General features: G+C 73.1%; 52 protein-coding genes and 4 pseudogenes. 36 read left to right on the top strand and 20 right to left on the bottom strand.

Features of this window, described 5'->3' with window-relative positions; all coding sequences use genetic code 11:
- The first annotated feature begins 359 nt into the window (after nucleotides 1-359).
- Both GV126_RS28685 and GV126_RS28680 read left to right on the top strand, forming a co-directional pair.
- The gene (locus tag GV126_RS28685) at nucleotides 360-833 is read left to right on the top strand and encodes a DUF5709 domain-containing protein (RefSeq protein WP_159672173.1); all 474 of its coding nucleotides are present in this window, start codon (nucleotides 360-362) and stop codon (nucleotides 831-833) included.
- 69 nt (nucleotides 834-902) lie between these two features.
- A complete protein-coding gene (locus GV126_RS28680) occupies nucleotides 903-1,187 on the top strand; it encodes a type B 50S ribosomal protein L31 (RefSeq protein WP_159672171.1) in 285 nt (94 codons plus the stop codon).
- Between the two features lie 20 nt (nucleotides 1,188-1,207).
- On the opposite strand, the gene GV126_RS28675 is transcribed toward GV126_RS28680, so the two are convergent.
- Nucleotides 1,208-2,002, bottom strand: a complete 795-nt coding sequence (locus GV126_RS28675; RefSeq protein WP_159672169.1) for a metal-dependent hydrolase — start codon at nucleotides 2,000-2,002, stop codon at nucleotides 1,208-1,210.
- A 145-nt stretch (nucleotides 2,003-2,147) separates the two neighbouring features.
- On the opposite strand from GV126_RS28675, the gene GV126_RS28670 reads away from it, so the two are divergent.
- Complete coding sequence (locus GV126_RS28670; RefSeq protein WP_201299886.1) at nucleotides 2,148-4,661, top strand: DEAD/DEAH box helicase; 2,514 nt, start codon at nucleotides 2,148-2,150, stop codon at nucleotides 4,659-4,661.
- An 82-nt stretch (nucleotides 4,662-4,743) separates the two neighbouring features.
- Complete coding sequence (locus GV126_RS28665; RefSeq protein ID WP_159672168.1) at nucleotides 4,744-5,610, top strand: acyl-CoA thioesterase; 867 nt, start codon at nucleotides 4,744-4,746, stop codon at nucleotides 5,608-5,610.
- Between the two features lie 75 nt (nucleotides 5,611-5,685).
- On the opposite strand, the gene GV126_RS28660 is transcribed toward GV126_RS28665, so the two are convergent.
- Both GV126_RS28660 and GV126_RS28655 read right to left on the bottom strand, forming a co-directional pair.
- Nucleotides 5,686-6,651, bottom strand: a complete 966-nt coding sequence (locus tag GV126_RS28660; RefSeq protein ID WP_185946853.1) for a DUF6397 family protein — start codon at nucleotides 6,649-6,651, stop codon at nucleotides 5,686-5,688.
- A gap of 123 nt (nucleotides 6,652-6,774) precedes the next feature.
- Nucleotides 6,775-7,188 carry a roadblock/LC7 domain-containing protein gene (locus GV126_RS28655; RefSeq protein ID WP_159672166.1) on the bottom strand — a complete coding sequence of 138 codons (414 nt, stop codon included), beginning with the start codon at nucleotides 7,186-7,188 and terminating at the stop codon, nucleotides 6,775-6,777.
- Between the two features lie 95 nt (nucleotides 7,189-7,283).
- On the opposite strand from GV126_RS28655, the gene GV126_RS28650 reads away from it, so the two are divergent.
- Nucleotides 7,284-7,712, top strand: a complete 429-nt coding sequence (locus GV126_RS28650) for a PPOX class F420-dependent oxidoreductase (protein WP_159672164.1) — start codon at nucleotides 7,284-7,286, stop codon at nucleotides 7,710-7,712.
- A gap of 46 nt (nucleotides 7,713-7,758) precedes the next feature.
- Nucleotides 7,759-8,358, top strand: a complete 600-nt coding sequence (locus GV126_RS28645; RefSeq protein WP_159672162.1) for a class I SAM-dependent methyltransferase — start codon at nucleotides 7,759-7,761, stop codon at nucleotides 8,356-8,358.
- A gap of 68 nt (nucleotides 8,359-8,426) precedes the next feature.
- Here GV126_RS28645 and GV126_RS28640 read toward each other — a convergent pair whose 3' ends face one another.
- Nucleotides 8,427-9,341, bottom strand: coding sequence for an oxygenase MpaB family protein (locus GV126_RS28640; RefSeq protein ID WP_236570144.1), 915 nt, complete (start codon nucleotides 9,339-9,341; stop codon nucleotides 8,427-8,429).
- Between the two features lie 236 nt (nucleotides 9,342-9,577).
- Between GV126_RS28640 and GV126_RS28635 the strand changes: the two genes are divergently transcribed.
- Both GV126_RS28635 and GV126_RS28630 read left to right on the top strand, forming a co-directional pair.
- Nucleotides 9,578-10,480 carry a hypothetical protein gene (locus GV126_RS28635; protein WP_159674206.1) on the top strand — a complete coding sequence of 301 codons (903 nt, stop codon included), beginning with the start codon at nucleotides 9,578-9,580 and terminating at the stop codon, nucleotides 10,478-10,480.
- A gap of 180 nt (nucleotides 10,481-10,660) precedes the next feature.
- Nucleotides 10,661-12,034 (top strand): tannase/feruloyl esterase family alpha/beta hydrolase, encoded by a 1,374-nt coding sequence (locus tag GV126_RS28630; protein ID WP_159672160.1) that lies wholly within the window; start codon nucleotides 10,661-10,663, stop codon nucleotides 12,032-12,034.
- Nucleotides 12,035-12,053: 19 nt separating this feature from the next.
- Here GV126_RS28630 and GV126_RS28625 read toward each other — a convergent pair whose 3' ends face one another.
- Nucleotides 12,054-12,236 (bottom strand): tail-anchor membrane protein, encoded by a 183-nt coding sequence (locus tag GV126_RS28625; RefSeq protein WP_073943599.1) that lies wholly within the window; start codon nucleotides 12,234-12,236, stop codon nucleotides 12,054-12,056.
- Nucleotides 12,237-12,536: 300 nt separating this feature from the next.
- On the bottom strand, nucleotides 12,537-13,613 hold the full coding sequence (locus GV126_RS28620; RefSeq protein ID WP_159672158.1) for a fatty acid desaturase family protein: 1,077 nt from the start codon (nucleotides 13,611-13,613) through the stop codon (nucleotides 12,537-12,539).
- Between the two features lie 277 nt (nucleotides 13,614-13,890).
- Here GV126_RS28620 and GV126_RS28615 point away from each other — a divergent pair.
- Nucleotides 13,891-14,502, top strand: a pseudogene (locus tag GV126_RS28615) (esterase-like activity of phytase family protein); the annotation flags it as partial.
- Nucleotides 14,503-14,521: 19 nt separating this feature from the next.
- On the opposite strand, the gene GV126_RS28610 reads toward GV126_RS28615, so the two are convergent.
- Entirely contained in the window at nucleotides 14,522-16,135 is a 1,614-nt protein-coding gene (locus GV126_RS28610; RefSeq protein WP_159672156.1) for a recombinase family protein, read from the bottom strand.
- Between the two features lie 14 nt (nucleotides 16,136-16,149).
- Nucleotides 16,150-16,461: a hypothetical protein gene (locus GV126_RS28605; RefSeq protein WP_159672153.1), complete on the bottom strand. Its 312-nt coding sequence runs from the start codon at nucleotides 16,459-16,461 to the stop codon at nucleotides 16,150-16,152.
- Nucleotides 16,462-16,518: 57 nt separating this feature from the next.
- Between GV126_RS28605 and GV126_RS28600 the strand changes: the two genes are divergently transcribed.
- Nucleotides 16,519-16,851 carry a hypothetical protein gene (locus GV126_RS28600; RefSeq protein WP_159672151.1) on the top strand — a complete coding sequence of 111 codons (333 nt, stop codon included), beginning with the start codon at nucleotides 16,519-16,521 and terminating at the stop codon, nucleotides 16,849-16,851.
- Nucleotides 16,848-17,543 carry a collagen-like protein gene (locus GV126_RS28595; protein WP_159672149.1) on the top strand — a complete coding sequence of 232 codons (696 nt, stop codon included), beginning with the start codon at nucleotides 16,848-16,850 and terminating at the stop codon, nucleotides 17,541-17,543. Before GV126_RS28600 ends, GV126_RS28595 begins: the two co-directional genes overlap by 4 nt.
- Before the next feature lie 57 nt (nucleotides 17,544-17,600).
- Here the strand turns inward: GV126_RS28595 and GV126_RS28590 are convergent, their stop codons facing one another.
- Nucleotides 17,601-18,980: an NsdA family TPR-like regulatory protein gene (locus GV126_RS28590; protein WP_185946848.1), complete on the bottom strand. Its 1,380-nt coding sequence runs from the start codon at nucleotides 18,978-18,980 to the stop codon at nucleotides 17,601-17,603.
- Nucleotides 18,981-19,005: 25 nt separating this feature from the next.
- Nucleotides 19,006-19,452 carry a hypothetical protein gene (locus tag GV126_RS28585; protein WP_159672147.1) on the bottom strand — a complete coding sequence of 149 codons (447 nt, stop codon included), beginning with the start codon at nucleotides 19,450-19,452 and terminating at the stop codon, nucleotides 19,006-19,008.
- 76 nt (nucleotides 19,453-19,528) lie between these two features.
- Here GV126_RS28585 and GV126_RS28580 point away from each other — a divergent pair, with 76 nt between their 5' ends.
- The 6 genes and pseudogenes from GV126_RS28580 to GV126_RS28555 form a co-directional block, all read left to right on the top strand.
- Nucleotides 19,529-19,795: a hypothetical protein gene (locus GV126_RS28580; protein ID WP_159672145.1), complete on the top strand. Its 267-nt coding sequence runs from the start codon at nucleotides 19,529-19,531 to the stop codon at nucleotides 19,793-19,795.
- Entirely contained in the window at nucleotides 19,792-20,127 is a 336-nt protein-coding gene (locus GV126_RS28575) for a DUF6415 family natural product biosynthesis protein (protein WP_159672143.1), read from the top strand. Before GV126_RS28580 ends, GV126_RS28575 begins: the two co-directional genes overlap by 4 nt.
- Nucleotides 20,124-20,855 carry a hypothetical protein gene (locus GV126_RS28570; RefSeq protein ID WP_159672141.1) on the top strand — a complete coding sequence of 244 codons (732 nt, stop codon included), beginning with the start codon at nucleotides 20,124-20,126 and terminating at the stop codon, nucleotides 20,853-20,855. Before GV126_RS28575 ends, GV126_RS28570 begins: the two co-directional genes overlap by 4 nt.
- A 73-nt stretch (nucleotides 20,856-20,928) precedes the next feature.
- A complete protein-coding gene (locus GV126_RS28565; RefSeq protein ID WP_159672139.1) occupies nucleotides 20,929-22,038 on the top strand; it encodes a hypothetical protein in 1,110 nt (369 codons plus the stop codon).
- Nucleotides 22,035-22,394, top strand: a complete 360-nt coding sequence (locus GV126_RS28560; RefSeq protein ID WP_159672137.1) for an ASCH domain-containing protein — start codon at nucleotides 22,035-22,037, stop codon at nucleotides 22,392-22,394. Before GV126_RS28565 ends, GV126_RS28560 begins: the two co-directional genes overlap by 4 nt.
- A 259-nt stretch (nucleotides 22,395-22,653) precedes the next feature.
- Nucleotides 22,654-23,430: pseudogene (locus GV126_RS28555) on the top strand (esterase-like activity of phytase family protein); the annotation flags it as partial.
- 53 nt (nucleotides 23,431-23,483) lie between these two features.
- Here GV126_RS28555 and xylA read toward each other — a convergent pair.
- Nucleotides 23,484-24,650 (bottom strand): xylose isomerase, encoded by a 1,167-nt coding sequence (gene xylA / locus GV126_RS28550; RefSeq protein ID WP_159672135.1) that lies wholly within the window; start codon nucleotides 24,648-24,650, stop codon nucleotides 23,484-23,486.
- A gap of 180 nt (nucleotides 24,651-24,830) precedes the next feature.
- Between xylA and xylB the strand changes: the two genes are divergently transcribed.
- The 5 genes from xylB to GV126_RS28525 all read left to right on the top strand — a co-directional run bounded on the left by xylB (nucleotide 24,831) and on the right by GV126_RS28525 (nucleotide 32,546).
- Nucleotides 24,831-26,279, top strand: coding sequence for a xylulokinase (gene xylB / locus GV126_RS28545; protein WP_159672133.1), 1,449 nt, complete (start codon nucleotides 24,831-24,833; stop codon nucleotides 26,277-26,279).
- Between the two features lie 107 nt (nucleotides 26,280-26,386).
- Entirely contained in the window at nucleotides 26,387-27,595 is a 1,209-nt protein-coding gene (locus tag GV126_RS28540) for an ROK family transcriptional regulator (protein WP_159672131.1), read from the top strand.
- 528 nt (nucleotides 27,596-28,123) lie between these two features.
- Nucleotides 28,124-28,723, top strand: coding sequence for an N-acetylmuramoyl-L-alanine amidase (locus GV126_RS28535; RefSeq protein ID WP_159672129.1), 600 nt, complete (start codon nucleotides 28,124-28,126; stop codon nucleotides 28,721-28,723).
- 227 nt (nucleotides 28,724-28,950) lie between these two features.
- Nucleotides 28,951-31,032, top strand: a complete 2,082-nt coding sequence (locus tag GV126_RS28530) for a SpoIIE family protein phosphatase (RefSeq protein ID WP_159672127.1) — start codon at nucleotides 28,951-28,953, stop codon at nucleotides 31,030-31,032.
- Between the two features lie 320 nt (nucleotides 31,033-31,352).
- Nucleotides 31,353-32,546 carry a phosphodiester glycosidase family protein gene (locus GV126_RS28525; protein ID WP_236570143.1) on the top strand — a complete coding sequence of 398 codons (1,194 nt, stop codon included), beginning with the start codon at nucleotides 31,353-31,355 and terminating at the stop codon, nucleotides 32,544-32,546.
- Nucleotides 32,547-32,754: 208 nt separating this feature from the next.
- On the opposite strand, the gene GV126_RS28520 is transcribed toward GV126_RS28525, so the two are convergent.
- The 5 genes from GV126_RS28520 to GV126_RS28500 form a co-directional block, all read right to left on the bottom strand.
- Nucleotides 32,755-32,949: a hypothetical protein gene (locus GV126_RS28520; protein WP_159672125.1), complete on the bottom strand. Its 195-nt coding sequence runs from the start codon at nucleotides 32,947-32,949 to the stop codon at nucleotides 32,755-32,757.
- 146 nt (nucleotides 32,950-33,095) lie between these two features.
- A complete protein-coding gene (locus GV126_RS28515; protein ID WP_159672123.1) occupies nucleotides 33,096-34,250 on the bottom strand; it encodes an acyl-CoA dehydrogenase family protein in 1,155 nt (384 codons plus the stop codon).
- On the bottom strand, nucleotides 34,247-35,440 hold the full coding sequence (locus GV126_RS28510) for an acyl-CoA dehydrogenase (RefSeq protein WP_159672121.1): 1,194 nt from the start codon (nucleotides 35,438-35,440) through the stop codon (nucleotides 34,247-34,249). The genes GV126_RS28515 and GV126_RS28510 overlap by 4 nt, the downstream gene beginning before the upstream one ends.
- Entirely contained in the window at nucleotides 35,437-36,414 is a 978-nt protein-coding gene (locus GV126_RS28505) for an NADPH:quinone oxidoreductase family protein (RefSeq protein WP_159672120.1), read from the bottom strand. Before GV126_RS28505 ends, GV126_RS28510 begins: the two co-directional genes overlap by 4 nt.
- A gap of 85 nt (nucleotides 36,415-36,499) precedes the next feature.
- Nucleotides 36,500-37,084, bottom strand: coding sequence for a helix-turn-helix domain-containing protein (locus GV126_RS28500; protein WP_159672118.1), 585 nt, complete (start codon nucleotides 37,082-37,084; stop codon nucleotides 36,500-36,502).
- Between the two features lie 78 nt (nucleotides 37,085-37,162).
- On the opposite strand from GV126_RS28500, the gene GV126_RS28495 reads away from it, so the two are divergent.
- The 8 genes and pseudogenes from GV126_RS28495 (at nucleotide 37,163) to GV126_RS28460 (ending at nucleotide 45,824) form a co-directional block, all read left to right on the top strand.
- Nucleotides 37,163-38,170 (top strand): NAD(P)/FAD-dependent oxidoreductase, encoded by a 1,008-nt coding sequence (locus GV126_RS28495; RefSeq protein WP_159672117.1) that lies wholly within the window; start codon nucleotides 37,163-37,165, stop codon nucleotides 38,168-38,170.
- A gap of 319 nt (nucleotides 38,171-38,489) precedes the next feature.
- Nucleotides 38,490-40,028, top strand: coding sequence for an ATP-dependent DNA ligase (locus tag GV126_RS28490; RefSeq protein WP_159672115.1), 1,539 nt, complete (start codon nucleotides 38,490-38,492; stop codon nucleotides 40,026-40,028).
- Nucleotides 40,025-40,552, top strand: a complete 528-nt coding sequence (locus tag GV126_RS28485; protein ID WP_236570142.1) for an NUDIX hydrolase — start codon at nucleotides 40,025-40,027, stop codon at nucleotides 40,550-40,552. Before GV126_RS28490 ends, GV126_RS28485 begins: the two co-directional genes overlap by 4 nt.
- Before the next feature lie 74 nt (nucleotides 40,553-40,626).
- Nucleotides 40,627-42,012, top strand: a complete 1,386-nt coding sequence (locus tag GV126_RS28480) for an NADP-dependent succinic semialdehyde dehydrogenase (RefSeq protein WP_159672114.1) — start codon at nucleotides 40,627-40,629, stop codon at nucleotides 42,010-42,012.
- A gap of 25 nt (nucleotides 42,013-42,037) precedes the next feature.
- On the top strand, nucleotides 42,038-42,277 hold the full coding sequence (locus GV126_RS28475) for a DUF6213 family protein (protein ID WP_028423261.1): 240 nt from the start codon (nucleotides 42,038-42,040) through the stop codon (nucleotides 42,275-42,277).
- Between the two features lie 573 nt (nucleotides 42,278-42,850).
- A pseudogene (locus GV126_RS28470) lies at nucleotides 42,851-43,918 on the top strand (type III polyketide synthase); the annotation flags it as partial.
- Nucleotides 43,915-45,249, top strand: coding sequence for a cytochrome P450 (locus tag GV126_RS28465; RefSeq protein ID WP_419796009.1), 1,335 nt, complete (start codon nucleotides 43,915-43,917; stop codon nucleotides 45,247-45,249). The pseudogene GV126_RS28470 and the gene GV126_RS28465, both read left to right, overlap by 4 nt.
- A 5-nt stretch (nucleotides 45,250-45,254) precedes the next feature.
- On the top strand, nucleotides 45,255-45,824 hold the full coding sequence (locus tag GV126_RS28460; protein ID WP_159672111.1) for a cupin domain-containing protein: 570 nt from the start codon (nucleotides 45,255-45,257) through the stop codon (nucleotides 45,822-45,824).
- A gap of 81 nt (nucleotides 45,825-45,905) precedes the next feature.
- On the opposite strand, the gene GV126_RS28455 is transcribed toward GV126_RS28460, so the two are convergent.
- Entirely contained in the window at nucleotides 45,906-47,132 is a 1,227-nt protein-coding gene (locus GV126_RS28455; protein WP_159672109.1) for an acyl-CoA dehydrogenase family protein, read from the bottom strand.
- Between the two features lie 179 nt (nucleotides 47,133-47,311).
- Between GV126_RS28455 and GV126_RS28450 the strand changes: the two genes are divergently transcribed.
- Complete coding sequence (locus tag GV126_RS28450; RefSeq protein WP_159672107.1) at nucleotides 47,312-47,968, top strand: TetR/AcrR family transcriptional regulator; 657 nt, start codon at nucleotides 47,312-47,314, stop codon at nucleotides 47,966-47,968.
- Nucleotides 47,969-48,032: 64 nt separating this feature from the next.
- Here the strand turns inward: GV126_RS28450 and def are convergent, their stop codons facing one another.
- Nucleotides 48,033-48,578 (bottom strand): peptide deformylase, encoded by a 546-nt coding sequence (def, locus tag GV126_RS28445; RefSeq protein WP_159672106.1) that lies wholly within the window; start codon nucleotides 48,576-48,578, stop codon nucleotides 48,033-48,035.
- A gap of 156 nt (nucleotides 48,579-48,734) precedes the next feature.
- Here def and GV126_RS28440 point away from each other — a divergent pair, with 156 nt between their 5' ends.
- From GV126_RS28440 to GV126_RS28420, 5 genes are all read left to right on the top strand, one after another.
- On the top strand, nucleotides 48,735-49,973 hold the full coding sequence (locus GV126_RS28440; RefSeq protein WP_159672105.1) for a MurT ligase domain-containing protein: 1,239 nt from the start codon (nucleotides 48,735-48,737) through the stop codon (nucleotides 49,971-49,973).
- A 21-nt stretch (nucleotides 49,974-49,994) separates the two neighbouring features.
- Nucleotides 49,995-50,723 carry a type 1 glutamine amidotransferase gene (locus GV126_RS28435; RefSeq protein WP_028423253.1) on the top strand — a complete coding sequence of 243 codons (729 nt, stop codon included), beginning with the start codon at nucleotides 49,995-49,997 and terminating at the stop codon, nucleotides 50,721-50,723.
- A gap of 285 nt (nucleotides 50,724-51,008) precedes the next feature.
- Entirely contained in the window at nucleotides 51,009-52,034 is a 1,026-nt protein-coding gene (locus GV126_RS28430) for a 6-phosphofructokinase (protein WP_159672104.1), read from the top strand.
- A 135-nt stretch (nucleotides 52,035-52,169) separates the two neighbouring features.
- Entirely contained in the window at nucleotides 52,170-53,120 is a 951-nt protein-coding gene (locus tag GV126_RS28425; RefSeq protein ID WP_159672103.1) for a cytochrome c oxidase assembly protein, read from the top strand.
- A 133-nt stretch (nucleotides 53,121-53,253) separates the two neighbouring features.
- Entirely contained in the window at nucleotides 53,254-53,433 is a 180-nt protein-coding gene (locus GV126_RS28420; protein ID WP_028423250.1) for a hypothetical protein, read from the top strand.
- A gap of 6 nt (nucleotides 53,434-53,439) precedes the next feature.
- Here the strand turns inward: GV126_RS28420 and GV126_RS28415 are convergent, their stop codons facing one another.
- Both GV126_RS28415 and GV126_RS28410 read right to left on the bottom strand, forming a co-directional pair.
- Nucleotides 53,440-54,654, bottom strand: a complete 1,215-nt coding sequence (locus GV126_RS28415; protein WP_159672102.1) for a sensor histidine kinase — start codon at nucleotides 54,652-54,654, stop codon at nucleotides 53,440-53,442.
- Nucleotides 54,651-55,550: pseudogene (locus tag GV126_RS28410) on the bottom strand (sodium:solute symporter family transporter); the annotation flags it as partial. The pseudogene GV126_RS28410 and the gene GV126_RS28415, both read right to left, overlap by 4 nt.
- Nucleotides 55,551-55,763: the final 213 nt, after the last annotated feature.

Here is a 55,763-nt window from a genome sequence, read left to right as displayed (position 1 = left end):
GGGCCGTGAGGGCGGGGGCGGGGCGGGGGCGCAGCGGCGGGCGGGGCGGCCACGCGGCGCGGGCCGCGGCGGCGGGCGCCGGCGCGGCGCTGGGGCGCGCGGGGCGCGGCGGGGGCGGGGGGGGGGGGGGGGGGGGGGGGGGCGACCGCCCGGGGCGGGGGGGGGGCGGGGGGGCGGGGCCGCCCGCCGCCGTGCCGTTGCGCGGTGCCGAACAGGGGTGGAAATCTGGAAAGCGGCAGTGGCACGGGGAGCGCCCGGGAACCGTCCGGTGCACACCGGGTGAAAGCCCTGCCCCGCGCACCACGGTCGGCCACCGACCGTGGTGAGAACGGAACCGTCCCCACCACCTGGAGGTATCCGTGGACAGCGCCGACGGCTGGGGAGACGACGTCTACCAGCCCGATCCGGACTCCGAGATCAAGGAAGACACAGGAGTGCTGGACTCGGAGGACACCCTTGAGTACGACGGCGTCGAAGATCCCCTCGACCGTGGCTGGTCCCCTCCCGAGCGGCCCTGGGCCGTGGAGCACACCGGTGTGACCGCCGCCGAGCGCCGACGGGGCGAGACCCTGGAGCAGCGGCTGTCCGAGGAGCTGCCCGACCTGGCGGCCCCGGACGGCGACGGTATCGGCGACTGCACCGGCACGGACGGGGAACTCCTGGACAACGAGGTGGGCGCCGCCCGCTCCGGCCGGCTCGTCGCACCCGACGAGGGCGCGCACGAGGACGAGGAGAGCGCGCTGGTCGCCTCGGACGTCGGCATCGACGGTGCGGCGGCCTCCGCCGAAGAGGCGGCGATGCACGTCGTGGACGAGGACGGCCTGCGCGGCTGACGTGGCCGTCCGTGCGCCACCGGCCCCGCCTCGCCCGTCCGGCCTGCCTCCCACGTACGAGGAGCACTCATGCAGCAGGACAAGCACCCCGGCTACCACCCCGTGGTCTTCCGCGACCGGGCCGCCGGCTACGCCTTCCTCACCCGGTCCACGGCCACCAGTGACCAGACCATCGACTGGGACGATGGGCAGACCTACCCGGTCGTGGACGTGGAGATCTCCTCGGAGAGCCATCCCTTCTACACCGGCAAGGCGCGCACGGTGGACTCCGAGGGGCGCATCGCCCGGTTCGAGCGCCGCTTCGGCACCCGCGGTCAGGGCAGGCAGGGTTCCGGAGCGGACGCGCCGGCCTGACGCCGGGCCGGGCGGCTCGCTCAGATGACGTTGAGCGCGGCCGCGCAGCCCACCCCGCCGAGCACCATGAACGCCGGCATCAGCACCTTCAGCTCGACCCAGCTGCCGGCGCGGAACCGCATCGCCTTCGGCGGACCGACCGGGTACCAGCGCTTGCGGCCCACGGGTATCGGCCACAGGATCGGGCAGCCGGAGACGGTCAGCGCGTCCCCGATGTCGTGCACCAGCGCGCCCAGGACGATCGGCAGCCCCAGCCACAGGTACTCCTGGCCCGGGGCCGTGAACAGCCAGTTCGATCCGTTGCCGGGCTGGTCGAGGATGCCGGCGAGTATCCAGGCGCTCGTCGCGGCCAGCAGCCACACCAGGACGTCGCTGCTGGAGCCGCGGGCCGCTCGCCACAGCAGGCCCTCGATGGCCAGCACCATGTGGACGAAAAGGATCGCCAGCACCGCCCAGCGCCCGCCGGTGATCGCCAGGAGGGAGGTGCCGGCGCCGATCAGCACCGCCCACAGCCAGGTGTGCGTCAGTGTGCGGTGGCCGCCGGAACGGCGTGGGTCGCCCTTCTTGCGCGTGGCCTTGTAGACGGCGTAGGAGAGTTTGTCGACGATCTCGCACAGTCCGTGCGAGATCGGTCCGAAGGCCCGGGAGATCGTGGCGGCCTTGTGGTCCAGGTCCGGGGCGAGCGCGGCGCCGGCGCAGATCAGCGCGCCGCACAGCAGGACCGGCCAGGGCATCGGATGCCCCGCTGCCGCCGTGGCGGCTCCCACCCCCAGCCAGGCCGCCGCGCCGGACAGTGAGTGTGCTGGTCCCATCATGGCCGTCTTCCGCCCCATTTCCTGTCCGCCGCCGTCCCGTTGACCCGGTCCGCCGATGCTCCCTCGGCGACACAGCGTAGCGGTCGTGATCTTCGCTCCGGCAGCCGATTCCCGCCCGGGCCGGGCGGCCAGGCAAGATGGGTGCGTGACCCTCATCGATCAGCTGCCGCCGACCGCCGACCCCGACGCCCTGTACGAGGCCTTCGACTCGTGGGCCCAGGAACGGGGTCTCACGCTCTACCCGCACCAGGAAGAGGCCCTGATCGAGGTCGTCTCCGGCGCGAACGTGATCGTGTCGACGCCCACCGGCTCCGGCAAGAGCATGATCGCCGCCGGCGCGCACTTCGCGGCCCTGGCCCGGGACGAGGTCACCTTCTACACGGCTCCGATCAAGGCACTGGTATCGGAGAAGTTCTTCGAGCTGTGCAAGCTGTTCGGCACGGAGAACGTCGGCATGCTCACCGGTGACGCCTCCGTCAACGCCGACGCGCCCGTCATCTGCTGCACCGCCGAGGTGCTGGCGTCCATCGCGCTGCGCGACGGCAAGCACGCCGACGTCGGCCAGGTCGTCATGGACGAGTTCCACTTCTACGCCGAGCCGGACCGCGGCTGGGCCTGGCAGATCCCGCTGCTGGAACTGCCGCAGGCGCAGTTCGTCCTGATGTCGGCCACGCTCGGCGACGTCTCCTTCTTCGAGAAGGACCTCACCCGCCGCACGGGCCGTCCCACGGCGGTGGTCCGCTCGGCGACCCGTCCGGTGCCGCTGTCCTACGAGTACCGGCGCACCCCGCTGACCGAGACGCTCACCGACCTGCTGCAGAGCCGGCAGGCGCCCGTGTACATCGTGCACTTCACCCAGGCGCAGGCCGCGGAGCGCGCGCAGGCGCTGATGAGCATCAACATGTGCTCGCGCGAGGAGAAGGAGCGGATCGCCGAGCTGATCGGCAACTTCCGCTTCACGACCCGCTTCGGCCGCACCCTCTCCCGCTACGTCCGCCACGGCATCGGCGTCCATCACGCCGGCATGCTGCCCAAGTACCGGCGGCTGGTGGAGAAGCTCGCGCAGGCGGGTCTGCTGAAGGTGATCTGCGGCACGGACACGCTCGGCGTCGGTGTCAACGTCCCGATCCGCACGGTGCTGTTCACGGCGTTGACCAAGTACGACGGCAGCCGGGTGCGCACCCTGCGGGCCCGGGAGTTCCACCAGATCGCCGGCCGGGCCGGGCGTGCGGGGTTCGACACGGAGGGGTTCGTCGTCGCGCAGGCCCCCGAGCACGTCATCGAGAACGAGAAGGCGCTCGCGAAGGCCGGTGACGACCCGAAGAAGCGCCGCAAGGTGGTCCGCAAGAAGGCGCCGGAGGGCTTCGTCGGCTGGACGGACAACACCTTCGACAAGCTCATCGCCTCCGAGCCGGAACCGCTGACGTCCCGCTTCCGTGTGACGCACGCGATGCTGCTGTCGGTGATCGCCCGTCCCGGCAATGCCTTCGAGGCGATGCGGCACCTGCTGGAGGACAACCACGAGCCGCGCAAGCAGCAGCTGCGGCACATCCGGCGGGCGATCGCCATCTACCGCTCGCTCTTGGACGGCGGCATCGTCGAGAAGCTCGACGAACCCGACGCCGAGGGCCGGATCGTCCGCCTCACGGTCGATCTCCAGCAGGACTTCGCGCTCAACCAGCCGCTGTCCACGTTCGCGCTGGCCGCGTTCGAACTGCTGGACCCCGAGTCGCCGTCCTACGCGCTGGACATGGTCTCCGTCGTGGAGTCCACGCTCGACGACCCGCGGCAGATCCTCGTCGCCCAGCAGAACAAGGCCCGCGGGGAGGCCGTTGCCGCGATGAAGGCGGACGGCGTCGAGTACGAGGAGCGCATGGAGCGCCTCCAGGACGTCACCTACCCCAAGCCGCTGGAGGAGCTGCTCTTCCACGCGTACAACACCTACCGCAAGAGCCATCCGTGGGTCGGTGACCATCCGCTGTCGCCGAAGTCCGTGGTCCGCGACATGTACGAGCGGGCGCTGTCGTTCACGGAGCTGGTCTCCTTCTACGAGCTGGCCCGCACCGAGGGGATCGTGCTGCGCTACCTGGCCAGCGCCTACAAGGCCCTGGAGCACACCGTCCCGGACGACCTGAAGTCCGAGGATTTGCAGGACCTGATCGCCTGGCTGGGCGAGACGGTGCGGCAGGTCGACTCCAGTCTGCTGGACGAGTGGGAGCAGCTGGCCAACCCGGAGGTGATGACCGCCGAGGAGGCCCAGGAGAAGGCCGATCAGGTCAAGCCGGTCACGGCCAACGCCCGCGCCTTCCGCGTCCTGGTGCGCAACGCCATGTTCCGCCGCGTCGAGCTGGCCGCCCTCGACCAGATCGAGGAACTGGGCGAGATGGACGCCGAGTCCGGCTGGGACGCCGAGGCGTGGGGCGAGGCGATGGACAGGTACTGGGAGGAGTACGACGACCTCGGCACCGGCCCCGACGCCCGCGGCCCCAAGCTGCTGGTGATCCAGGAGGAGCCGCAGAACGGGCTGTGGCGGGTGCGGCAGATCTTCGACGATCCCAACGGCGACCACGACTGGGGCATCAGCGCCGAGATCGACCTGGCCGCCTCCGACGCCGAGGGCCGGGCGGTCGTCCGGGTCACCGACGTCGGCCAGTTGTGAGCGTCGTCCGCCCGGCAGCGGAAGCGCAGCCGCAGTCCCTGACCAGCTACCGTCCTTGTGCGACCACAGGAGAACGCCACTCATGACGAACCCGGCCGAACGGCTCGTCGACCTGCTCGACCTGGAGCAGATCGAGGTCAACATATTCCGCGGTCGCAGCCCGCACGAGTCGCTGCAGCGGGTCTTCGGGGGCCAGGTGGCGGGCCAGGCGCTGGTCGCCGCCGGCCGCACCACCGACGGCGAGCGCCCGGTCCACTCCCTGCACGCGTACTTCCTGCGGCCCGGCCGGCCGGGGGTTCCGATCGTGTACCAGGTCGAGCGGGTGCGCGACGGGCGGTCCTTCCCGACCCGCCGGGTCACCGCCGTGCAGCAGGGCCGCACGATCTTCACGCTGACCGCCTCCTTCCACAAGCCTGAACAGGGGAGTTTCGAACACCAGCTGCCTCCGGCCCGCGAGGTCCCGGATCCCGAGTCGCTGCCGACCGTGGGCGACGAGGTCCGCGAGCACTTGGGGGCGCTGCCCGATCAGCTGGAGCGCATGGCCCGGCGCCAGCCCTTCGACATCCGGTACGTCGACCGGCTGCGCTGGAGTCCGGAGGAGATCAAGGAGGCCGAGCCGCGCAGTGCGGTGTGGATGCGTGCCGTCGGACCGCTCGGCGACGACCCGCTGGTGCACACCTGCGCGCTGACCTACGCCAGCGACATGACGCTGCTCGACGCGGTGCGCCTGCCGGTCGAGCCACTGTGGGGGCCGCGAGGCTTCGACATGGCGTCGCTGGACCACGCCATGTGGTTCCACCGGCCGTTCCGGGCGGACGAGTGGTTCCTGTACGACCAGGAGTCCCCGATCGCGACCGGTGGCCGGGGCCTGGCCCGCGGACGGATCTACGACCGGGAGGGCCGCCTGCTCGTGTCGGTCGTTCAGGAGGGCCTGTTCCGCGCCGTGTAGACGTCGCTCGCCGGGGGCCATGGTCCACCGGAGCGCCTGGGCGGGTTCCGGCCGGGGTCGGCCGCCCGCCGCGGCTCAGTCCCCTCTGCCGAAAAGCCGGCTCAGCAGGATGTGTGTGCGCCCGGCGGGGGCGGGGTGTTCACACTCCCGCGGCGTCGGCCGTCCCCGGTGCCCGGCGAGGCGCGGGTGCGGTTCCCGCGTGTGGCGTCGACCGGAGTGCGGGGGTGCGGGCCTGGGCGCCGGCCGGTGGATCCGCGCCTCCTGCACGGTGCGCGCCAGGTCGGCACGGAGCCAGTCGATCTCGTCGGCGTCCTGCGCCGTCGCGATCCGCTCCGCGAGGTGGGCGGCGGGCGAGCCCGGGGCGCCGTGGGCGGGCGGCGGCTGCCGGAAGCCGTTGAGATGAGCCCGTTCGTAGGGGTCGGTGACGATCTCCGACACCTGGATCGGATCGAGCAGCGAGGCCACGCAGGCCGCTCGTTCCCACGGATCGTCGGCCTGGCGCAACAGGAAGCCCAGGTAACGTCCACGCCAGTTGCGGGGACGCAGGTCCACACCCGCCTCCAGCTGGTCCCGCAGTCCCGGGGGCAAAGGCCGCTTCAGCAGCGCGGCGTTCTCCCGGCTGTCGGCGAACTGCCGCAGTTCGCAGGCCAGATAGCGCCAGACGACGGCCCGGTACCGGTTCAGGTAGTACGCCACCGGCACCACCAGCCCCAGCCGGGCCAGGCGGGTGAACCTGGCCGGGGTCACGCCCATGATCTCCGCGCCCTCCCGAGTGCCCACGCTGGTGACCCGCTCCCGCAGTTCCTGCGGGAAACCCTCCTGGTGCCGCAGACGTTCGATCTCGGCTCGGGCGACGCAGCGGCCTTCTCCGCCCTCGTCGCGCCGGGTGCGGACAAGACCGAGGTGGACGGCCAGGTCGAACTCGGCTCGCTTGAGGCCCAGTTCGCGGGCGGCCCGCGTCGGGCTGACGGCCGTTCGGTTCTGTCGCCGGGCCGGTGCGACCGCGGGCTTCGGCTCGTGGGTGATCGTGTTGCCGGACATGTTCGCGCCCCCGTGGCATCCGTGGCTCGCGCCGGCTGCGCTCGCCTGCGAAGAACGTTAGATGCCGCCGGCGATCTCCGCTTGAGCCTGTGGATAACTCCACGGCAGTCGCGAATCAGCAGGTCATGGGTGTCTCGGCGGAGTCGGGCCGGGCTGGCGGGCGGTCAGGTCGAGGTGCTCGCCGAGCCGGTTCACCAGCAGGGTCATCTCGTAGGCGATCTGGCCCATGTCGGCCTCGGAGCCGCTCAGGACGCACAGGCAACTGCCCGCGCCCGCGGCCGTGACGAAGAGCAGGGCGTCGTCGAACTCGACGATCGTCTGGCGTACCGAGCCCGCGCCGAAGTGGATGCCCGATCCCTTGGCGAGGCTGTGCAGTCCGGAGGAGACGGCCGCGAGATGCTCGGCGTCCTCCCGCCGCAGGCCCGTGCTCGCGCCCGTGACCAGCCCGTCGCTGGACAGCACCAGGGCGTGCCGTACGTGTGCCACCCGCTCGGTCAGGTCGTCCAGCAGCCGGCCGAGTGTCTGGTTCTGCGCCATGTCGCGGCCTCCCCCTGTCGCGTGTCCCCCCCTTGGCCGGAGGATCCCCCGCAAGCCTTCACCACGGCGGCGGCCCCGGCAAGCAGGATGGGGGCATGGCACAGAAGATGACCGACGAGGAATGGCGGGCGTTCGTCTCCGAGGGCACCCGCACCGGAAAGCTGGCCACGGTCCGGGCCGACGACAGCCCGCACGTCGCCCCGATCTGGTTTCTGCTCGACGGGGACGACCTGGTGTTCAACACCGGCAAGGAGACGGTGAAGGGGCGCAATCTGGCCCGTGACGGCCGCGTCGCCCTGTGCGTGGACGACGACCGGCCGCCGTACTCCTTCGTGGTGCTGCACGGCCGCGCCCGGCTGTCGGAGGACCTGGAGGAGCTGCGGCACTGGGCCACGCGGATCGGCGCCCGCTACATGGGCGAGGAGCGCGCCGAGGAGTTCGGGGCCCGCAACGGCGTCCCGGGGGAGCTCCTGGGACGGGTCCCGATCGACAAGGTGGTGGCGGTGCGCGACCTGGCGGAGTGAGGACGGGGCGGCGCGCGCGGTCGTCTGTGTGCGCCATGATGCGGGAATGAGCGAGGAGCACACACACGTCCAGGAGTTCTTCACCGCCCGCGCCGCCGACTGGGACAGCAGGTTCCCCGACGACGGTCCCGCCTACGCGGCCGCGGTGGCCGCACTCGGGCTGCACCCGGGCGACCGGGTGCTCGACGCCGGGTGCGGTACCGGCCGTGCCCTTCCGGCGCTGCGCGCCGCCGTGGGCGCGACGGGTGTCGTCGTGGGCGTCGATCTGACCCCGGCCATGCTGCAGGCCGCCGTACGGGCCGGGCGGGACCAGGACGGGCGTCTGCTGCTCGCCGACGTCGCCGCGCTGCCGCTGCGCCCGGAGTCGTTGGACGCCGTCTTCGCGGCGGGGCTGATCGCCCACCTGCCACGGCCCGCCGAGAACCTGCGGGAGCTGCGGCGCGTGGTGCGGCCCGGCGGCACCCTGGCCCTGTTCCACCCCGTCGGGCGGGCGGCGCTCGCGGCACGTCAGGGACGGCAGATCACCCCGGACGACCTGCGCGCGGAGCCCAACCTGCGGCCGCTGCTCGCCGAGGCGGGGTGGCGGATGACGTCGTACGTCGACGAGGACGCCCGCTTCCTGGCGCTGGCCGTCCGCGCGGACTGACGCGGGAGGGGTGACGGATGCGCGAGCGGATCCACGCGAGAGGTGACGCGGACGGCCGCGCAGCAGGCTCACGCCGGCCGGCCGGTGCTGCCCGCCGTACCCTCTGCGTGCCGCACCGGGCAGCCGCGCACGCCGGGGACCGGGCGGGTGCCGAGGTCGGCCACCCGGTAGCCGTTCGGGTAGCTCTTGATCTCCCAGTTCTGCCGTGCGAAGTGGGGTGAGCGGCGCGGCGGCAGCAGCCGCACGGCGCGGCCCCGGGCACGCAGCGCGCGACGCACGAGGGTGCGGGTGAGAGCGGACGGGGGGTCGTAGCGGAAGGCTGTCAGCAGCGGGTCGTCCAGCAGCGCCAGGGTGGCGCCGCGCAGGAGGGGCGCCAGGGGGCGCGGGTACCAGGAGGCCATCAGGTTCAGCGTGGCGTCGGAGACCGTGCGCGCCTGCTCGTCCCAGGCGAAGTGGGCAGCTTCGTAGGCGTCGAGATGGGCCTCGAACTCCTCGTAGGTCTCGGGGATGTCCTTGATGCCCATGTGCCGGCCGAGCGTGCGGTAGTGCACGGCGGAGGCGACGATCTCGTGCCGGGAGAGCCTGCGCCAGCCGTAGGCGTCGATCCAGCGCTTGGGCATCACCACGAACGTGCACAGGACGTACCGCATGTCGTCGTTGCTGATGTCGTAGCTGCGGTGCATCTGGTTGATGCGCCGGATCGCGGTGCGGCCCTGTTCGCCGGAAAAGCCGTGTTCGACAACAGTGTCGAGGAGCAGGGAGGTGTCGTCGTAGCGCTTCTGGGTGCGCTCGGTGAGTTCGGCGGTCTCGGCGAGCAGCCGGCCGATGCTCGGCACGGCGTACGTCCGGTACAGGGCCAGTTCGAGGGCGCGCGTGACGTCCCAGGGGAACTCGTAGGCGGCGGTGAGCCGGTAGATCTCCGTGGCGTCCGCCACCGGATCCATGCGAAGGATCTGCTCCAGCCGCTCGAACCGCTTGGCCACGTCCCGCCCCTTCTGCCGTCGGACCTCCAACTCTACTGGGCGTAGCGGCAGAAGCACGGGCGGTTCCGGCGACGCCCCGGGGAAGGCGTCCGCCTGCCGGGCAGCTTTCGCACGGCGGCCAATTTCGCCCCGTCCAGGTGGAAAACTGCAGGTCCGCGTGGTCCTGCGGGTCGTGACAAGCGGCTTCCTCGGCCACTAGGGTGCGCGCCGTTGGACGAACCATGGGAGGCTCTCGAATGGCCGGGACGGACGAGGAGGCCGGGGCCGCCGCGGACGACGCGCTCTATGTGCTCACGGCGGTGCTGCTGACGCCGGCGCAGTTCCCGAGCGTGCTGGGCGACGACTATCCGGAGGCCTGCGCGGCGCTCGGCCTGGCACCGCTCGCCGACGGCTACGGCTTGGTGCTCGGTCAGGACGGCACCGGCGCGCGGTGGACGGTCGTCGTCGACGACGTGTCACTGGTCGCGGTGGCCATCGCCTCCTGGGACTGCGGCATGGAGTACGACCTGTCGCCCGACGAGCGCTCGGTCGTCGCCGCACTGCCGGGCTGGCCCCTCGCCGTCGCGGTGGCCGCGCCCGGTGTGCCCGCGCCGCACGATCCCGACCCGGAGGCCGGGGACGGGCCCCTGCTGTCTCCGCCGGACACCAGCACCTGGGGGCCCGCTCAGCGCCGGCTGGGCGCCGACGAGATCGCCCTGCAGTGGACGGCGTGGCGGGAGCAGCTCGACGACGACGCCTTCGCCGCTCCGGACACGGTCGGCGTGGCGGCCCGACCCGGCGAGGGAGCCGTGGCCGGCAGCACGGCGACGGGCGCGGGAGCCAGTGCCGGGGGCGGTGCGCCGGACGGTGCCGGTCAGCGGGCGCCGGAGGGTCACGGCGCCGTGCGGCGCGTCCTGGCGGAGGCCCGCGCGTACGTGGACTCGCCGCCGCCCCTGGGCCGTGTCCGGTCGTCCTTCGCGCCGGGTGACGCGCGGACCCTGCGGGCCGACGGCCCCGGCTGGTCGATGGTGGCCCGCACCGACGACATCGCCTTCGTGCTCCTCGACGAGCGGCCCGGCGAGGTGCTGCCGGTCGGCCGGGGACCGGAGTTGCCCAAGCTCCTCCAGGCCCTCGACGAGCTGGCGGTACGCCCGAGCTGAGGCCGTGCCGCAGGGTGCTGTGTCCGCGATGCACGTGATCTATGTACTGCATCGCCATACCCGGTACCGGACCCATGTGGCGCGAACCCGTGGAGGACGCGGACAGCCGCCCGCACGATGGGGCAGCTCCGGGCTTCACCGCCCGAGCCGTCCTTGATCGCTCTCGCTCTGGAGGCCGTCGTGCGTCTGTCCCGAGGTGTCCCGCTCCTCGCCGCCGCGTTGCTCACCGGCGCCGTCACCTGGCCCGTGCCCGCGGCTGCCGCGGCCGGCACCGACGGGCACTGCGTCCGCCAGGACCGGCTCCGGGTGCCGGGTGCGGCCTACCAGCAGACCGCCTGCCTTCCCGATCTGACCACCACGGGGCTGGCCGGCACGCCGTACACGGACCCGGCCGACCAGGCCGGTCTGACGGCCCGGGCCACCCGTACGCCCTCCGGGGTGCCCGGGGTACAGATCGACGGCTACTTCCCGGACTCCTCGCACTTCAACACCACGCACGGCCGGCCGCACGACGCCCAGTTCGTGATCCGGCTGCCGGACCGCTGGAACGGCGGCCTGGTGGTCACCGGGGCGCCCGGCACCCGCCGGCAGTACGCCACGGACAAGGCCATCTCCGATCAGGTGCTGGCCCGCGGCTACGCCTACGCCGCCACCGACAAGGGCAACAACTCGGCCGACTTCTACCGCGACGGCACCCGGCCCGGCGACGCCGTCGCCGAGTGGAACACCCGGACCACCCAGCTGACCAGAGCGGCCCAGCGTGCGGTCGCCCAACGCTACGGTCGCGCCCCGCGACGGACGTACATGACGGGCATCTCCAACGGCGGCTACCTCACGCGCTGGCAGCTGGAGCACCACCCCGAGCTGTACGACGGCGGCGTGGACTGGGAAGGGACGCTGTGGACCGCCGACGGCCCGAACCTGCTCACCTCGCTGCCCACCGCCGTCGCACGGACCCTGGGGAGCGCGGGCGACGACGCCATGTACGCGGCCGGTTTCGCGCGCGGCTCGGAGTTCCTGTGGCCGTACCACGAGCAGGCCTACTGGGGCGTGACGCAGAAGACCTACCGGGCCGAGTTCGACCCGGCCTACGATCCGGCCTGCCCGGGTGCCTCCGCCGGGAGCACGACCCAGCAGATCCTCGCGCCGTGCGCGTCCGACGCCGCCTACGACTACGCCGCGCGTCCCGCCTCGGTGCACCGGGCGGTGGCCCGGGTGGCGCTGACCGGACGGATCGGCAAGCCCCTGATCACGCTGCAGGGCGACCTGGACACGCTGCTGCCCGTGGCGGCCGACTCGGACGTGTACGCACGCATGGTGGACGCGAGCGGACGGGGCGGGCTGCACCGGTACTACCGGATCGAAGGCGGTACGCACGTCGACGGGCTGTACGACACCTATCCCGACCGGCTGCGCCCGATCCTGCCCTGCTACCGGACGGCGTTCGACGCGCTGGTGGCCTGGGTGGAGCACGGGCTGCGGCCGCCCGCGGACCGGACCGTCGGCAGGCCCGCGAGCGGTGACGTCGTCGACTCCTGCTCCCTGCAGCAGTAGAGGCCGGCGCGGTGGTGTCTCAGCGGCCCAGCTCCTTGCGGGTGACGCGCCGCAGACGGCGCCGCTGCGACGGATCCAGCGCGAGGTAGGCGGCGGCCGGAACGCCCAGGACTATCAGGAGCGCGGCCCACCAGGGCAGCCAGATCAACAGGATCAGACCGGCCGCCACACCGCCCGCGGCGATCTTCGCGTTCTTCGACATCTGTCGCCTCCTTCGCGGACACTGTCCGCTCTCTGTGGTGGAAACGGCTCCGCCCTCCCCAGTGGTTCCGGCCCGTGACCCTGAGACGTCCCGGAGACACCCCTGAGACGTCCCGGGCCGCACCCCTACGGGTCAGCACCCGTACGGGACACACGCCGCGCCCGCCGCTGCGACCCCGGCGCGCGCCCCCGCGGATGCAGGGCCTGCCCGACGGATCACGTCGCGGGAACCCCGGGGCGACCCGGTCGGCCGCGGCATGATCCGCCGGACAGGCCCTGCCGGCGTCGGCAACCCTCGTGATCAAGGTGCCTGGTCCGCCCGGAGGGGCTCCCCCACCTCGTGCAGGTGGCGCAGCGCCTGCCGGTAGGAGTCGACGAGGCCGGTCTCGACGTAGGGCACTCCCAGGTCCCGGCAGTGGGCGCGCACCAGGGGCTGGGCGAGCCGCAGGTGCGGGCGCGGCATGCTGGGGAACAGATGGTGCTCGATCTGGTAGTTGAGGCCGCCCAGGAACCAGTCGGTCAGCGCCCCGCCGCGGATGTTGCGGGAGGTGAGGACCTGGCGGCGCAGGTGCCCCCACGGTTCGCCGTCCGGGTCGGGCATCTCCATGCCCTTGTGGTTCGGCGCGAAGGCCAGACCCAGGTGCAGGCCGAAGAGTGCCTGGTGCAGCGCGGCGAACGCCAGTGCCTTGCCCGGGGACAGGACGGTGAGCAGCAGGGTGACGTAGGCGACGGCGTGGGTCACGAGCAGCGCGCCCTCCACCGCCCGCTCCCGGGGCGGCTGGCGGCGCAGGTCCTGGAAGCTGTGCACCTTGAGGGCGACGCCCTCCAGGAGGGTGAGCGGGAAGAACAACCAGGCCTGGTTGCGGGTGAGCCAGCGCCGGAAACCGCTGCGGCCGCCGGCCTGCTCTCCGGAGAAGACCAGCACGTCCGCCGCGACGTCCGGGTCCTTGTCGACGTGGTTGGGGTTGGCGTGGTGCCGGTTGTGCTTGGCGTTCCACCACCCGTAGCTCAGGCCGAGCAGCAGATTGCCGTGCACCAGGCCGATGAGCCGGCCCACGGCCTTGTCGCCGCCGATCTGCGCGTGGCCGGCGTCGTGGCCGATGAACGCCGTGCGGGCGAAGAGCACGGCGAGCGGCACCGCCAGCGGCAGCGCCCACCACGAGTCGCCGATCAGGACGAGCGCGGTGACGACACCTGCCAGGGCGAGCGCGTTGGTGGCGATGACGCGCGCGTACCAGGCGTGCCGTCGTCCCAGGAGGCCGTGGTCCCGGACCGTGCGCAGCAGCGGCGCGAACTCGCTGCCGGTCCGATGGCCGGCGGGCGGGCCGCCGGTGCTGTCTCGGGGGCCGTCCAGGGCGACGGCGGCGGGCTGGGGCATGGCTCGGTCTCCGGCTCTGTGGGAAACGGGCTGACCTGAGGAAACGTACGGACCGGGGCCTCGTGCCGGCCATGGCGCCAGCACCCAAGTGCTTCTGGGGCAGGCCCCCGTGCGCGCAGGGGGGTTGGCGGCACCCCGGTCGCGGCGCCCGGCCGTACGTTCCAGGCCGACGGCTCGCGGAGGCCGGGCATTCACCCGCCCGTCGCCGGGCGTTCCGCGGCGAGCCCAACGCTGGCCGCTGTCACCGCAGTTGTGCGTTCGTTTCCCTGGAGGCCCGATGTCCCCGCACGTCCCCGGCCGGCGCCGCGTTCACCGCTGCCTGGCGGCGGCGCTCCCGTTCGCCCTGCTGTCCGCCTTCGCGGCGGCGGGCGGGGCGCAGGCCGCTCCGGCCGGCGACCACGGCCCCGCGAACCCCCGTACGGGCACCGCACGTGTCGTGCGCACCGCGACGCTCGGGGACATACCGCTGGGCGCGTTCAGCAACGCGCTGCTGCCCGGCAGCGTGGAGGACGACCGGGGTGTGGATCTCGGCGGCATCGGCAGCGACGTCTACCCGGCGGGCCGGCCGGGCGAGTTCTGGACCGTCACGGACCGCGGCCCGAACGGGCAGGTCAAGGTGGACGGCACCAAGCGCCGCACCTTCCCCGTGCCGGGCTTCGACCCGGCGATCGTGAAGATCGCCGTCCGTGGTGACACGGTGCGGGTGCTCGACGCCATCCCCCTGACGACGTCCTCCGGCAAGCCGGTCACCGGGCTGCCCGACCAGGCGGGGCGCGACGAGGCACCGTACTCCTACGACGGCAGGACGCCGCTGTCGTACAACCCGAACGGGCTCGACACGGAGGGCATCGTGCGGGCCGGTGACGGCAGCTTCTGGCTCGTCGACCAGAACTGAATAACACACACGCCTACTCAGGCCGGTACGACGGACGTCCCGGGCCCTTCTTCAGCGGTGGGTCGGCAGGGGCCCACACCGGCACCACCGTGACATCATCGTCGGGCCGGATCTCGACCCGGCGAATCAACCGACCTAGCGTCACCCGTTTAGAGTGCACGCTGATCGTGTCCCACTCGGCGAGCAGGCCAATTACCGTCTCGCGGTGCGGGACCGGCGAGGGCGGTTCCTTGTCGGGCGACGGCAGCTCATCGAGCTGCCGCTGTGCCTCGTTCCGTCGATCCTCGTGCTTCGCCCGGGTGCTCAGGTAGACGTCGCGCGATACGTCGCCGAGCGTGTACGCCTCGAACGCGCGCTGCATAGCGGCCGTGGCTTTCTCGATCTCCCGCTGCAGCTTTTTGCGCTTCTTGTCGAAGTCGGGTTCCCGGCGTGGCTTCGGCACGGCGATCTTCCCGGCGACGATGTCGTCGATCTCCTTACGCAGATCGACCAGCCACTCAAGCACCCTTCCCTCGACGACTGTGCGCCGCACCCACACCGCGTCGTGCTGAACCTTGCGCCGCGCTCGGGCGCCGCAGCGGTAGGCATAGCCGCGCTCGCGCCGCGTCTGATGATTCATGGCCGCGCTGCCGCACAGCCCGCACCGAACGAGCCCGGCGAGCGGGTAGACAGGCGAGAGAGCCCGTCGCGGCGTGTTCCGGCGCACGGTGCGCATGTCACGGTAGTTGTCCCACTCGTCGCCGTTGATCACTGACTCGTGCTCGGCGGCGAGGTACGTATAGTGCTCAGCGTTCTTGCAGCCGGCGGGATCCCCGCAAGGCGCTTCCGGGTTGTGCACGTACAGCAGTCCGGCCGTGAATCCGGAGTCCATGTACCCCCGGACGCCCTGATCCTGCCAGGGCGCGCCACGGGTGTTGAGGAATCCGAGGTCGTTCCAACGTTCCGCGATCTTCCCGAAGCCGGTCTTGCCTTTGATGTAGTCCTGGAATGCGTCAACGGCGAGTTCCGCCTCGTTGGGCAGCACCTCGTACCGCTCTTCCTGCACCGCCCATCCGCCGCGTCCGTCAGGGATGCGCCGTGGGTACCACCGGTACCCGAACCGGCGGCCGCCGGCGGCGGGCAGGCCGAGGCGGCGGCGCAGTTCGTGCGTCTCCTTCCACTGTTCGCCAGCCCTGTCGCTCTCGAAGGCGGCGACCTCCAGGAGCATCCCGCGGGTGAAGCGGCCGACTGCCGTTTTGGCGTCGACGTCCTCTGTGGCGCTGATCAACTCGCCGCCGACGTTCTCGATCCGAGCAAGGTTGATGGCGACGCCGTGCCGGTTGCGGCCGAAGCGGCTGAACTTCCATGACCAAAGCTCGCGCTCGGGCCGCTCGTGGTCCTCGACGATCTCGATCGCGCGCATGACCTTGCGCTTGAAGTTCCGGCCGGTCGCATCCTCGTCGATGATCCACTCGGCGACGTACCGGCCGCGCCGGGCGGCGGCGTCTTCGACGACGCTCTTCTGAATGTCGATGCTGATCATTTCCTCGCGCCACGTGCTGACGCGGGCGTACCCGATGACGGGAATCAGCTCGGCTGCTACGACGGACTGTGCGGCCGGGATGATGACGCGCGGCCGGGTGTTCATTTGACCCCCTCTTGCTATGCGCTGCCGTCCCTGCGCATTTCGGAGGTGCGGCGGGCGGGGAGTTCAACTATGTCCGCGCCCGCCGCATTTGGGCGTTCCGATTTCATGCTCAGGAGGCAGGCTTTCCAGCCCATTTCCGCGAAGGACTGCCGCTCTTGCGCCGTGATCCTCGCGATGTCGACCTGATGTGCGATGAGTCGGTGAGTGTTGATACGTATCCGGGTCTCGACGACGCCCGCGAGTCCGACGAGCAGGATCACCAGCCCAAGCCGGTAGGTCATCGTCCTGCCCGCGATGGCCCCGTGAAGGGCGAGCACGAGCCCCACAACCACCGCGGCCTTACGGCCGCCGTCGTACCCCCCACTGCACGACCGGAGGACCGCGTGGACGCTGCGACCCTCGGCGCCGTCGGAACCATCGTCGTCGGGCTCGCAGCGGCCGCCGCCGCGCTGTACGGGCACCGCGGCGCGAACGCCGCGCAGCAGTCGGGCGCGGTGCTCGGCGGGTACTCGACGCTCGTCGACAACCTGCAGGAAGAACGCGACAAGCTGCAGACGAAGCTCGTCGAGAACGAGCGGCTGCTCGCCGCGGCGGACGCCGAACTCGCGCACGAGCGGGCCGACAAGGCGGCGTTGCCGGCCCAGGTCCAGACGCTCACGGCCGAGAACGAGCGGCTGCGCGAGCGGATCGTCGAGCTAGGAGGACAGCCCACGTGACGCGCACTCAGCATGCCCTCGCGCAGCGATGGCGGTCGCTCGCAGCCACTGCCGTACTGCTGCTGCTGGCGGGCGCCGTCGTGCTCGTGTGGCTGCGTATCGACGCCGAGGCGCGGCGGGCCGACGCGCTCGCGGCCGAAGCGAACCGCCGCGGCGACGCGGTGTCGACGTTGGCGAGCGACGTGCGGGTGCTGCGCGCGCAGATCAAGGCGGAGGGCAAGACACCGGCTGCACCCGATCCGACGGCAGCTGTCCACGACCTACCCGCGCGTGCCGCGGTGCCGGTGCCTGTGCCCGGCCCTGCAGGCCCTCGCGGGCCGAAGGGTGAGCAGGGCAGCCCGGGCGCCACGGGCTCGCCCGGTCCGGCCGGGTCGCCTGGCCGCACCGGTCCATCCGGCGCACCGGGGCAGTCCGGCGCCACGGTGACCGGCCCGCCCGGGCCGCAGGGTCCCGCAGGACCGGCCGGTCCGCAGGGTCCCGCCGGCCCGCCCGGCAAGGACGGAGCCGACGGCAAGGACGGCCGCGATGGGCAGACCTGCCCGGACGGGTACAGCCTGCAAGCGCCATCGTGGGACCCCGACGCGCTCGTGTGCCGACGAGACGGCGCCGAGCAGCCGAGCAGCCCGTCGCCGACCCCGTCCTCGTCGCCGAGCCTGCTCGGGCTGCCCGCCGAGCGCCGCCGCATCGCATGAACCTGCGCCCCTGTCTGGCCTCACGGCCGGGCAGGGGCGCCTTTCGTGTGTCTGCGGCTACGCGCCGAGCGACTCGATCAGGTGGTCATCGAGGTCGCCGAACCAGTCCTCGCGGCGCCATGGCCGCAGGTCGCCCCTGGCTCGGCGCAGCCGTATCGCCGCAACGCGGCCGCCTGTCTCAGAGGCGGCATCAATGCACCCGTGCAGCAGCTCGGCGGCCGACTCCGGTTCGTCGAGCCGGATGCGGGCGAGGGCCTGGTCGGTGGCCACGATCGCCCGCTGCACCCGCTCGCGCGGCGCGGCGAGGGCTGCGGCCGAGTCGGCGAAGTAGTCGTGCGCGGTGTGAGGATCGCCGACGTACAGGGACGTGACCCCCTCGAACCCGCGCAGGTGGGCGGGCGAGAACGAAGACGACGCCGGGTCGCCGTCGCGGTCGCTGTCGAGGTCGTACCAGGCAAGTGCGAGCGCCGCCCTGGCGTGCCTCTCTGCCCGTCGGCGTTCGGCTGCATCGGCGTTCGGCTCGGCGCCGCGTCGCGCGGCGATTTCCGCCTGCAGGGCGTGCGCGCGCGCCCGGACCGTGACGCTCTCCCCGGCCCGCGCGTCCCGCACCGCGGCGTCGACGAGCTGCTGCGCGGCGTCGAGGCCGGGCGTCGAGTACAGGGTGACCAGGGCGTGACTCATGTGGACGACAGCCCGCTGCCACGGCTGTCCGGCGTTGCCCGCGGCCGCGGTCGCCTCTGCGTACAACGCCCTTGCCGCGGCGTCGTCGCGTGTCTCGAACGCGGCCCGGCCGGCGAGCGTGTACGCCTGCGCGGCGACCGCCTGCAGGCCCGGCCGCAGCGGCTCGGGCACGGACGCGTCGAGCAGCCGACGGCACGACTCGACGATCGGCGCGAGCAGGAGTTGCACCCTTACGAATGGCACGCTGCCGACCTGCGAATTGACGTCGTGGACGGCGAGCCGGACCGTGTCGAGGAGGCTCTCATCAAGCCGCGAGGGATCACCGAGGGCGGAGGAAAGGGCACGTTGCGTCGACGAGCCGAGCAGCGCGAGCAGCCCACCGCCGCTGTCGGTCAAGGTACGAACGAGTAGCGTACGAAGCTCGTCAAGGCGGCGTTCGCTCTCGCCGAGGTGCGCGAACGCGTCGAGCAGTTCAGCGAAGTCGCTACCCGCACCGAGTGACGACTGTCCATCGGCCCCGCGGGCGTACAGATGGGCGAGCAGGAGTTGGTACCGCTCGCCGGGCAGGATGGGCGCCTTGCTGGTCTCCCACCGTGCGACGGACCGCTGCACACTCGCGACGCTCGCGTCGAGCGGCTGCCCCAGCTCGGCCGCTTTGGCGATGATGGCTCGTGCGAGGTCGGCGAGCGACCAGCCGCGAGCGAGTCGTAACCGCTTGAGTATGGCAGCGCCGACGCCTCTGTCGTGCGCGCTCATGACCTCATGATGCACGTTCCGTAGCTCATATGGGCACGATCAGTCGTGGTTTTCCCTGTGCCGCTGTGTAGTTCAGTGTCTGCCAGGTGCCCGAGGTGCCCTCGGGGCCGGCGAGGGGAAACCCGATCGTCATGTCCGCGCGGTCGACCATGTACCGGTTCCTCGCGTGGTACGCGGGCGTACGCAGCTCAGCGGCGCCGAGTTCAGTGATCTCGCCGATCCGGTCGCGGCACCGCTCGATCGCCTGCCGGGCGTCGGCCGGCTGCTGCGCCACGGTGCCCGGCACCACGACCGTCAGCCGTGCGGCGGTTTTTCCGGCCAGCCACAGCAGGGTCAGGCTGTCGATTCCGACGGCGCCGCCGATGTAGAAGTGCGCTTCCGGGGTCGCCCACGGGCCGAGGTAGCGGCCGAACAGCTCGGCGTACCAGCCGAGTTCTCGGTGCCCTGTCTGTCGTGTTCCGGTAATCGCCACAGCTAGAGGCATTGATCAACTCCGTGTCATAGGTTGTCAGATTCCGCGCATGCTCGCCGTCCGCTGTGATCGATGCATGGACGCGATGACCGCACCGGCCATTCTGGCCGACCAACTCGCCGCGCGCGGGCTGCATATGACGAATCAGGGAGATAACGCCGTCAGCGTGACCAATCCCCTGCACCCGCGCGTCGGCGAGATCGTCACCGATGACGGCGGCCGCTACCTCACTGCGTACGGGTACGAGCTGGGCGTGCACGGCGACGAGACCGCGACCGCGGACCGTGTCGCGTTCCTGCTCGGGCTGCCCCGGCCGGCACGGGCTGCGGAGGTCGCCCGATGACGGTATCGATGCCCGATTCGGACCCGGTGCCGCAGCTCATTGTCGCCGCGTTCGAGTCTGGCCGCCGCATGCCCGACCGTGAGCGCATGGTCGCGATCAACGACCAGTTGAGCGCCGAGGTGCAGCGGCTCGCTGCTCGTGCACGCGCCGTGGCACAGCAGCAGCCGATGTACTCGCGCGATTGGTACCGGCTCACGAACGCCGCCGACGCCGCCGAGTTCCCGCTGCGGTTCGAACTGGGCCTCGGCCCGCTCGCCGCGTCCATCCACGTAACTCAACTCGCCCGCGGCGTTCTCGCCCTGCGAAAGGTGCTCGGGGAGGACGGCGAGTGATCTGCACGATCTGCGACCAGCCAATCGAGGACGACGAGCCGCGCAAGCGCGTGCAGCGCCGCGATCGGTTCGGGGTGCTGCTGCCGCCGGCGTACACGCACAAGCAGTGTCGGCGCCGCCCGTCGACCGTGCCGTTTATCGCCTCGTGGTCGGGCGAGTCGGTGGCCGACGCGCCGGTCGTGTACCGGCTGCTCGGCGGCATCGGCTACGCCGGCGAGGTCGCATCCGACCGGGACGACCGCGGCGTGCTGTGGCTGCGCCGCCCGAGCCGGCCCGGTACCGGGCGGCCGCTGTACGGCGTCGTCCACCCCGGAAGGCAGCGGCTCGCCATGGCGCGGCTGCTGTGCCAGGTGTGCGGCGAGCCCGCCGACCGCGACGACCGTGGCGTGCTGTGGCTGCTGGAGGACGAGCGCGCGGACTGGGACGGGTGGCCGAACGATCTGGTCACCACGCACCCACCGATCTGCCGCTCGTGTCTACGGACGGCGCGCGAGGAGTGCCCGCACCTGTGGGCCGGTTCGGTGGCCGTGCGGGTCGGCACGTCGGTGGCGTGCGGCGTGTGGGGGCGCCGGTACACCGCGAGCCGGGGCGGGCCGATCCCGGCCGTGTCCGAGGTGACGCCGTTCGAGTCGCCGCTGCTGGGCTGGACGATCGCCTCTCAGCTCGTGCGGGCGCTGTACGACTGCACGATCGTGAGCCTCGACGAGGAGATCGCGGCTCACGCATAGGCAGGGGTGCACGGCGGTCGACGCTTCCCCCGGGCGTCCCGCCGTGCACCCCGCACCCAACCGAGGGGGAACTGTGACCGCTCAACCTGTCTCACCGAACACCGTCCTCGCGAACGCGCTCGGCAGCGCCGAGGACGTCCTCGCGCCCCGCATCCGGACCATGCAGCCAGCGCGGGTGACGTTCGTGGTCGGTACGCAGATCAACGGCGTGCCGCACCTCGGCACCTCCCTGGTGCAGTCCTTGACGTTCGCCGCTGCGGCTCGGGTACGGGCGCGCTTCGGCATCCCCGTCGACGTGCTGTTCGGCGCCCTCGACAACGCCCCGCACGACGTCGTCGACGACCCCGCGACGGGGCACCGGTACCAGCGCGCCTACGCGCACGCCCTCGGCGAGGCCGCGCTCGCCAAGCAGGTCGACGAGCTGTACCGGCCACTGTTCGACGCGCTGTCCGAGCGACTGTCGATCCCGTACTCGATCGAGATGTACTCGCGGCAGCAGGCTGGCGAGCAGTTCCGGCTCACCTGGCTGCGCGCGCAGCGCCGCATCGACGCCGCCCGCTGGTGGCTCGACCCGGCCCACGGTGTGCCGCACGTCCGTGTGCCCTGCTCGGTCCCCGGCTGCGGATGGGCCGAGAAGTACGCCGAGCGCACCCGCATCCTGCTCGACGCCGAGCATGCCGAGGTGCACGCCGTGTGCCTGCACCACGGGCCGTACGAGGCCGTTATCGCTGCCGACGGCGGCGGGTACCTCGACCTCGCCACGCTGTACCGGAACCTCGTCAAGGAGACCGCGGCCGCCGCCGACCGGGACCGCCTGAGCGTCATGGTCAAGGGCGGCGACTGGGTGTTCGGTTCGACGCTCGTCGACAACGCGCTGACCGCGATCGGGCTCGTCGGGGCGCAGCTGCCGACCCGGCTGTTCTGCCCGCAGGTCGTCACCGACACCGGGGCGAAGCTGTCGAAGAGTCTCATCCGGGAGGGGCGGGCGTCGTTGCCCGAGGGGTCCGCACCCTGGATGCTCGACACGCGGATGTGGCCCGGCTCGTTGTCCGAGTACGCCGAGCGGCTGCTCGACATGGCCGACGTGCTGCTCGCCGATCCGCGGCACTTCTTCCGCGCGTACTCGGCCGGCGAACTCGGCCGCCTGATGTCCCAACCGACGAGGAGCGTCACCACCACATGAGCGACAGCACCACCGCCCGCAGGCACGAGCTGAACCTGTACCGCCGGTACTTCGATCTCGTCGCCGCCGGCCGCAAGACGATCGAGGTCCGGGTGCGGTACCCGCACCTCGCCGATATGGCCGCGGGCGACACGATCCGCTTCCGGATCAAGGGCACCGACGAGACGTGCGACGTGCTCGTGAAGCGGGTCACTGCGTACGACGACTTCGAGGCGCTGCTCGACGGCGAGGGGCCGGCGAACGTCAACCCGACCGTGAGCCGCGAGCAGCAGCTCGCGAACATTCGCTCGATCTACCCACCCGAGAAGGAAGCGCTCGGCGCTCTGGCCATCGAGATCGAGCTGCTCGGTTCCTAGCCCTGCCCCGCCGTATTCGTTCACACGTTCGGGTGACTCCAAGCATATGCCGTTGATACTTGCGATGTACACGTGATTCGCTACGTCATGTAGCGCATCCGCGCCGCTCGGCCCTGACTCTGGCGAGCCCTCGACGCCCCTGTCCGTGCCCCACACTGGACAGGTGGCAGCTGACGCCCCGACCCTCTCGTCTCCGCAAAGACCGGGTCGGGGCGTCCTTGTCTGCGTTTCTGCAGGTCGCCCACAGTGTGTTATTGAGTGGTGGTCAGTCGACGAGTACGGTCCCTCCCTGGTGCACGTCTCCGCGCGCGGGAAGGTGCTCGCGCGGTACGTGCCCCAAGGGCTCGGTCTGACCGGCACCGACTATCCGGTGGTCGAGGCGCTGCCCTCGGTGCTGCTGCACCGGAAGATCAACCGCGGTTTCGAGGGGCTGGCCCAACTGCCGGGGGGCGACCTCGTGATGGCGCTGCAGAGCCCGTTGTCCCTGCCGGACGAGGACGCGGGAGATGCCTCGCGCACCACCCGCCTGCTGCGCTTCTCGCCGCGCGAGCGGGCGGTCACCGCGGAGTACGCCTACCGCTTCGACCCGGTGGACGTGGTCGATCCGAGCGAGGACGACACCTCCGAGCTGAAGATCTCCTCGGTGGTCGCCGTGGGCGGTGACCGGCTGCTGGTGGAGGAGCGCACCGACAAGGCGGCCCGTCTGCAGCTGGTGCGGCTGGGACGGGGCGCGAACATCCTGGGAGGCCGCTGGGACGACGCGACGGCCTCGCCGTCCCTGGAGCAGCTGGACGACCCGGCCGCCCAGGGAGTGCCGGTGCTCGCCAAGCACCTGGTGATCGATCTGGGCACGGTCGACGGTGTGCCCGGGAAGATCGAGGGCGTGGCGCGCGTGGACGCGCGCACGCTGGCGCTGGTCAACGACAACGACTTCGGGATGACGGACGGCGCCGACGCGTTCGACGCCCAGGGACGGCTGGTGGACAGCGGCGTGGAGACGACCGTGACGTACGTGCGTCTGCCGCACGCCATCTGACGGCCGCTCATGAACGAGGGGGCACGCGCGCGCGTGCCCCCTCGTCGCGTGGGTCAGCCCCGGGCACCCAGCAGGTGGTCCATGGCGAGCTGGTCGAGTCGTTCGAAGGCCATGCCGCGCGCGGCGGCGGCGTCCACGTCGAAGTCCTCGTAGGCGGTGCGGTCGGCCAGCAGGGCCTGCAGGCCGTCGGCCGCGGTGGGCTGCGCGAGCTGGTCGAGCCGGGCGGCGCGCAGGGCCTCCTGGACCTCCGGGTCGGCGCGGAAGGCGGCGGCGCGCTCCTTCAGGATGAGGTAGTTGCGCATGCAGCCCGCGGCGGAGGCCCACACACCGTCGATGTCCTCCGTCCGCGGCGGCTTGAAGTCGAAGTGGCGCGGGCCCTCCCAGCCGGCGCTCTCCAGCAGGTCGACCAGCCAGAAGGCGGCACGCAGGTCACCGGCGCCGAAGCGCAGGTCCTGGTCGTACTTGATGCCGGACTGGCCGTTGAGGTCGATGTGGAAGAGCTTGCCCGCCCACAGGGCCTGGGCGATGCCGTGCGGGAAGTTCAGGCCGGCCATCTGCTCGTGGCCCACCTCGGGGTTGACGCCGTACAGCTCGGGGCGCTCCAGGCGCTCGATGAAGGCCAGCGCGTGACCGATGGTGGGTAGCAGGATGTCGCCGCGCGGCTCGTTCGGCTTGGGCTCGATGGCGAAGCGGATGTCGTAGCCCTGGGAGGTGACGTACTCGCCGAGCAGGTCGAAGGCCTCCTTCATGCGGTCCAGGGCCGCGCGCACGTCCTTGGCGGCGCCGGACTCCGCGCCCTCCCGGCCGCCCCAGGCGACGTAGACCTTGGCGCCCAGTTCGACGGCCAGGTCGATGTTGCGGATGGTCTTGCGCAGCGCGTAGCGGCGCACGTCCCGGTCGTTGGCCGTGAACCCGCCGTCCTTGAAGACGGGGTGGGTGAAGAGGTTGGTGGTGGCCATCGGGACGGTCATGCCGGTCGCGTCGAGGGCCTGGCGGAACCGCTTGACGTGCGACTCGCGCTCGGTGTCGGAGGACCCGAAGGGGATCAGGTCGTCGTCGTGGAAGGTCACGCCGTAGGCGCCCAGTTCGGCCAGGCGCTGCACCGTCTCGACCGGGTCGAGGGCGGGGCGCGTGGCGTCACCGAAGGGGTCCCGCCCCTGCCAGCCGACGGTCCACAGGCCGAAGGTGAACCTGTCCTCGGGGGTGGGCTGGTAGTTCATGCCGCGGCTCCTTGCTCGCTTGCGACTATTTCGTCATGGCGATTTACAAATTAGTATGCCGACGCGTCCCTGGGAAGGGACCAGCGGGGGCGAAGCCGGGCCGAGCCCGGGCACCGACCCCCGAAGTATCGTGAAAACCGCAGGTCACAGCCCGTGAGCCGCAAAAAAGAGGGAGAGCCGATGTCAGCAGCCGAGGGTCCGCTCGTCGTCGGTGTGGACTCGTCCACCCAGTCCACCAAGGCGCTCGTCGTCGACGCGGCCACCGGTCGGGTCGTGGCGAGCGGGCAGGCACCGCACACCGTCTCCAGCGGGGACGGCCGGGAGAGCGACCCGCGCCAGTGGTGGGACGCCCTGTGCGCGGCGCTGCACCAGTGCGGCGAGGCGGCACACGAGGCCGCGGCCGTGTCGATCGCGGGCCAGCAGCACGGCCTGGTCACCCTGGACGCCCAGGGGGAACCGGTGCGGCCGGCTCTGCTGTGGAACGACGTGCGCTCGGCGCCCCAGGCCCGTCGGCTGGTGGAGGAGCTGGGCGGTCCGAAGTTCTGGGCGGAGCGCACGGGCAGTGTGCCGGGCGCCTCCTTCACGGTGACGAAGTGGGCCTGGCTCGCCGAGCACGAGCCCGAGGCGGCCCGGTCGGTCGCGGCGGTGCGGCTGCCGCACGACTACCTCACCGAGCGCCTGACCGGTCAGGGCACCACCGACCGGGGCGATGCCTCGGGCACCGGCTGGTGGGCGTCGGCGACGGAGGCGTACGACGAGGAGATCCTCGCCCGGGTCGGCCTCGACCCGGCGCTGCTGCCCCGGGTGGTGCGGCCCGGGGAGGTCGCCGGCACGGTGCGCGACGGCCACCACGACCTGCCGTTCTCCCGGGGCACCCTGGTCGCGGCCGGCACCGGGGACAACGCCGCCGCGGCGCTCGGCCTCGGACTGCGCCCGGGCACCCCGGTGCTCAGCCTGGGCACCTCGGGCACCGTCTACGCGGTGTCCGAGCACCGGCCCGCGGACCCCACCGGCACGGTGGCCGGCTTCGCCGACGCGCGCGGCGGCTGGCTGCCGCTGGCCTGCACCCTGAACTGCACGCTCGCCGTCGACCGCGTCGCCGCCCTGCTCGGCCTGGACCGGGAGGCGGTGGAGCCGGGCACCTCGGTCACTCTGCTCCCCTACCTGGACGGGGAGCGCACCCCGAACCTGCCCGGCGCCTCGGGGCTGCTGCACGGGCTGCGGCACGACACCACGCCCGGACAGCTGCTGCAGGCCGCCTACGACGGCGCCGTCCACGCCCTGCTCGGCGCGCTGGACCTGGTCCTCGACCAGGACGCGGACCGCACCACCGCGCTGCTGCTGATCGGCGGCGGCGCCCGCGGCACGGCATGGCAGCAGACGGTGCGCCGTCTGTCGGGGCGTCCGGTGCAGGTCCCGCAGGCCCGGGAACTGGTCGCGCTGGGCGCCGCCGCGCAGGCCGCGGGGCTGCTGACCGGCGAGGACCCGGCCGCGGTGGCCCGCCGGTGGAAGACCGCCGACGGGCCGGTGCTGGAGGCCGTGGAGCGGGACGAGGCGACACTGGAAAGGATCTCCGGGGTACTCCCCGACGCGGCCCCGCTGCTGGAGCGAGGACCGCAGAACCGCTGACGATCCCGGCCGCCGGGCCCCGCCGGCGGCCCCGGCCCACGGACCGCCGTGGCCGGACACCGGCCGGCAAACCCGTGCCGCCGGACACGACCGAGGACGACGGAGGCATGACCGCACCGCTGCACGCCCCCCCCCCCGCCGGTCCCGGCCGGGCACTGCCCGACACCCAGCAGGGCATGCGCCGCCGCAACCTGGCGCGGGTCATGCATGCCGTCAGCTCCGAGGGCCCGCTGTCGCGGGCGGCGGTCGCCTCGCGCATCGGGCTGACACGTGCGGCGGTGTCGACGCTGGTCGACGAGCTGATCCGGTCCGGCCTGCTGCAGGAACTCGGCCCCGAGCGGCCCGGCCGGGTCGGCCGTCCCGGCTCGGCGCTCGCCGTCAGCGGGCGCGGCCCGGCGGGCGTGGGCGCCGAGGTCGGCGTCGACCACCTCGCGGCCTGCGTGGTCGACCTGCGCGGCGAGGGGCGGGCCCGGGCGGTGCGGCACGGCACGAACCGGGGCCGCGCGCCCGAGCCGGGGGCGCGGGACCTGACCGCGCTCATATCCCAGGTCGTCGCCGAGGCCGAGAGGCAGGGGCTGCGCCCCGCCGGGCCCGCGGTCGCCGTGCCCGGCCTGATCGCGCGGGACGGCCGTACGGTCGTGCGGGCGCCCAACCTCGACTGGCACGACACCGACCTCGGCGCCCTGCTGCCGGGCGGCCTGCCGCTGACCGTGGACAACGAGGCCAATCTCGGTGCGCTGGCGGAACTCTGGCTCGGCGAGGGCACTCCCCCGGACTTCCTGCACGTGTCGGCGGAGATCGGCATCGGTGCCGCGGTGGTCGTCGACGGACGGCTGCTGCGCGGCACGCGCGGCTTCGCCGGAGAGCTGGGGCATGTGCCGGTCGAGCCGGAGGGGCCCGCGTGCCCGTGCGGCGGACGGGGCTGCCTGGAGCAGTACGCGGGCGAGGAGGCCGTGCTGCGGGCGGCCGGTCTGGAGGCGGGCGAGGGCCGCGGCGGCCTGCTCGCCACCCGCGCCGCCGAGGGCGACGAGAACGTACGGCGGGCCCTGCGCCAGGCGGGTACGGCGCTGGGCGTGGCACTGACGGGGGCGGTGAACCTGCTCGATCCCGAGGCCGTCGTGCTGGGCGGCGCGCTGGCCGCGCTCGCGCCCTGGCTGCTGCCGTCGCTGGAGGCGGAACTGGCCCGGCGCACCGCCGGCCCGGCCTGTCCGGTGTCCGTCTCCCGGCTGGGTCCCGAGGGGCCGCTGCTGGGCGCCGCGCACGCGGTGGTGCGAGCGGTCCTGGACGACCCGGCGGCAGCGGCCGGACAAAGCTGACACTCCCTCAGTTACTGCCGGTTTCCCACCGGATTCACTCGTCCGAGTGGCCGAGTTGTCCACAACTCTCTGCCCGTCCACCACCGAGCGCCGCGCTCTTCTGCCCAACCGCCGTCAGCCGTACCGTGATTCACGCGAGGCGCTGCCGCCGGACACGGGCCGGCGGCAGTCGCCGTCGCCGTCGCACGGGACCAACGGGGGGACAGATGACGGGGGAAGACGCGCACCGGGCAGGGGCAGCGGACGCGGGCCCGGACGCACGGGACAGGGCCGAGCGCGCACTGCCGCGGCCCCGGCGGCACACCAGGGCCGCCTGGCGGCATCACCGTGACCGGCTCCCGCGACATCAACCGTACGCACCCGGCCAGGCTCCGCCCACCACGGCCGGTCGTGCGCGAGACTCACCGCGCGGCGTCCGCACGGTCGCGCGCGACGGCGACGGCGCGCGCCCGCACCGTGCGCCTGCCGGCCTCCGCCGAGGCCTCGCCATGCCAGCCGAGCAACCCTCACGAGAAAGGGCCATCGCCCATGGACCGGGCCGGACCTCAGCCCAGCCGACGGCGGCTTCTGAAGGGCGCCGTCCTCGCCGCCGTCCCCTACGCCCTGCTTCCCACCGCCCGAGCGGTGGGCCGGCCCCAGGCCGTCGACTTCCCGTCGGCGGAGTGGCAGCCGGCCAGCACGTCCAACTACACGGCCGCCAACCGTCCCTCCACCTACTCCGTCGACCGGGTGATCATCCACGTCACCCAGGAGACGTACGCGAGCACGCTGGCCATCTTCCAGAATCCGCAGAAGAAGGTGTCCGCGCACTACGTCGTCCGGTCCGCCGACGGGCACATCGCGCAGTGCGTGCGCGAGGCGGACGTCGCCTGGCACGCGGGGAACTGGGACTACAACACGCACAGCGTCGGCATCGAGCACGAAGGATGGGTGGACAAGCCGGCCTACTTCACCGACGCGCTGTACCAGGAGTCCGCCCGGCTCACCGCGGCGATCTGCGACCGCTACGGGATCCCCAAGGACCGGGCGCACATCCTCGGGCACTACGAAGTGCCCGGCACGGACCACACCGACCCGGGGCCGAACTGGGACTGGGTCCGCTACATAAGACTGGTCAACCTGGCCTGACCGGGCCTCACGCGCCCGGGGACGGCCTCGCCCCGGCCCCGGGCGCGGGAGCCGTTCGGGCGGTCGCGCGCGGCATGCCGTCGGCATATGTCCGCCGGTGTGGGCGCGGGTGCTGCGCGTGCGGCGGGCGCACGGCCGGAGCACGCTGGAAGGGCGCCGCTCCGGGTGCGCGCGGCAGGCGCGGGCCCGGGCGGCCGGGCCCGACCGGTGCGGGGAAGGAGGTCTCGGTGGCGTACGGCGATCCCGGCCGCGGCGTGGACGAGACCTCGGCCGCCATGCTGGAGGCACTGTTCACGCGTTCGCCGGTCGGACTCCATCTGCTGGACCCGCAGCTGCGCGTGGTGCGGCTGAACACCGCGGCACCCGCCCTGCGCGGGGTGTCCGCACAGGACATGACCGGGCGGCCGGTCCGGGACGTGTACCGCATGGTCGAGGGCAACGACCTGGAGACCCTGCTGCGCCGCGTGCTGGAGACCGGCGAGACGCTGTGGCAGCAGCTCGTCCGGGCGCGCACCAGAGACGACCCGCCCGAGGAGCGCTGTTTCGAGGCCACCGCCATACGTCTGGAGGGGCGGCGCGGGGAGGTGCTCGGGCTGGCGATCACCGCGGTCGACGTCACGGAACGCGAACGGGCCCGGTCCCGCGCCAGGGTGCTGGACGCCGTGCGGCGCAGCGTGGGCCGGACCCTGGACCCGGTGGTGAGCGGCGAGGAGCTGGTCGGTGCGCTGGTGCCGGCGTTCGCCGACATCGCGGTCGTGGAGGTGGTGGACTCGGTGCTCCGCGGGGACGAGCCGCCGCCCGCTCCCCTGCCGCCGGGCACGCCCCTGATGCGCACCGCCTTCCGCAGCGGCCAGGTGTATCCGACGCAGGCTCTTCCGGTGGGTGACGTGCGCCGGCTGCCGGGTCCCACTCCCTTCACCCAGGCCCTGAGCGACCTGCGTCCCCGCGTGGTGCCGCTGAGCCCGTCCACCCTGTGGATGCCCGCCGATCCGGCGCGCGCCAACGCGATGGTCGCCTCGGAGTCCCACACTCTGCTCGTGGTGCCGCTGGCCCTGCGCGGCACGGTGCTGGGCCTGGTCAGCCTGTATCGCGCGGGTGACTCCCCGCCGTTCGACGCGGGCGACCGGCAGCTCGCGGTGGAGCTGGCCGCCCACATGGCCCTGTGCGTGGACAACGCGCGACGCTACGTCCGCGAGCACACCATCGCGGCGACGGTCCAGCGTCAGCTGCTGCCCCGGCGCCCGGAGGCGCACACCTCGCTGGACACCGCCTATCTGTCGGTCACCGGAGGTGACCCCGGCGCCTGGTACGACACGATCTCGCTGTCCGGTGCCCGCACCGCGCTCGTGGTCGGCAACGTCTCCGGGCGCGGCATGAACGCCGCGGCCACCATGGGCCAGCTGCGCACGGTCGTGCGGTCGCTGGCCGCCTTCGACCTGGCCCCCGACGAGCTGCTGGCACGGCTGCACGACACGGCCGCGGAACTGGCCTTCGAACGGGCGAGCCTGCCGCCGGGCGATCCGTTGCGCCGTGAGGCGCTGACCGCCGACTGCGTGTACGCCGTCCACGACGCCCTGACCGGCACCTGCGTGCTGGCGACGGCGGGGCACCTGGCGCCCGTCCTGGTCCGTCCCGACCGCACGGTCACGGTCCCCGACGCCCCGGCCGGCCCGCCGCTGGGGATGGCGGAGAGCGCGCCGTTCGCCACCGCGGAGTTCGCCGTGCCGGCCGGGAGCGTGCTGGTGTTCACCAGCGACCCCACGCTCACCCGGTACCTGGCGGAGTCCCCCGGGCCGCTGCGGGCGGCGCCGGACTACGCCGAGCGGCCGTTGCAGGAGCTGTGCGACGCCATCGTGTACGCCCTGCCGGACGGACTGGGCGCGGGTGACGCCGCGGTGATCGTGGCGCGCACCCACGCGTTCCCGCCCGACAGTTGCGCCAGCTGGCGGCTGGACGGCGACGACGGCGCGGTGGCGACCGCCCGCACCCGGGTCCGCAAGCAGCTCGCCGCCTGGGACGTGGACGACGAGACCGCCTTCGAGACGCAGGTGATCGTCAGTGAACTCGTCACCAACGCCCTGCGGTACGGAGAGCCTCCCATCGAGGTCCGCCTGATCCACGACCGCACGCTCACCTGCGAGGTGCACGACTCCGGCCGGGCCGCACCGCACCTTCGGCACGCCCGGGTGGCCGACGAGGGCGGGCGCGGCCTGTACGTAGCCGCCCAGCTGGCCCAGGCCTGGGGAGTCCGGTACACGAACACCGGCAAGACGGTGTGGACCGAGCAGTCGCTCGGCGACACCCGCTGAGCCGCCGACGGCCCCGGCCGCTCCCCGCTCCCCGCTCCCCACGCCCGGTCCCCGGCCGGCCCCTCCCGTCCGTCTGCCTCTCCCCCTGGTTCGTCTTCCTCTCCCCCACGCCCGGCCGGCTGACCGCCGAGAGCCGATCACCGAGCGCCGAGAGCACCCGAAGGAGTGCGTTTTCCCGCCCGTTCCCGCGTCGTCGCAGTCGCGAGGCCGTTCCCGGCGCCCTGTTCTGGTGCACTTCCCTGTGTCCATGCACAGGTGACGAGTCATCAGGGGGCTTGGTGGGCACTGCGACACGTCGTGGCGTGCGGCTCGGACGGGCGTTGACGGTTCTCCTGACGTGCGGCACCCTCGCCGGCACGTCCTTGGCCGGGGCCGCGCCCGCCGGCAGCGCGCCGCGCTCCGAGAAGATCGCACCGGGCGTCGAGTACCGCGACGTCGACCTCCGTACCGCGCGCGGGGTGGTCCGCGCGCATGTGGTCACCGTCGATCTGCGCGACCGGCACGTCCGGATCGGGCTGTTGCACCCCGGCAGGGTGGCGGCGCGGCGCACCGTCTCCCAACTCGCCGACACCCAGGGCGCGCTCGCGGGCGTCAACGGGGACTTCTTCCACATCACCGAGGCCCAGCATCCGGGTGTCGCCGCGACCGGCTCGGCCGTCGGCCCGGAGATCGCCGACGGGCGCCCGCTCAAGGCGGCCGTGCCGCAGGGGCAGCGGTTCGGGCCGGCCCTGCCGCCGGGCACGGCCACCGGGGACGTGCTGGGCGTCGGCACCGACCGCACCGCCCGCATCGACCGGCTGTCCCTGTCCGGCTCGGTGAGCACCCCCGAGGGCCCGCTGAACCTCGGCGGGCTCAACCAGTACGCGCTGCCGGTCGGTTCGATCGGCGCCTACACCGCCGACTGGGGCAGCGTCTCGCGGGCTCGGGCCGTGTGCGGCACGGACACCAGCAGGAGCGCGCCGTGCAGCAAGGACACCTACGAGGTGACGGTCACGAACGGCCGGGTCGTGGCCACCGCCGGCAAGCCGGGCAGCGGCACCATCCCCGCCGGGACCACGGTGCTGGTGGGCCGCGAGGCGGGGGCGCGGCGGCTGCGCGAGCTGACCAAGGGCCAGTCGGTGCGGGTGGAGCACCGGTTGGTGGCGGCCTCCGGTGTGTCGTACGCGTTCGCGATCGGCGGCTTCCCGGTGCTGCGGCACGGTGCGCCGCTGAAGGGGCTGGACACCGAGGCGACGGCGGTGCGTACCGCGGTGGGCATCGGGGACGGCGGGCACCGGCTGCTGCTCGTGGCCCTGGACGGCGGGCCGGCCTACCGCGGCGGTCTCACGGTGGCCGAACTCGCCTCCCGGCTGAAGGAACTGGGCGCGACGGAGGGCTTCGACCTGGACGGCGGGGGCTCCAGCACGCTGGTCGCGCGACCCCGGGGGGCGACCCGGGTCAGTGTGCTCAACCATCCGAGCGGGGGCGCCGAGCGGGCCGTGGCGAACGGGGTCGGCGTCTTCTCCGCCGCGTGAGCGCCCGCGGCCACGGGGCCGCGGGGCCGCGGGCCGATGCCACGGCCGCACGGTGACGTCACGTCGCCCAGACGCCGACGTCACGATCTCACGCCGACCTCGCGCCGACCTCACGCCGCCACGAACCGAGGGCACGACCCACACGCCGACGTCACGGCCACAGGCCGATGCCACGGCCACAGCGTGACGTCAGTGGCGCAGGAAGACGTCAGGGGCGCAGGCTGCTGACGATCTGGGCCGTGGCCGCCAGGCCCTCGTGGATCGTGGGGGCCATGCTGGTGCCGGCCAGGAAGAAGCCGAGCAGGACGCAGACCAGGGCGTGCGAGAACTTCAGGGCTCCGTTGCGTACGAAGATGATCGCCAGGATCGCGAGCAACAGCACCCCAGAGATGGAAATGGCCACCGTGAACCTCCTCCGCCACGCCCACTCGCGGCTTTCGGCCGCAAGTGTGGCGTAGCGGAGGGTTCGTCCGGGCGGCTGACATGTCCTCCGAACGTGTGGTTCTGCGAGGGATGTCCGATCGCCTGTGCCCTCGGCGAGGACGCCGGTCAGGGTGCCTGGAGGTCGACCAGGCCGGCCAGCGCCTCGCGGTGCGCGCCCGCCGTCCCGTACGCGATCGAGTCGGCCTTCGCCCGCTTCAGGTACAGGTGGACCGGGTGTTCCCAGGTCATGCCGATGCCGCCGTGCAGTTGCAGCGCCTCCTCGGCCGCGTGGACGGCGACCGGGGCCGCGTACGCCTGCGCGACGGCGACCGCCACGTCGACGTCACCACCGTTCCCACCGTTCCCGCTGCTCCCGCCGTTCGCACCGTTCCCGCTGCCCTCGCCGTCCCCGGCGCTCTCCCCGCGCGCGAGGGCGTCGGCGGCGGCCCGGGCGGCGGCGCGGAGGTTCACGACCTCCAGCCACAGCTGGGCCAGCCGGTGCTTGAGGGCCTGGAAGCCGCCCACCGGCCGGTTGAACTGCTTGCGTTCCTTCAGGTAGCGCACGGTCTCCGTCAACGTCCAGTCCGCGAGCCCCAGTTGTTCGGAGGCGAGCAGTCCGGCAGCGGCGCGCAGGGCCCGCCGTACGGCGACGTCGGCGTCGCCGACGCGGCGTCCGGGGGCGCCGTCGAACCGTACGGTCGCCACCGGGCGGGTCAGGTCCAGCGACACCTGGCCGGTGACGGTCACCGCGTCGGCGTCCACCGCGTACAGGCCGCCGTCCTCGGCGGGGACCAGCAGCACGTCGGCGACGGCCGCGTCCGCGATCCCGGCCAGCTCCCCGTGCAGGGTGCCGTTGTCGCAGCGCACGGCGGGGAAGGGGGCGCCGGGGGCCAGGTGCAGGGCGACCGCGAGGACGCCGATGGTGCGGCCGGAGGCCAGCCGGCCGAGCAGGTCGTCGTCGCCGCAGGCCAGCAGCGCCTCGGTGGCGACCACCGCGCTGGTGAGGTACGGGACGGGAGCCACCGCCCGGCCCAGTTCCTCCAGCACCACGGCGGCCTCGCGGTGCGTGGCGCCCTGGCCGCCCTTGTCCTCGGGCACCAGCAGCCCGGCCAGACCCATGCCGTCGGCGAGCGCCTTCCACAGGGCGAGGTCGTGCGGGGCGTCCGACTCCGCGCGCGCGATCACTCCGGCCGCCTGGCAGTGGTCGGTGAGCAGGTCGCGGACGGCGGCGCGCAGCGCCTCTTCCTCCTCGGAGTAGAGCAGGTCGGGCTGTGTGCTCATCGGGCGAGGTCCTTCCAGGCGACGTCCTTGTCGGTGCGCGGCTCGGCGGGCAGGCCCAGGACGCGTTCGGCGACGATGTTCAGCAGGACCTCGCTGGTCCCGCCCTCGATGCTGTTGCCCTTGGCGCGCAGGTAGCGGTATCCGGTGTCCCGGCCGGTGAAGTCGACCAGTTCGGGGCGGCGCATGGTCCAGTCGTCGTACAGCAGTCCCTCCGCGCCGCGCAGTTCGACCTCCAGGCCGCTGATCTCCTGGTTGAGACGGGCGAAGGCGAGCTTCATGCCGGAGCCCTCGGGGCCGGGCTGGCCGGCGACGAGCTGCTGGCGCAGCCGCTCGCCGGTGAGGCGGGCGACCTCGGCCTCCACCCACAGCTTCAGCAGCCGCTGGTGCAGGTCGTGGGTGCGCAGCTCGGGGCGCTCGCGCCAGGTCTGCGCGACCTTGCCGATCATGCCGCCCTCGCGGGGCAGGGCCATGCCGCCGATGGAGACGCGCTCGTTCATCAGCGTCGTCTGGGCGACCCGCCAGCCGTCGCCGACCTCGCCGAGGCGGCGGGTGTCGGGGATGCGGACGTCGGTGAGGAAGACCTCGTTGAACTCGGCCTCGCCGGTGATCTGGCGCAGCGGCCGCACCTCGACGCCGGGGTCGGTCATGTCGCAGATGAAGTAGGTGATGCCCCGGTGCTTGGGGACGTCCGGGTCGGTGCGGGCGATCAGGATGGCCCAGCGGGCCACGTGCGCGCTGGACGTCCACACCTTCTGCCCGTTGACCACCCAGTCCTCGCCGTCCCGGACGGCGCGGGTGCCGAGGGCGGCCAGGTCGGATCCGGCGCCGGGCTCGCTGAACAGCTGGCACCAGACCTCCTCCCCGGTCCACAGGGGCCTGAGGTAGCGCCGCTTCTGCTCCTCGGTGCCGTAACGCAGGATGGTCGGGGCGGCCATGCCCAGACCGATGCCGATGCGGCGCGGGTCGTTGTCGGGGGCGCCCGCAGCCTGGAGTTCGGCGTCCACGACAACCTGCAGGGAGCGGGGCGCGCCGAGGCCGCCGAGGCCCTCGGGGTAGTGCACCCAGGCGAGTCCGGCGTCGAAGCGGGCGCGGAGGAAGTCGAGGCGGTCGGTGGCCGCGGGCGGGTGGGCGGCCAGGAACTGCCGGGTGCGGCGGCGCAGGGCGGCCGCGTCGAGGCTGCTGTCGGTCATGCGGCGGCTCCGTTCTCCGAGGTGGGCAGCACGGCGATGCGGCCGGTGGTGACGCCGTCGGCGACGCGCTGCACGGCGGACGCGGCCCCGCTCAGCGGCACCCGTTCGCTCACCAGGGGCCTGATCGCGCCCCGGGCGGCCAGGTCGGTGAGCTGCTCGTGGCAGTGCTGGACCAGCTTGGGGTTCTTGGTGGTGTACAGGCCCCAGTGCAGGCCGAGGATCGCGTAGTTCTTCACCAGGGCGTGGTTGAGCGCCGGGCTCGGGATGGTGCCACTGGCGAAGCCCACGACCACGATCCGGCCCTCGAAGGCGACGGTCTTGGCGGACTGGGTGTAGGCCTCGCCGCCGACCGGGTCGTAGATCACGTCGGCGCCCCGGCCGCCGGTGGCCTCCTTGACGGCGGCGATGACGTCCTCGGCGCGCCGGTCGATCACGACGTCGCAGCCCAGCTCGCGGGCGACGGCCGCCTTGTCCGGGCCGCCGACGACGCCGATGACCGTGGCGCCGGCCGCCTTGCCCAGCTGGACGGCGGCGCTGCCGACGCCGCCCGCGGCGGCGTGCACGAGCAGGGTCTCGCCGGCCTCCAGGCGGGCCCGGCGGTGCAGGCCGAACCAGCCCGTCTGGTAGCCGATGTGCAGGGCGGCCGCCTCGGCGTCGTCCAGGGCGTCCGGGGCGGGCAGGACGGCGGCGGCGTCGGCGAGGGCGTACTCGGCGAAGCCGCCGTGGGGCAGCGCCGGGGTGGCGATCACCCGGCGGCCGTCCTCGGTCTCGCCGCAGATCTCCACCCCCGGGGTAAACGGCAGCGGGGGCCGGACCTGGTACTGGCCGCGGCACAGCAGCGCGTCCGGGAAGTTGACGTTGGCGGCCCGCACCCTGAGCAGCACCTGACCGTCGCCGGGTGTGGGCCGCTCGGTCTCCTCCAGGCGCATCACCTCGCTCGGCTCGCCGTTGTCGTGCACTCGCCATGCCTGCATGCGCCGCCTCCACGGGACTGCGTTCCTCGGACCGGGGTCGCACGCATACTAAGCGGTTGCTTGCCCGCCAGGGAACACCCGGTCGTCACTCTCCTCGCTCACGCCGCGACGGCCGCGCCCGGACGTGCATCCGCTCCCCCTGCGGCCCGAACAGGCTGAGGAACTCCACCGGCCCCTCCCCCGTCGAGCCGAACCAGTGCGGCACGCGGGTGTCGAACTCGGCCGCCTCCCCGGCCGTGAGCACCACGTCGTGCTCGCCGAGCACCAGCCGCAACTTTCCGGAGAGCACGTACAGCCACTCGTATCCCTCGTGGCTGCGCGGGTCCGGTTCCTGCTTGCGCCGCGGTTCGAGCACCTTGAACGCCTGCAGGCCGCCCGGCTGCCGAGTCAGCGGCCAGTGGGTGCGGCCGCCGCGCACCAGGGGCTTGGCCCGCACCCGCGGGTCCCCCACCGTGGGTGCGCCGACCAGCTCGTCGAGCGGGACCTGATGGGCCTGTGCGATCGGCAGCAGCAGCTCCAGGCTGGGCTTGCGCAGGCCCGACTCCAGCCGCGACAGCGTGCTGACGGAGATGCCGGTCGCCTCCGACAGCGCGGCCAGGGTCACCTCCCGCTCCTTGCGGAGGCGCCGCAGCCTCGGTCCCACGCCTGCCAGTACCTCGTCGGTCGTCATGTTGGTATTGCAGGTTCGGCAAACATGTTTGTCAATCCGGCACCACAGGGGTGACCGTCGTCGGCGGAGGTGGTCACCATGACCGAGAACAACGGCGCAAGGCACGGCGAGGAGTACGACGAGAGGTACGACGTGGTGGTCGTCGGGGGCGGCGCGGCCGGGCTGTCCGCCGCGCTGGTCCTGGGCCGCTCCCGGCGCCGCACCCTGGTCGTCGACGCCGGTGAGCCGCGCAACGCGCCCGCCGCGCACATGCAGGGCTTCCTGTCCCGGGACGGCATGCCGCCCGCCGAGTTCCTGGCCGTCGGCCGGGAGGAGATCGCGCGCTACGGGGTCGCGCTGGTGCGGGACCGGGCGGTGGACGCCGTCCGGGACGGCGGGGGCGGGTTCGGCGTGGTCCTGGCGGGCGGGCGCGCCGTCCACGCCCGGCACCTGGTCGTCGCCACCGGCCTGAAGGACGAGCTGCCCGCGGTGCCGGGCCTGGTGGAACGGTTCGGCCGGGACGTGCTGCACTGCCCGTACTGCCACGGCTGGGAGGTCCGCGACCGGCCCTTCGGGGTGCTCGCCACCAGCCCGCTGAGCGTGCACCAGGCGCTGATGGTCACCCAGTGGTCCAAGGACGTGACCCTCTTCCTGCACGAGGTGGCGGAGGCGGACGTCAGCGACGACGACCTGCGCAGGCTGGCCGCGGCGGGGGTGCGCGTGGTGCCCGGCCGGGTGGCGGAGCTGGTGGTCGAGGACGACCGGCTCGCCGGGGTGCGGCTCGCCGGAAAGACCCCCGCGGAGGACGGCGGGTTCCACGCCCGGGAGGTGCTGTTCGCCGCGCCGCGGGCGCTGCCGCGCACCGACCTTCTGGTCCGGCTGGGCGCCGAGCTGCGCGAGACGCCGTTCGGGGCGTATCCGGTGATCGACGAGCGGGGCCTGACGACCGTGCCGGGCCTGTGGGCGGCCGGGAACGCCAGCGGTTTCGCCGAGCAGGTGATCAACGCGGCCAGCCGCGGCTACCGGGCCGGCGCGGCGATCAACGGCGAGCTGCTGTTCGCCGACCTGGACGCCGCCGTGGCGCGGGACAGCGCCGCGCACGTGTAGACCGGCCGGCGGCCGCACCACGCGGACGCGTAGCCGGGCGCACGGGCAGACCGGCGACCGCCCGCGCGGACGCGGAGCCATGACGCGCGGGCGCGGACCGGAGGCCGCACCACGCGGACGCGGAGCCGGAGCGCGCGGGCGCGGCGCTGTCCCGCGCCACGCGGCCCGTGAGCCAGGCGCACGAGTGCAGACCGGTGACCACCCGCGCGGACGCGGAGCCGGAGCGCGCGCACGCGGGGAAGGCCGCCCCACACGGCCGCGGAGCGGTGGCGGCGCACGCGCAGGTGTGGATCGGTGCCCTGCGGTGCACCATGACTGCATGCTGCTCGCCCGCCTGGCACAGGTGTCACGGGAGGTCGCGGCCACCTCGGCGCGGTCCCGGAAGACCGCTCTGCTCGCGGAGCTGTTCCGGCAGGCGGAGGCGGAGGACGTGCCGGTCGTGATCCCGTATCTGGCCGGTCGGCTGCCGCAGGGGCGGCTCGGCGTGGGCTGGAAGGTGCTCGGCCGCCGGGTGCCGCCGGCGGCCGAGCCCACCCTGACCGTGCGCGAGGTGGACGCCCGCCTCGGCGAGCTGGGCAAGGTCTCCGGACCGGGCGCGCAGGCCGAGCGCGCACGGCTGGTGGGCGAGCTGATGGGGGCGGCCACCGAGGACGAGCAGCGGTTCCTGCTGGGGCTGCTCACCGGGGAGGTGCGACAGGGGGCGCTGGACGCGGTCGCCGTGGAGGGGCTGGCCCGGGCGACGGGCGCGCCGGCGGCCGAGGTCCGGCGGGCGGTGATGCTGGCCGGGTCGTTGCAGACGGTGGCGCAGGCGCTGCTGGCGGACGGCCCGGCCGCGCTGGAGCGGTTCCGGCTCACCGTGGGCCGTCCGGTGCTGCCGATGCTGGCGCACAGCGCCTCCTCGGTGGCCGAGGCGGTGGAGAAGCTGGGTGCCTGCGCGGTGGAGGAGAAGCTGGACGGCATCCGGGTCCAGGTGCACCGGGACGGCGGGACGGTGCGGATCCACACGCGCACGCTCGACGACATCACCGCCCGGCTGCCCGAAGTGACGGCTGCCGCGCTGGGGTTGCCGGGCGAGCGGTTCATCCTGGACGGCGAGGTGATCTCCTTCGGCCCCGACGGGCGGCCGCGCTCGTTCCAGGAGACCGCCGGGCGGGTCGGCTCCCGGCTGGACGTGGCCACGGCCGCCGAGGAGGTCCCCGTCTCGCCGGTCTTCTTCGACGTGCTGACGGTGGGCGACCGCGACCTGCTCGACCTGCCGTTCGCCGAGCGGCACGCCGAGCTGGCCCGGCTGGTGCCCGAGCCCATGCGGGTGAGGCGGACCGTGGTGTCCGGACCCGAGGAGGTGGCGGAGGCGGAGCGGTTCCTCGCGGACACGCTGGAGCGCGGCCACGAGGGCGTCGTCGTCAAGGCGCTCGACGCGCCCTACAGCGCGGGCCGGCGCGGCGCGGCCTGGCTGAAGGTCAAGCCGGTGCACACACTGGACCTGGTGGTGCTGGCCGCCGAGTGGGGCCACGGGCGCCGCGCCGGCCGGCTGTCCAACCTGCACCTGGGCGCCCGCACGGCCGAGGGCGGCTTCGTCATGCTGGGCAAGACCTTCAAGGGCATGACCGACGCGATGCTCGCCTGGCAGACCGAGCGGCTGCGCGACCTCGCCGTGGAGGAACGGACCTGGGGCGTGGTCGTCCGCCCCGAGCTGGTCGTCGAGATCGCCTACGACGGCCTGCAGCGCTCCACCCGCTACCCGGCGGGCGTCACCCTGCGCTTCGCCCGGGTGGTGCGCTACCGCGAGGACAAGCGCCCGGAGGAGGCGGACACCGTGGAGATGCTGCTGGCCGCGCACCCCGGGGTGCGGCCGTGAGCGGCGGGCGCGGCAGGCACAGCGCGGGCCTGCTGCTGTACCGGCGCACCGGAGGGACCGGCGGGGGGGCCCGCCGCACCGGCGAGGTCACCGACCGGACCGGCGAAGAGGGCCTTGAGGTCCTGCTCGGGCACATGGGCGGCCCGCTGTGGGCCCGGCGCGAGGCGGGCGCCTGGACGGTGCCGAAGGGCGAGTACGACCCCGACGAGCCCGCCTACGAGGCCGCCCGCCGCGAGTTCCAGGAGGAGCTGGGCCTGCCTCCCCCGGACGGGCGGGCGGTACCGCTCGGCGAGGTCCGCCAGCGGGGCGGCAAGATCGTGACCGTCTGGGCGGTCGAGGGCGACCTGGACCCGGCGGCGATCACCCCGGGCACGTTCGCGATGGAGTGGCCGCCGCGCTCCGGGCGCACCCGGGAGTTCCCGGAGCTGGACCGGGTGGCGTGGCTGTCCGTGGACAGGGCGCGCGAGGTGATCGTCACGGCGCAGGCCGCGTTTCTGGACCGGCTGGCTGAGCACTCGCCCTGAAAAGGCACCACGCGTTGCGGCGGCCACCGCGGCGCGCGAAGGTCGAATCAAGCCCGCTGCCAGGGAGGTCAGCCATGTCCATCGCCACGGTGAACCCGGCCACCGGCGAGACGCTGCGGACGTACGAGGCCATGGACGAGGAGGAGATCGAGCGCCGCCTGCAGCTCGCCGAGGCGACGTTCCGCACCTACCGCACGACGTCCTTCGCCGAGCGGGCCCGGCTGATGAACAGGGCCGCCGATCTCCTGCAGGAGGACCAGCAGGAGATCGCCCGGGTGCTGACCACCGAGATGGGCAAGCCGATCACGCAGGCCCGCGCGGAGGCCGCGAAGTGCGCCAAGGCGATGCGCTGGTACGCCGAGCACGCCGAGGAGCTGCTCGCCGACGAGGAGCCGGCCGAGGCCGACGTGAAGGACTCCGGCGGCGTGCGGGCACTGGTCCGCTACCGGCCGATGGGCCCGGTGCTGGCGGTGATGCCGTGGAACTTCCCGCTGTGGCAGGTGGTCCGCTTCGCGGCACCCGCGCTGATGGCCGGCAACGTCGGCCTGCTCAAGCACGCCTCCAACGTGCCGCAGACCGCCCTGTACCTGGAGGACCTGTTCCACCGCGCGGGCTTCACCGAGGGCTGCTTCCAGACCCTGCTGATCGGCTCCGCGGCGGTCGACGACATCCTGCGCGACGAACGGGTCAAGGCGGCCACGCTGACCGGCAGCGAACCGGCGGGGCGCGCGGTGGCCTCCACCGCCGGGGAAATGATCAAGAAGACGGTGCTGGAGCTGGGCGGCAGCGACCCGTTCGTCGTGATGCCCTCCGCCGACCTCGACCGGGCCGCCGAGGTGGCGGTGACCGCGCGGGTGCAGAACACCGGCCAGTCCTGCATCGCCGCCAAGCGCTTCATCGTCCACGCCGACGTCTACGACGCCTTCACCGAGCGCTTCGTGGCCGGTATGCAGGCGCTGCGGATGGGCGACCCGATGCGGGAGGAGACCGAGGTCGGGCCGCTGTCCAGCGAGCGCGGCCGGGCCGATTTGGAGGAACTCGTCGACGACGCCCGGCGCGGCGGAGCGCGGGTGCTGTGCGGCGGTGAGCGGCCCGACGGGCCCGGCTGGTTCTACCCGCCGACCGTGCTCAGCGGTGTCACCCGCGAGATGCGCATCCACCGCGAGGAGGCGTTCGGCCCGGTCGCCACGCTGTACCACGCGGAGGACCTGGACGAGGCGATCCTGATCGCCAACGACTCGCCCTTCGGTCTGAGTTCGAACGTGTGGACCCGTGAGGAGAGCGAGGTCGACCGGTTCGTGCGGGACCTTGAGGCCGGCGGGGTGTACGTCAACGGGATGACCGCCTCGCACCCGGCATTCCCGTTCGGCGGGGTGAAGCGGTCGGGATACGGGCGTGAGCTGTCCGGGCACGGAATCCGCGAGTTCTGCAACATCACCACCGTATGGCACGGAGCGTGAGGGTTCCGCGGCTACGATCGCTGGTGTGAACCGCGAAGTGACTCTCCCTCTGATCGTCGACGACCGCGGCACGTTGCAGGTGGCCGCGGCCGACGTGAGCAAGCTGCTGCGGACGGTGGGCGGCCGGTGGCTGCGCCTGGTGGAGGCCGGGCAGGAGGGGCTCGACGAGGACACGGTGGCCGCGCTGACCATCGAGCTGGCCAAGCTGGCCGACCGGATCGACGTGGCCTGCATCGCGCACAGCAGCGGGGCGGCGTCCGGGTAGTGGCCGGGACGGCGCGTACCGCGCCTCCTCCTCGCCCGGCCCACGCGCCAGGCCTCTGCCCCACAGCATCCCCCGGCTCTCGCCGCACCGCCTCCCCAAAGCCGCCTTCCCCGGCTCCGTCGCGCCCTGGGCTCCCGTCATGCCATCGCTGCCGCGCCCAGGGCTCTCGTCGTGCCACCGCCCTCGCGCCGTCGCGCCCCCGCTCGTCCCGCACTCCCGCGGCGCCGCGTGCGGGCCGCGGCCGGCCCGCTCGTCCGGGCGCCGTCCAGCCGGGTCCACGGCGCGCACGGCCTGGCTCGGCGTGCCTCGGCGGACGGCACCCAGTGCCTGCCTTTCCAGGCGTCCCGCACAGCTGACCAAATGGCCCTGACCTGCGACTTCATCCCTTTCACGGCGGTGCCTGCGGGCGCCTCGAAGCCCGCGTGAGCGCTCCGCGGGCCGGTCCGGGCCTCCCCGGAACGGAGTAGTCCCGCGAGAGATCGTCGCTCTCCCGGGTGATCGTGGTTGGACCACCCTTCTGGGTGCACCACCCTCTGACCGGGGGGCTACCGGCCTTCCGGAAGGCGAAAGCAGGCACGGCTCATGGCGACTTTGTGCAGACCTTCGGTGTCCGTACCAGAGCACGTGATCACGATGGAGGAAACGCTGGAGCTCGCGCGCTCCCGCCACGCGGACCACCCGCAACTCCCGCTGGCCCTCCGGCTGATCGAGAACACCGGCGTGCGCACCCGGCACATCGTGCAACCCATCGAGGAGACCCTGAAGCACCCGGGCTTCGAGCAGCGCAACAAGCTCTACGAGCAGGAGGCCAAGGCCCGGGTCCCCGCGGTCATCCAGCGGGCGCTGGACGACGCGGAGGTCCTGGCCACGGACATCGATGTCATCATCTACGTCTCGTGCACGGGCTTCATGATGCCCTCGCTCACGGCGTGGCTGATCAACGAGATGGGCTTCGACTCGACCACCCGCCAGATGCCCATCGCCCAGCTGGGCTGTGCGGCGGGCGGTGCGGCGATCAACCGGGCCCACGACTTCTGCACGGCCTACCCGGAGGCCAACGCGCTCATCGTGGCCTGCGAGTTCTGCTCGCTGTGCTACCAGCCCACCGACCTCGGTGTCGGCTCCCTGCTGTCCAACGGCCTGTTCGGTGACGGCATCGCCGCCGCCGTGGTCCGCGGCACCGGCGGCACCGGTGTGCGCCTGGAGCGCAACGGCTCGTACCTGATCCCCAACACCGAGGACTGGATCGCGTACGACGTCCGGGAGACGGGCTTCCACTTCCTGCTGGACAAGCGGGTGCCCACCACCATGGAGCCGCTCGCCCCGGCCCTGCAGGACCTGGCCAAGCTGAACCAGTGGGACGCGTCCGACCTGGACTTCTACGTCATCCACGCGGGCGGGCCACGCATCCTGGACGACCTCAGCAAGTTCCTGCACGTCGAGCCGCACGCGTTCCGGTTCAGCCGGGCCACGCTCACCGAGTACGGCAACATGGCCAGCGCCGTCGTCCTGGACGCGCTGCGCCGGCTGTTCGACGAGGGCGGCGCCCAGCACCGCGACCGCGGGCTGCTCGCCGGGTTCGGGCCGGGCATCACCGCGGAGATGTCCCTGGGCACCTGGCAGGACGGAGGTGCGGCATGACCGCGGAGCCGCTGGTCGAGCAGGCGGCCGTGGACGAGGCGCTGCCCGCGGGGCCGCCGGTGGAGCAGGAACGGGCCGAGTGCGCCCTCCTCGCACGGCCGCCGGCCGCGACGACACCCACCGCGGATCCGGACACCGCCTCCCTGCCGCCGGTGCGGCACTGGCCGGCGCTCGACCTGACCGGGGTGGACTTCGACCCGGTGCTGGCCGATCTGATGGAGGAGGGGCCGGTCACCCGCATCGAGCTGCCCAACGGCGAGGGCTGGGCGTGGCTGGTGACCCGGATGCGGGACGTGCGCACGGTCACCAACGATCCCCGCTTCAGCCGCGAGGCGGTGATGGACCGCCAGGTGACACGGCTGGCCCCGCACTTCATCCCCAGTCGCGGCGCGGTCGGTTTCCTGGACCCGCCCGATCACACCCGGCTGCGCCGCGCGGTGGCGCCCGCGTTCACGGCGCGGGGCGTGGAGCGGGTGCGCGAGAGCGCCCGGCGCATGCTGGACGAGCTGGTCGACGCGCTCGAGGCCGCCGGTCCGCCGGCCGACCTGACCGCGGCGGTGCTCAGTCCCTTCCCGATCGCGGTGATCTGCGAGCTGATGGGCGTGCCACCGGCCGACCGGGAAGCCATGCACACCTGGACCCAGCTGATCCTGTCCTCCGCGCACGGCGCGGACGTCAGCGAGCGGGCCAAGGAGGAGATGGGCGCCTACTTCACGGAGCTGATCGACGCCCGCGCCGACAGCACCGGTGAGGACGTCGCCTCGCTGCTCGGCGCCGCCGTGGGGCGCGGTGAGATGAGCGTGGCGGAGGCCGTGGGGCTGGCGGTGCTGCTCCAGATCGGCGGCGAGGCGGTCACCAACAACAGCGGGCAGATGTTCTACATCCTGCTGACCCGTCCCGAGCTGGCCGACCGGTTGCGCGCCGATCCGGCGATCCGCCCCCAGGCGATCGACGAGCTGCTGCGCTACATCCCGCACCGCAACGCCGTCGGGCTGTCCCGCATCGCGCTGGAGGACGTGGAGATCGAGGGGGTGCGGATCCGGGCGGGTGACGCGGTGTACGTGTCGTACCTGGCCGCCAACCGCGACCCGGAGGTCTTCGCGGACCCGGAGCGGATCGACTTCTCGCGCAGTCCCAACCCGCACGTGGCGTTCGGCTTCGGCCCGCACTACTGTCCGGGCGGGCAGCTGGCCCGGATGGAGTCGCAGCTGCTGGTCGACGCCCTGCTGGACCGGCTGCCGGCGCTGCGGCTGGCGGTGCCGCCCGATCAGGTGCCGTTCCGCAAGGGCGCGTTGATCCGCGGGCCCGAAGCACTGCCCGTGGCGTGGTGAGGCCGATGACGGCGACCGACGAACCCGTGACGACCGGCGTCGGGGACTCCCCGCTCACCCCGGGCGAGGGGCTGCTGGTGCCGCCCGGCCACGGCCGTGTCGTCCAGACCCCCGCCCAGCGCGTGACGTTCAAGGTGACCGGCTCGCACTCGCGCATGGCCTCCACCTTCGAGGTGGAGGTCCCGCCGGGGTTCGACGTGGGCGCCCATGTGCACACGCGCAGCGAGGAGTTGTTCTACGTGCTGGAGGGCGAGCTGGACGTGCTCGCCTTCGAGCCGCGGATCCGTACCCCCGACCACTGGCAGAAGTGGGAGTCCCCCTCGGGGCGGCGCGTGGTGCGGGCGACCCCGGGCACGGTGATCGTCGTGCCCCCGGGCTGTCCGCACGCGTTCGCCAACCCCACGGAGACGCCGGCGAAGATGTTCTTCCAGGCGTCCCCGCCTCCGGACCACGAGCGGTACTTCGAGGAACTCCTGGAGATCCTCGGCGACGGGGGCCCGCCGGACCACGAGGCCATCGAGGCGCTGCGCAAGCGCTACGACATCGAGCAGCTGACCCCCCTCCGGCACCGATAGCGCGATCGGCGTGCCCCGCTGCCGCGGACGCGGCAGCGGGGCACCGCCACGGGCGCCGTCGGCACGGCCGCCCGGGCACGGTCAGCGGATGGGCATGCCCGAGATCGTGCGGGAGATCACCAGTCGCTGGATCTCGCTGGTCCCCTCGAAGATGGTGTAGATGGCCGCGTCGCGGTGCATCCGCTCCACCGGGTACTCCCGGGTGTAGCCGTTGCCGCCGAGGATCTGGATGGCCTGGGCGGTGACCTTCTTCGCGGTCTCGCTGGCGAACAGCTTGGACATCGAGCCCTCGGCGGCCGTGAACGGCTTGCCGTTGATCGCCATCCAGGAGGCGCGCCACACCAGCAGGCGGGCGGCGTCGATCTGCGTGCGCATGTCGGCGAGCTGGAAGGCGACGCCCTGGTTGTCGATGATGGGCCGGCCGAACTGCTCGCGGGTCCTGGCGTAGTCGAGGGCGACCTCGTAGGCGGCCCGGGCGGTGCCCACGGCCATCGCGCCGACGGCCGGGCGGGAGGCCTCGAAGGTGGCCATCGCGGCGTTCTTCACGCGCTCGCCGCCCTTCTTGGCCTTCTCCCGGGCGCGGGCCAGGCGCTCGTCCAGCTTCTCCTTGCCGCCGAGCAGGCAGGAGCCGGGGACGCGCACGTTGTCGAGGATCACCTCGGCGGTGTGGGAGGCGCGGATGCCGTGCTTCTTGAACTTCTGGCCCTGGGCGAGGCCGGGGGTGTTCGGGGGGATGATGAAGGAGGCGTGGCCCTTGGAGCCGAGCTCGGGGTCGACGGAGGCGACGACCACGTGGACGTTGGCGATGCCGCCGTTGGTCGCCCAGGTCTTGGTGCCGTTGATCACCCACTCGTCCTTGGCCTCGTCGTACACGGCGCGGGTGCGCATCGAGGCGACGTCGGAGCCGGCGTCGGGCTCGGAGGAGCAGAACGCGGCGACCTTGACGTCGTTCGCGTCGCCGTACATCTGCGGGATCCAGGTGCCGATCTGCTCCTCGGTGCCGTTGGCGAGGACGCCGACGGCGGCCAGACCGGTGCCGACGATGGACAGGGCTATGCCGGCGTCCCCCCAGAACAGTTCCTCCATGGCCATGGGGATGCCGAGGCCGGTGGGGTCGAAGTACTGCTGGGCGTAGAAGTCGAGGGAGTAGATGCCGACCTTGGCGGCCTCCTGGATGATCGGCCAGGGGGTCTCCTCGCGCTCGTCCCATTCGGCGGCGGCCGGGCGGATCACGTCGGCGGCGAAGCCGTGCAGCCAGTCCCGCACCTCCTTCTGCTCGTCGTTGAGTTCCATGGTGAACTCCGCCATGACCCCTCCAGTGGCACACCCGAGTGTTACTTGCGGTAACCGTACTGTGTTACCCGCGAGTAGGAAAAGTCAAATCCCGCGCGATCCCGCAGGTGCGCGGGCAGCCCGTTCGAGGTCCGGGGGCCGGTCAGTGTTACGTTGCGCAGGCGTCACCGAATCAGCACGGGTGGGGAGAGCTCATGGACACCACGCAGCGGACCGACCAGCAGCGGTCCGCCGACCGCCGACGGCGCGAGCTGCTGGAGGCCGCCGACCGAGTGGTGCTGCGCGACGGCCCGCAGGCCTCGATGAACGCCATCGCCGCCGAGGCCGGCATCACCAAGCCGATCCTCTACCGCCACTTCGGCGACAAGGGCGGCCTGTACGCGGCCCTGGCCCAGCGCCACACCGACGCCCTGCTCGACTCGCTGCGGGCCGCGCTGGACGCGCCCGCGGAGCGGCGCGAGCGGGTGGAGTCCACCCTGGACACCTACCTCGCGGCCATCGAGGCCCGCCCGCAGGTGTACCGGTTCCTGATGCACCCGGCCGAGGGCGGCCAGGGCGGCGACCAAGGGGGCGACCAGGGCTTCGACGTCGGCAAGCACTCCGCGCCACTGCTGCGCCGCATGGGCGAGGAGCTGGCCCAGGTCATCGAGGAGCGCCTGGACCTCGGGCCGGACAGCCAGCAGCTGGCCCGGGTGTGGGGCCACGGCATCGTCGGCATGATGCACGCGGCCGGCGACTGGTGGCTGGGCGAGCGCCCCTGCTCCCGCGCGGAGCTGGTCCGCGGCCTCGCCGACCTGCTGTGGGGCCGCCTCGCCGCGGCCGGCGACAAGATGGGCGGCCCGGGGTTCTGAGCCCGCCCCGCCCTGGGGTTTCGAGCCTGCCCCGGCGCCGGAGCGGGAGTCGGCCGGTGGCGTCTCAGGCGCGTCGGCCCCACGGGGCCCTCGCCGCCCGGCGGAGTACCTTGCGCCTGCGCCGGCCCGTGAGGCGGTCCACGTACAGGCGGCCCTCCAGGTGGTCGCACTCGTGTTGCAGGCAGCGGGCGAAGAAGCCCGTGCCGTGCACGGTGACGGGCTCCCCGGCCGCCGTGAAGCCCTCCACCACCGCGTGGTCGTACCGCTCGGTGCCGGCCTCCAGGCCGGGCAGCGACAGGCAGCCCTCCGGGCCGCGCACCACGACCCCGTCCACCTCCACCAGGCGGGGGTTGACGATGTGCCCCAGGTGCCGCACGTCCTCGTCGTCGGGGCAGTCGTAGACGAACACGCGCAGGTCCTCGCCCACCTGGTTGGCGGCCAGGCCGACCCCGCGCGCCGCGTACATCGTGGCGAACAAGTCCTCCACCAGCGCGGCCAGCTCCGGGCCGAAGGCGGTGACCTCGCGGCAGGGCGCGTGCAGGGTCGGATCGCCGAGCAGGGTGAGGGGCCGGACGCGCCCGCGGGCGCCCGGGATCGAGCCGTGTCGCATGGCGGCAAGGGTACGGTCCCGGTGGACGGCGACCGGCGCGCGGGCGCCGTGACGGCGGCGGAATTCGGGAGCACGATCGGATCTCGATAGGCTGAGGCCCACACCGTTGCCGGACCGGCTCAGGCGCGGCGCGTACGCAAGGAGGATCGAGAACTGATGGCAGGCAACTCGGACCCGCTCACGCCGCGGGCCAAGCTGGCCGTGACCGCGGGCAAGGCGGTCGCTGCGGCATCCCGCGCCGCGGGGCGCGGCAGCGGTTCGGTGATCGGCGGCCGGGTGGCCCTGAAGCTCGACCCCGAACTGCTGCGGCGGCTCGCGCAGAACCTGGACGTGGTCCTGGTCTCGGCCACCAACGGCAAGACGACCACCACCCGGCTCATCGCGGAGGCGCTGCGGGCCGCCGGCCCGGTGGTCTCCAACGCGCTCGGCGCCAACATGCCCGCCGGCATCACCTCGGCGCTGGCCGGCGGCTCGGACGCGCGGTACGGCGTGATCGAGGTCGACGAGAAGTACCTCGCGGGCGTGGCCCGGGACACCGACCCCAAGTGCATCGCGCTGCTGAACCTCTCCCGCGACCAGCTGGACCGCGCGGCCGAGACCCGGATGCTCGCCGAGAACTGGCGCGAGGGCCTGGCCGGGTCCAAGGCCGTGATCGTCGCCAACTGCGACGACCCCCTGGTGGTGTGGGCCGCCTCCTCCTCCCCCAACGTGATCTGGGTCGCCGCGGGGCAGATGTGGAAGGACGACGCCTGGTCCTGCCCGTCCTGCGGCGGCGTGATGCAGCGCCCCGGCGACGACTGGTACTGCAACGAGTGCGGCTTCCGCCGGCCCACGCCCAGCTGGGCGCTCTCCGGTGACCACGTGCTGGACCCGCACGGCTCCGCCTGGCCCATCCACCTGCAGCTGCCCGGCCGCGCCAACAAGGCCAACGCCGCCTCCTCCGCGGCCGTCGCCGCCGTCTTCGGGGTGCCGCCGCAGGTCGCGCTGGAGCGGATGTACCAGGTGCAGGCGGTCGCCGGACGCTACGACGTCGTGCAGTTCCAGGGGCGCGACCTGCGCCTGCTGCTGGCGAAGAACCCAGCCGGCTGGCTGGAGACGTTCTCCCTGATCGACCCGGCGCCCGCTCCGGTCATCCTGTCCGTGAACGCGCGCAGCGCCGACGGCACCGACACCTCCTGGCTGTGGGACGTGGACTACACCCGTCTGACCGGCCACCCGCTCTTCGTGATCGGCGACCGGAAGCTGGACCTCGCGGTGCGTCTGGAGGTCGCCAACCAGCACTTCCAGGTCTGCGACAACCTCGACCAGGCCGTGCAGCAGGCTCCGCCCGGCCGGATCGAGGTCATCGCCAACTACACCGCGTTCCAGGACCTGCGCCGCCGCGTCGGCAACTGACCCCGAAGGACGGACCACTTCATGAGCGACAACCAACTGCGGCTGGTGTGGGTCTACCCGGACCTGCTGAGCACCTACGGCGACCAGGGCAACGCGCTCGTCGTGGAGCGCCGGGCCCGCCAGCGGGGCCTGGACGTGGCCCGGCTCGACGTGCGCAGCGACCAGCCGATCCCGACCTCCGGCGACATCTACCTGATCGGCGGCGGCGAGGACCGGCCGCAGCGGCTGGCCGCGGAGCGGCTGCGCCGCGACGGCCACCTGTACCAGGCGGTGCAGAACGGCGCGATCGTGTTCTCCGTCTGCGCCGGCTACCAGATCCTCGGCCACGAGTTCGTCAACGACCTCGGCCAGCGCGAGCCGGGCCTGGGCCTGCTGGACGTGGTGTCGGTGCGCGGCGAGGGCGAGCGGTGCGTCGGCGACGTGCTGGCGGACATCGACCCGCGCCTGGGGCTGCCGCCGCTGACCGGGTTCGAGAACCACCAGGGCGTCACCCACCTCGGTCCCACCGCCCGGCCGTTCGCCCAGGTGCGCATCGGCCGGGGCAACGGCACGGGCGACGGCACGGAGGGCGCGTACAACGACACCGTCTTCGGTACGTACATGCACGGTCCGGTGCTGGCCCGCAACCCGCAGATCGCGGACCTGCTGCTGAAGCTGGCCCTGGACGTCAACGCGCTGCCGCCGATCGACGACCGCTGGTACGAGGCCCTGCGCAACGAGCGCATCGCGGCCGCGCAGCAGCCCGCGTGAGCACAGCAGCGCAGCGGCCCGTGTGAGAGCACCGTTGCGCGGCGGCCCGCGTGAACAGGGCTGCGCGGCGGCGCACGGGCGGGGGCTCTCCCGCCCGTGCGCCGGCACCGGCCCGTCAGTACGGCGCGCACAGCCCGTCTGACGCGCCGTCCGCACAGGTGAGCGGGGCCGTCCAGCAGGCGGACGCACGGTGCGGAGCCGCCCCCGGATGCCGCTAGGGTGGCGGGGATCGAGCCGGACAGCGCGGTCCGGTCCCGTGCCCATGTGGAGAAGGTAATTCGGGCTATGCGCATTGGTGTCCTCACGTCCGGCGGTGACTGCCCCGGCCTGAACGCCGTCATCCGGTCCGTCGTGCACCGTGCCGTCGCCGACCACGGCGACGAGGTCATCGGTTTCCGGGACGGCTGGAAGGGCCTCCTGGAGTGCGACTACCTCAAGCTCGACCTCGACGCGGTCGGCGGCATCCTGGCCCGCGGCGGCACCATCCTCGGCTCCTCCCGGGTCCGCCCGGAGCATCTGCGGGACGGGGTGGAGCGGGCCAAGGGCCACGTTGCGGAGCTGGGTCTGGACGCGATCATCCCGATCGGCGGCGAGGGCACGCTCAAGGCGGCCCGGCTGCTGTCGGACAGCGGCCTGCCCATCGTCGGCGTGCCCAAGACGATCGACAACGACATCGCCGTCACGGACGTCACGTTCGGCTTCGACACGGCCGTGACCGTCGCCACCGAGGCCCTGGACCGGCTGAAGACCACCGCCGAGTCGCACCAGCGGGTGCTGATCGTGGAGGTCATGGGCCGGCACACCGGCTGGATCGCGCTGCAGTCCGGCATGGCGGCCGGCGCCCACGCCATCGTCGTCCCCGAACGCCCCTTCGACATCGAGGAGCTGGCGCGAAAGGTCGGCGAGCGGTTCGCGGCGGGCAAGCGGTTCGCGATCGTGGTGGCCGCGGAGGGCGCCAAGCCCAAGCCGGGCACGATGGACTTCGACGAGGGCGGCAAGGACATCTACGGCCACGAGCGGTTCGCCGGTGTCGCCCGGCAGCTCGCCGTGGAGCTGGAGCAGCGCCTGGGCAAGGAGGCCCGCCCGGTCATCCTCGGGCACGTCCAGCGCGGCGGCACTCCGACGGCCTACGACCGGGTACTGGCGACCCGGTTCGGCTGGCACGCGGTGGAGGCCGTGCACCGCGGCGAGTTCGGCCGGATGACCGCGCTGCGCGGCACGGACATCGTCACGGTGCCGCTGGCCGAGGCCGTGGAGACCCTGAAGACGGTGCCCGCGGACCGCTACGCCGAAGCGGAGTGTGTGCTGTAGGACACCCGGCGCCTCGCCCGCCCCCGGTCGCGGTCGCGGCCGGGGGCGGCTCTACTCTGGGTGCGGACAGACAGCTGCGGATGCCCCCAGCTGTGGTCGTGACAGCACACACCCCCACGAATCAGGAGCCGGCGGATGGATCACAGCGGGCACGGCATGATGATGGATCTGCCGCCGTTCACGCTGGGACGCGGACTGCAGTGGTCCACGGACCCCTTCTTCCTCGTCGCCTGCCTGCTCGGCCTCGCGCTGTACGGCTGGGGGGTGGCGCGGCTGCTGCGGCGCGGTGACTCCTGGCCGGTGGGCCGGACGGTGGCGTACGTCGTCGGCGTGCTGACCGTGCTCCTGATGATGTGCACCCGGCTGAACGACTACGGCATGGTCATGTTCAGCGTGCACATGGTCCAGCACATGGTGATCAGCATGCTCTCGCCGATCCTCATCCTGCTGGGCGCCCCGATCACGCTCGCGCTCAGGGCTCTGCCGGTGGCGGGCCGGGGCCGCAAGGGGCCGCGGGAGCTGCTGCTGGCCCTGCTGCACAGCCGGTACGTGCGCGTCATCACGCACCCGGCGTTCACCATCCCGCTGTTCATCGCGAGCCTGTACGCGCTGTACTTCACTCCGCTGTTCGACTTCCTGATGGGGTCCAAGGCCGGGCACATCGCGATGATGGTGCACTTCCTCGCGGTCGGCGTGGCGTTCTTCTGGCCGATCATGGGCATCGACCCGGGGCCGCACCGCCCGGGGTACCTGATGCGGATGCTGGAGCTGTTCGCGGGCATGCCGTTCCACGCGTTCTTCGGGATCGCGCTGATGATGGCGTCCACGCCCATGGTGGACACCTTCAAGCACCCGCCGGCCTCGCTCGGCATCGAGGCGCTGTCCGACCAGACCGCGGCCGGCGGCATCGCCTGGGCGTTCAGCGAGGTCCCCTCCGTGCTGGTGCTGCTGGCGTTGCTGTTCCAGTGGTACCGCTCCGAGCAGCGGCAGGCCAAGCGCAAGGACCGGGCCGCGGACCGCGACGGCGACAAGGAACTCGCGGCGTACAACGCCTACCTGGCCTCGCTCAACGCCCGCGGGAACTGACCGGCCCGCACCCGGCCACAAAGGAACACCTCTTCGAACGATTCCCCCGCACCGGTGCCGCCCGGTCGGGGGAATCGCGGCACCATGGAGGGAATCGGCCCACGCGGATCCGCCCACGAGGAAGGTGCCTGCGATGCCCGGTTCGACGGACGGTGCCACGAGGACGATGGGGGCGCTCACGGTGGGCGCCCTGGTCGTCGTGACGGCGTACACGGTGGCGCTCGGCGGCAACGGCTGGCTGTGGTTCGGCTGGGTGGTGCTCGGGCTGATCACGCTCGGCATGGTGCTCACCCACGGCGGGTCCCGGCCCTGAGCGCGCTCAGTCCCGCGGGAGCTGTCCCAGCCGCCCTGCGGAGTGCACGCCCGGCTGGTACTTCGGCAGCCGGACGGTGATCTTCATGCCGGCTCCCGGCGCGGTCTCGATGACCAGGCCGTGGTCGTCGCCGTAGACCTGGCGGAGCCGGTCGTCGGCGTTGGACAGCCCGATGCCGCCGGAGGGGCTGTCCTCTCCGGCGAGGATGCGGCGCAGCAGCCCGGGGTCCATGCCGACGCCGTCGTCCTCGATGACGACCAGCGCCTCCGCGCCCGCGTCCTGGGCGGTGATGCGGATGTGACAGGTGCCGGCCCCGCCCTCCAGGCCGTGCTTGACGGCGTTCTCCACCAGGGGTTGCAGGCACAGGAAGGGCAGGGCGACGGGCAGCACCTCGGGAGCGATCTGCAGGGTGACGGCGAGACGGTCGCCGAAGCGGGCCCGGGCCAGGGAGAGGTACTGCTCGATGGCGTGCAGTTCGTCGGCCAGCGTGGTGAAGGTGCCGTGCCGGCGGAACGAGTAGCGGGTGAACTCGGCGAACTCCAGCAGCAGCTCGCGGGCGCGCTCGGGGTCGGTGCGCACGAACGAGGCGATCACCGCGAGCGAGTTGAAGACGAAGTGCGGGGAGATCTGGGCGCGCAGGGCCCTGATCTCGGCCTCGATGAGCCGGGTGCGGGAGCGGTCGAGGTCGGCGAGTTCCAGCTGCACGGAGACCCAGCGGGCGACCTCGGCGGCGGCCCGGACGAGGACGGCGGACTCGCGGGGCGCGCAGGCGACGAGGGCGCCGTGCACGCGGTCGTCCACGGTGAGCGGGGCGACGACGGCCCAGCGCACGGGGCAGTCGGGGGTGCCGCAGGTCAGCTCGAAGGCCTCGCCGCGGCCGGTGTCGAGCGGTCCGGCGAGCCGGTCCATGATCTCGGTGCGGTGGTGGGCGCCCACGCCGTCCCAGGCCAGCACGCGCATGTCGTCGGTGAGGCACAGCGCGTCGGTGCCCAGCAGGGAGCGCAGCCGGCGGGCGGACTTGCGGGCGGTCTCCTCGGTCAGCCCGGCGCGCAGCGGTGGCGCGGCCAGCGAGGCGGTGTGCAGGGTCTGGAAGGTGGCGTGCTCCACGGGTGTGCCGAGGTCGCCCGGGCCCGGTGGGCGGGCGGTGCGCCGGCCGAGCCAGAACCCGGCGGCGAGCAGCGGCAGCACGGCCACGCACAGCCCGGCGAGGAACCCGCTCACGGCGTGGCCTCGGCGCGCAGCTGCTCGGGCAGGTGGAACCGCGCCAGGACGGCCGCCGTGCCGTCCGGTACCCGGCCCGGGGTGGCGAGGGAGACCAGCACCATGGTGAGGAAGCCCAGCGGCACCGACCACAGGGCGGGCCAGGCGAGCAGGGTGCGCAGCGGCCCGGTGTCGGTCAGGCCGGCCATCGTCGCGGTGACCGCGACGAGCGCGCCGCCGCCCCCCGCGAGCATGCCGGCGGCCGCGCCGGGCGGGGTCAGGCGCCGCCACCAGATGCCGAGGACGAGCAGCGGGCAGAACGACGAGGCGGACACCGCGAAGGCCAGCCCGACCGCGTCGGCGACGGGCAGGCCGCCGACCAGGACGCTGGCGGCGAGCGGGACGGCCATGGCGAGCACCGTGCCGAGCCGGAAGTGCCGCACCCCGCGGGCGGGCAGGGCGCCGCGGGAGGGCAGCACGTCCTGGGTGAGGACGCCGGCCACCGCCATGGTCAGCCCGGAGGCGGTGGACAGGAACGCGGCGAAGGCGCCGCCCGCGACCAGCGCGCCGAGCAGGTCGCCGCCGACGCCGCCGATCATCCGGCCGGGCAGCAGCAGCACGGCGGCGTCCGCGTTCCCGGTGAGGGCCAGCTCGGGGGTGTAGAGGCGGCCGAGCGCGCCGTACAGGGGCGGCAGCAGGTAGAAGCCGCCGGTCAGGGCGAGCACGGCCACGGTCGTGCGGCGGGCGGCGACGCCGTGCGGGCTGGTGTAGAAGCGGACCACGACGTGCGGCAGGCCCATGGTGCCGAGGAAGGTGGCCAGGATCAGGCCGTACGTCGCGTACAGCGGGCGCTGCTCGCGTTCGGTGGCGAGCGAGCCGGCCATGCTGCCCGCGCCGCCGCGCTCGGGCCGGGGCACGGGGGGGGTCGCCGGCGCCCCCCCCCCCACACCCCCCCCGCCCCCCCCCCCGGCCCCGCCCGCCCGGGCCCCCGCCCGCCCCCCCGCCCCCCCCCCCCCCCCCCACCGCCCGCCCCGCCCCTTCCACGCTACCTCCGGCCCGCCCCCGCGCCCCCGACGCCGCACCCAATCCCGGCCGCCCACTCTGGCTCGCCTCCACACCCCTCCCCTATA

The organism is Streptomyces mexicanus (assembly GCF_902506575.1).
Taxonomy (GTDB): Bacteria; Actinomycetota; Actinomycetes; order Streptomycetales; family Streptomycetaceae; genus Streptomyces; species Streptomyces mexicanus.
Note: the sequence above shows the minus strand (reverse complement) of the source record. Positions and strands in the feature narration are given on the sequence as shown.

What these genes read in the sequence shown, in the direction of transcription:
- GV126_RS28680 (WP_159672171.1), top strand. Translation starts at nt 903, where the DNA reads ATGCAGCAGGACAAGCACCCCGGCTACCACCCCGTGGTCTTCCGCGAC.
- GV126_RS28675 (WP_159672169.1), bottom strand. Translation starts at nt 2,002, where the DNA reads ATGATGGGACCAGCACACTCACTGTCCGGCGCGGCGGCCTGGCTGGGG.
- GV126_RS28665 (WP_159672168.1), top strand. Translation starts at nt 4,744, where the DNA reads ATGACGAACCCGGCCGAACGGCTCGTCGACCTGCTCGACCTGGAGCAG.
- GV126_RS28660 (WP_185946853.1), bottom strand. Translation starts at nt 6,651, where the DNA reads ATGTCCGGCAACACGATCACCCACGAGCCGAAGCCCGCGGTCGCACCG.
- GV126_RS28655 (WP_159672166.1), bottom strand. Translation starts at nt 7,188, where the DNA reads ATGGCGCAGAACCAGACACTCGGCCGGCTGCTGGACGACCTGACCGAG.
- GV126_RS28650 (WP_159672164.1), top strand. Translation starts at nt 7,284, where the DNA reads ATGGCACAGAAGATGACCGACGAGGAATGGCGGGCGTTCGTCTCCGAG.
- GV126_RS28645 (WP_159672162.1), top strand. Translation starts at nt 7,759, where the DNA reads ATGAGCGAGGAGCACACACACGTCCAGGAGTTCTTCACCGCCCGCGCC.
- GV126_RS28635 (WP_159674206.1), top strand. Translation starts at nt 9,578, where the DNA reads ATGGCCGGGACGGACGAGGAGGCCGGGGCCGCCGCGGACGACGCGCTC.
- GV126_RS28625 (WP_073943599.1), bottom strand. Translation starts at nt 12,236, where the DNA reads ATGTCGAAGAACGCGAAGATCGCCGCGGGCGGTGTGGCGGCCGGTCTG.
- GV126_RS28620 (WP_159672158.1), bottom strand. Translation starts at nt 13,613, where the DNA reads ATGCCCCAGCCCGCCGCCGTCGCCCTGGACGGCCCCCGAGACAGCACC.
- GV126_RS28610 (WP_159672156.1), bottom strand. Translation starts at nt 16,135, where the DNA reads ATGAACACCCGGCCGCGCGTCATCATCCCGGCCGCACAGTCCGTCGTA.
- GV126_RS28590 (WP_185946848.1), bottom strand. Translation starts at nt 18,980, where the DNA reads ATGAGCGCGCACGACAGAGGCGTCGGCGCTGCCATACTCAAGCGGTTA.
- GV126_RS28580 (WP_159672145.1), top strand. Translation starts at nt 19,529, where the DNA reads ATGGACGCGATGACCGCACCGGCCATTCTGGCCGACCAACTCGCCGCG.
- GV126_RS28575 (WP_159672143.1), top strand. Translation starts at nt 19,792, where the DNA reads ATGACGGTATCGATGCCCGATTCGGACCCGGTGCCGCAGCTCATTGTC.
- GV126_RS28560 (WP_159672137.1), top strand. Translation starts at nt 22,035, where the DNA reads ATGAGCGACAGCACCACCGCCCGCAGGCACGAGCTGAACCTGTACCGC.
- xylA (WP_159672135.1), bottom strand. Translation starts at nt 24,650, where the DNA reads ATGAACTACCAGCCCACCCCCGAGGACAGGTTCACCTTCGGCCTGTGG.
- xylB (WP_159672133.1), top strand. Translation starts at nt 24,831, where the DNA reads ATGTCAGCAGCCGAGGGTCCGCTCGTCGTCGGTGTGGACTCGTCCACC.
- GV126_RS28540 (WP_159672131.1), top strand. Translation starts at nt 26,387, where the DNA reads ATGACCGCACCGCTGCACGCCCCCCCCCCCGCCGGTCCCGGCCGGGCA.
- GV126_RS28535 (WP_159672129.1), top strand. Translation starts at nt 28,124, where the DNA reads ATGGACCGGGCCGGACCTCAGCCCAGCCGACGGCGGCTTCTGAAGGGC.
- GV126_RS28515 (WP_159672123.1), bottom strand. Translation starts at nt 34,250, where the DNA reads ATGAGCACACAGCCCGACCTGCTCTACTCCGAGGAGGAAGAGGCGCTG.
- GV126_RS28510 (WP_159672121.1), bottom strand. Translation starts at nt 35,440, where the DNA reads ATGACCGACAGCAGCCTCGACGCGGCCGCCCTGCGCCGCCGCACCCGG.
- GV126_RS28505 (WP_159672120.1), bottom strand. Translation starts at nt 36,414, where the DNA reads ATGCAGGCATGGCGAGTGCACGACAACGGCGAGCCGAGCGAGGTGATG.
- GV126_RS28500 (WP_159672118.1), bottom strand. Translation starts at nt 37,084, where the DNA reads ATGACGACCGACGAGGTACTGGCAGGCGTGGGACCGAGGCTGCGGCGC.
- GV126_RS28495 (WP_159672117.1), top strand. Translation starts at nt 37,163, where the DNA reads ATGACCGAGAACAACGGCGCAAGGCACGGCGAGGAGTACGACGAGAGG.
- GV126_RS28490 (WP_159672115.1), top strand. Translation starts at nt 38,490, where the DNA reads ATGCTGCTCGCCCGCCTGGCACAGGTGTCACGGGAGGTCGCGGCCACC.
- GV126_RS28480 (WP_159672114.1), top strand. Translation starts at nt 40,627, where the DNA reads ATGTCCATCGCCACGGTGAACCCGGCCACCGGCGAGACGCTGCGGACG.
- GV126_RS28465 (WP_419796009.1), top strand. Translation starts at nt 43,915, where the DNA reads ATGACCGCGGAGCCGCTGGTCGAGCAGGCGGCCGTGGACGAGGCGCTG.
- GV126_RS28460 (WP_159672111.1), top strand. Translation starts at nt 45,255, where the DNA reads ATGACGGCGACCGACGAACCCGTGACGACCGGCGTCGGGGACTCCCCG.
- GV126_RS28455 (WP_159672109.1), bottom strand. Translation starts at nt 47,132, where the DNA reads ATGGCGGAGTTCACCATGGAACTCAACGACGAGCAGAAGGAGGTGCGG.
- GV126_RS28450 (WP_159672107.1), top strand. Translation starts at nt 47,312, where the DNA reads ATGGACACCACGCAGCGGACCGACCAGCAGCGGTCCGCCGACCGCCGA.
- def (WP_159672106.1), bottom strand. Translation starts at nt 48,578, where the DNA reads ATGCGACACGGCTCGATCCCGGGCGCCCGCGGGCGCGTCCGGCCCCTC.
- GV126_RS28440 (WP_159672105.1), top strand. Translation starts at nt 48,735, where the DNA reads ATGGCAGGCAACTCGGACCCGCTCACGCCGCGGGCCAAGCTGGCCGTG.
- GV126_RS28435 (WP_028423253.1), top strand. Translation starts at nt 49,995, where the DNA reads ATGAGCGACAACCAACTGCGGCTGGTGTGGGTCTACCCGGACCTGCTG.
- GV126_RS28430 (WP_159672104.1), top strand. Translation starts at nt 51,009, where the DNA reads ATGCGCATTGGTGTCCTCACGTCCGGCGGTGACTGCCCCGGCCTGAAC.
- GV126_RS28425 (WP_159672103.1), top strand. Translation starts at nt 52,170, where the DNA reads ATGGATCACAGCGGGCACGGCATGATGATGGATCTGCCGCCGTTCACG.
- GV126_RS28420 (WP_028423250.1), top strand. Translation starts at nt 53,254, where the DNA reads ATGCCCGGTTCGACGGACGGTGCCACGAGGACGATGGGGGCGCTCACG.